At 44.9% G+C, this 57671-nt stretch carries 52 protein-coding genes (2 of these 52 only partly in view); 33 read left to right on the forward strand and 19 right to left on the reverse strand.

Annotated elements, in window-relative coordinates; genetic code table 11:
- Window positions 1-1538 carry the 3' portion of an alpha-galactosidase gene (locus tag ELZ11_RS01045; protein ID WP_167494624.1) on the forward strand. It extends 595 nt beyond the left edge of the window, so only the last 1538 of its 2133 coding nucleotides appear in the window; its start codon lies beyond the left edge, outside the window; the stop codon is at window positions 1536-1538.
- Between the two features lie 145 nt (window positions 1539-1683).
- Here the strand turns inward: ELZ11_RS01045 and ELZ11_RS01050 are convergent, their stop codons facing one another.
- The 8 genes from ELZ11_RS01050 to ebgR all read right to left on the reverse strand — a co-directional run bounded on the left by ELZ11_RS01050 (window position 1684) and on the right by ebgR (window position 15518).
- Entirely contained in the window at window positions 1684-3024 is a 1341-nt protein-coding gene (locus ELZ11_RS01050) for an MATE family efflux transporter (protein ID WP_137355516.1), read from the reverse strand.
- A 190-nt stretch (window positions 3025-3214) separates the two neighbouring features.
- Complete coding sequence (gene ygjK, locus ELZ11_RS01055) at window positions 3215-5590, reverse strand: alpha-glucosidase (RefSeq protein WP_137355517.1); 2376 nt, start codon at window positions 5588-5590, stop codon at window positions 3215-3217.
- A gap of 15 nt (window positions 5591-5605) precedes the next feature.
- Window positions 5606-6697 (reverse strand): protein YgjJ, encoded by a 1092-nt coding sequence (gene ygjJ, locus ELZ11_RS01060; RefSeq protein WP_137355518.1) that lies wholly within the window; start codon window positions 6695-6697, stop codon window positions 5606-5608.
- A gap of 380 nt (window positions 6698-7077) precedes the next feature.
- Window positions 7078-8505 carry an amino acid permease gene (locus ELZ11_RS01065; protein ID WP_137355519.1) on the reverse strand — a complete coding sequence of 476 codons (1428 nt, stop codon included), beginning with the start codon at window positions 8503-8505 and terminating at the stop codon, window positions 7078-7080.
- Window positions 8506-9075: 570 nt separating this feature from the next.
- The gene (locus ELZ11_RS01070; protein ID WP_137355520.1) at window positions 9076-10500 is read right to left on the reverse strand and encodes an amino acid permease; all 1425 of its coding nucleotides are present in this window, start codon (window positions 10498-10500) and stop codon (window positions 9076-9078) included.
- A gap of 144 nt (window positions 10501-10644) precedes the next feature.
- Complete coding sequence (locus ELZ11_RS01075; protein WP_137355521.1) at window positions 10645-11097, reverse strand: beta-galactosidase subunit beta; 453 nt, start codon at window positions 11095-11097, stop codon at window positions 10645-10647.
- Window positions 11098-11100: 3 nt separating this feature from the next.
- Entirely contained in the window at window positions 11101-14217 is a 3117-nt protein-coding gene (gene ebgA / locus ELZ11_RS01080; protein WP_137355522.1) for a beta-galactosidase subunit alpha, read from the reverse strand.
- 317 nt (window positions 14218-14534) lie between these two features.
- Entirely contained in the window at window positions 14535-15518 is a 984-nt protein-coding gene (gene ebgR, locus ELZ11_RS01085) for a transcriptional regulator EbgR (protein ID WP_137355523.1), read from the reverse strand.
- A gap of 365 nt (window positions 15519-15883) precedes the next feature.
- Between ebgR and galE the strand changes: the two genes are divergently transcribed.
- From galE to galM, 4 genes are all read left to right on the forward strand, one after another.
- Complete coding sequence (gene galE / locus ELZ11_RS01090) at window positions 15884-16903, forward strand: UDP-glucose 4-epimerase GalE (protein ID WP_137355524.1); 1020 nt, start codon at window positions 15884-15886, stop codon at window positions 16901-16903.
- Window positions 16904-16986: 83 nt separating this feature from the next.
- The gene (locus ELZ11_RS01095; RefSeq protein ID WP_137355525.1) at window positions 16987-18039 is read left to right on the forward strand and encodes a UDP-glucose--hexose-1-phosphate uridylyltransferase; all 1053 of its coding nucleotides are present in this window, start codon (window positions 16987-16989) and stop codon (window positions 18037-18039) included.
- 95 nt (window positions 18040-18134) lie between these two features.
- On the forward strand, window positions 18135-19289 hold the full coding sequence (galK, locus tag ELZ11_RS01100) for a galactokinase (RefSeq protein ID WP_137355526.1): 1155 nt from the start codon (window positions 18135-18137) through the stop codon (window positions 19287-19289).
- A gap of 50 nt (window positions 19290-19339) precedes the next feature.
- Window positions 19340-20428: a galactose-1-epimerase gene (gene galM / locus ELZ11_RS01105; protein ID WP_137355527.1), complete on the forward strand. Its 1089-nt coding sequence runs from the start codon at window positions 19340-19342 to the stop codon at window positions 20426-20428.
- Between the two features lie 114 nt (window positions 20429-20542).
- Here the strand turns inward: galM and ELZ11_RS01110 are convergent, their stop codons facing one another.
- Window positions 20543-21436, reverse strand: coding sequence for a LysR family transcriptional regulator (locus ELZ11_RS01110; RefSeq protein WP_137355528.1), 894 nt, complete (start codon window positions 21434-21436; stop codon window positions 20543-20545).
- 202 nt (window positions 21437-21638) lie between these two features.
- Here ELZ11_RS01110 and ELZ11_RS01115 point away from each other — a divergent pair, with 202 nt between their 5' ends.
- The gene (locus tag ELZ11_RS01115; protein WP_279631067.1) at window positions 21639-22529 is read left to right on the forward strand and encodes an aldo/keto reductase; all 891 of its coding nucleotides are present in this window, start codon (window positions 21639-21641) and stop codon (window positions 22527-22529) included.
- A 119-nt stretch (window positions 22530-22648) separates the two neighbouring features.
- Here ELZ11_RS01115 and ELZ11_RS01120 read toward each other — a convergent pair whose 3' ends face one another.
- A complete protein-coding gene (locus ELZ11_RS01120) occupies window positions 22649-23647 on the reverse strand; it encodes a substrate-binding domain-containing protein (RefSeq protein ID WP_137355530.1) in 999 nt (332 codons plus the stop codon).
- Between the two features lie 187 nt (window positions 23648-23834).
- On the opposite strand from ELZ11_RS01120, the gene ELZ11_RS01125 reads away from it, so the two are divergent.
- The gene (locus tag ELZ11_RS01125; protein ID WP_137355531.1) at window positions 23835-24167 is read left to right on the forward strand and encodes a tRNA-binding protein; all 333 of its coding nucleotides are present in this window, start codon (window positions 23835-23837) and stop codon (window positions 24165-24167) included.
- A 17-nt stretch (window positions 24168-24184) separates the two neighbouring features.
- Here the strand turns inward: ELZ11_RS01125 and ELZ11_RS01130 are convergent, their stop codons facing one another.
- The gene (locus ELZ11_RS01130) at window positions 24185-24745 is read right to left on the reverse strand and encodes a gamma-glutamylcyclotransferase family protein (protein ID WP_137355532.1); all 561 of its coding nucleotides are present in this window, start codon (window positions 24743-24745) and stop codon (window positions 24185-24187) included.
- Window positions 24746-25030: 285 nt separating this feature from the next.
- On the opposite strand from ELZ11_RS01130, the gene ELZ11_RS01135 reads away from it, so the two are divergent.
- Window positions 25031-26215 (forward strand): NnrS family protein, encoded by a 1185-nt coding sequence (locus ELZ11_RS01135; protein WP_137355533.1) that lies wholly within the window; start codon window positions 25031-25033, stop codon window positions 26213-26215.
- Window positions 26216-26336: 121 nt separating this feature from the next.
- Here ELZ11_RS01135 and ELZ11_RS01140 read toward each other — a convergent pair whose 3' ends face one another.
- Window positions 26337-27335, reverse strand: a complete 999-nt coding sequence (locus ELZ11_RS01140; protein WP_137355534.1) for an adenosine deaminase — start codon at window positions 27333-27335, stop codon at window positions 26337-26339.
- Window positions 27336-27673: 338 nt separating this feature from the next.
- Here ELZ11_RS01140 and ELZ11_RS01145 point away from each other — a divergent pair, with 338 nt between their 5' ends.
- Window positions 27674-27991 carry a DUF3622 domain-containing protein gene (locus ELZ11_RS01145; protein WP_137355535.1) on the forward strand — a complete coding sequence of 106 codons (318 nt, stop codon included), beginning with the start codon at window positions 27674-27676 and terminating at the stop codon, window positions 27989-27991.
- An 88-nt stretch (window positions 27992-28079) separates the two neighbouring features.
- Here the strand turns inward: ELZ11_RS01145 and ELZ11_RS01150 are convergent, their stop codons facing one another.
- Complete coding sequence (locus ELZ11_RS01150; protein ID WP_137355536.1) at window positions 28080-29126, reverse strand: succinylglutamate desuccinylase/aspartoacylase family protein; 1047 nt, start codon at window positions 29124-29126, stop codon at window positions 28080-28082.
- Between the two features lie 340 nt (window positions 29127-29466).
- Here ELZ11_RS01150 and ELZ11_RS01155 point away from each other — a divergent pair, with 340 nt between their 5' ends.
- Complete coding sequence (locus ELZ11_RS01155) at window positions 29467-30006, forward strand: DUF3332 domain-containing protein (protein ID WP_137355537.1); 540 nt, start codon at window positions 29467-29469, stop codon at window positions 30004-30006.
- Window positions 30007-30117: 111 nt separating this feature from the next.
- On the opposite strand, the gene ELZ11_RS01160 is transcribed toward ELZ11_RS01155, so the two are convergent.
- Window positions 30118-31590: an aminoacyl-histidine dipeptidase gene (locus ELZ11_RS01160; protein WP_137355538.1), complete on the reverse strand. Its 1473-nt coding sequence runs from the start codon at window positions 31588-31590 to the stop codon at window positions 30118-30120.
- A 465-nt stretch (window positions 31591-32055) separates the two neighbouring features.
- Here ELZ11_RS01160 and vcdP point away from each other — a divergent pair, with 465 nt between their 5' ends.
- The 16 genes from vcdP to ELZ11_RS01235 all read left to right on the forward strand — a co-directional run bounded on the left by vcdP (window position 32056) and on the right by ELZ11_RS01235 (window position 45567).
- Window positions 32056-32142, forward strand: a complete 87-nt coding sequence (gene vcdP, locus ELZ11_RS24140; RefSeq protein ID WP_483050735.1) for a small protein VcdP — start codon at window positions 32056-32058, stop codon at window positions 32140-32142.
- Window positions 32143-32624: 482 nt separating this feature from the next.
- Window positions 32625-33920 (forward strand): NCS2 family permease, encoded by a 1296-nt coding sequence (locus tag ELZ11_RS01165; protein ID WP_137355539.1) that lies wholly within the window; start codon window positions 32625-32627, stop codon window positions 33918-33920.
- Window positions 33921-33961: 41 nt separating this feature from the next.
- Window positions 33962-34426 (forward strand): xanthine phosphoribosyltransferase, encoded by a 465-nt coding sequence (gene gpt, locus ELZ11_RS01170; RefSeq protein WP_137355540.1) that lies wholly within the window; start codon window positions 33962-33964, stop codon window positions 34424-34426.
- An 86-nt stretch (window positions 34427-34512) separates the two neighbouring features.
- The gene (frsA, locus tag ELZ11_RS01175) at window positions 34513-35760 is read left to right on the forward strand and encodes an esterase FrsA (RefSeq protein ID WP_137355541.1); all 1248 of its coding nucleotides are present in this window, start codon (window positions 34513-34515) and stop codon (window positions 35758-35760) included.
- 117 nt (window positions 35761-35877) lie between these two features.
- Complete coding sequence (crl, locus tag ELZ11_RS01180) at window positions 35878-36267, forward strand: sigma factor-binding protein Crl (RefSeq protein WP_137355542.1); 390 nt, start codon at window positions 35878-35880, stop codon at window positions 36265-36267.
- Window positions 36268-36409: 142 nt separating this feature from the next.
- Window positions 36410-37549: a glutamate 5-kinase gene (gene proB, locus ELZ11_RS01185; protein WP_137355543.1), complete on the forward strand. Its 1140-nt coding sequence runs from the start codon at window positions 36410-36412 to the stop codon at window positions 37547-37549.
- A 37-nt stretch (window positions 37550-37586) separates the two neighbouring features.
- On the forward strand, window positions 37587-38837 hold the full coding sequence (locus ELZ11_RS01190; RefSeq protein ID WP_137355544.1) for a glutamate-5-semialdehyde dehydrogenase: 1251 nt from the start codon (window positions 37587-37589) through the stop codon (window positions 38835-38837).
- Between the two features lie 158 nt (window positions 38838-38995).
- A complete protein-coding gene (nrdR, locus tag ELZ11_RS01195) occupies window positions 38996-39445 on the forward strand; it encodes a transcriptional regulator NrdR (RefSeq protein WP_137355545.1) in 450 nt (149 codons plus the stop codon).
- A 58-nt stretch (window positions 39446-39503) separates the two neighbouring features.
- Window positions 39504-40589 carry a bifunctional diaminohydroxyphosphoribosylaminopyrimidine deaminase/5-amino-6-(5-phosphoribosylamino)uracil reductase RibD gene (gene ribD, locus ELZ11_RS01200; RefSeq protein WP_137356240.1) on the forward strand — a complete coding sequence of 362 codons (1086 nt, stop codon included), beginning with the start codon at window positions 39504-39506 and terminating at the stop codon, window positions 40587-40589.
- A gap of 11 nt (window positions 40590-40600) precedes the next feature.
- A complete protein-coding gene (locus ELZ11_RS01205; RefSeq protein ID WP_137355546.1) occupies window positions 40601-41257 on the forward strand; it encodes a riboflavin synthase in 657 nt (218 codons plus the stop codon).
- A gap of 77 nt (window positions 41258-41334) precedes the next feature.
- Window positions 41335-42444: a bifunctional 3,4-dihydroxy-2-butanone-4-phosphate synthase/GTP cyclohydrolase II gene (ribBA, locus tag ELZ11_RS01210; RefSeq protein WP_137355547.1), complete on the forward strand. Its 1110-nt coding sequence runs from the start codon at window positions 41335-41337 to the stop codon at window positions 42442-42444.
- 195 nt (window positions 42445-42639) lie between these two features.
- Complete coding sequence (gene ribH, locus ELZ11_RS01215; protein WP_004741508.1) at window positions 42640-43110, forward strand: 6,7-dimethyl-8-ribityllumazine synthase; 471 nt, start codon at window positions 42640-42642, stop codon at window positions 43108-43110.
- Window positions 43110-43577 (forward strand): transcription antitermination factor NusB, encoded by a 468-nt coding sequence (gene nusB, locus ELZ11_RS01220; RefSeq protein WP_137355548.1) that lies wholly within the window; start codon window positions 43110-43112, stop codon window positions 43575-43577. Before ribH ends, nusB begins: the two co-directional genes overlap by 1 nt.
- A 111-nt stretch (window positions 43578-43688) precedes the next feature.
- Window positions 43689-44657 carry a thiamine-phosphate kinase gene (gene thiL / locus ELZ11_RS01225; RefSeq protein WP_137355549.1) on the forward strand — a complete coding sequence of 323 codons (969 nt, stop codon included), beginning with the start codon at window positions 43689-43691 and terminating at the stop codon, window positions 44655-44657.
- A gap of 3 nt (window positions 44658-44660) precedes the next feature.
- Window positions 44661-45167, forward strand: coding sequence for a phosphatidylglycerophosphatase A (gene pgpA / locus ELZ11_RS01230; protein WP_137355550.1), 507 nt, complete (start codon window positions 44661-44663; stop codon window positions 45165-45167).
- 43 nt (window positions 45168-45210) lie between these two features.
- Window positions 45211-45567: a putative quinol monooxygenase gene (locus ELZ11_RS01235; RefSeq protein WP_137355551.1), complete on the forward strand. Its 357-nt coding sequence runs from the start codon at window positions 45211-45213 to the stop codon at window positions 45565-45567.
- A 96-nt stretch (window positions 45568-45663) separates the two neighbouring features.
- Here ELZ11_RS01235 and dxs read toward each other — a convergent pair whose 3' ends face one another.
- The 3 genes from dxs to xseB are packed head-to-tail and all read right to left on the reverse strand — an operon-like array spanning window position 45664 to window position 48714.
- Window positions 45664-47547 carry a 1-deoxy-D-xylulose-5-phosphate synthase gene (gene dxs, locus ELZ11_RS01240; RefSeq protein ID WP_137355552.1) on the reverse strand — a complete coding sequence of 628 codons (1884 nt, stop codon included), beginning with the start codon at window positions 47545-47547 and terminating at the stop codon, window positions 45664-45666.
- 19 nt (window positions 47548-47566) lie between these two features.
- Window positions 47567-48451 carry a (2E,6E)-farnesyl diphosphate synthase gene (ispA, locus tag ELZ11_RS01245; RefSeq protein ID WP_137355553.1) on the reverse strand — a complete coding sequence of 295 codons (885 nt, stop codon included), beginning with the start codon at window positions 48449-48451 and terminating at the stop codon, window positions 47567-47569.
- 20 nt (window positions 48452-48471) lie between these two features.
- Window positions 48472-48714, reverse strand: a complete 243-nt coding sequence (gene xseB, locus ELZ11_RS01250) for an exodeoxyribonuclease VII small subunit (RefSeq protein ID WP_137355554.1) — start codon at window positions 48712-48714, stop codon at window positions 48472-48474.
- 301 nt (window positions 48715-49015) lie between these two features.
- Between xseB and pomA the strand changes: the two genes are divergently transcribed.
- The 7 genes from pomA to rlmM all read left to right on the forward strand — a co-directional run bounded on the left by pomA (window position 49016) and on the right by rlmM (window position 55893).
- Window positions 49016-49780: a flagellar motor protein PomA gene (gene pomA / locus ELZ11_RS01255; RefSeq protein WP_137355555.1), complete on the forward strand. Its 765-nt coding sequence runs from the start codon at window positions 49016-49018 to the stop codon at window positions 49778-49780.
- Window positions 49781-49794: 14 nt separating this feature from the next.
- The gene (locus tag ELZ11_RS01260; RefSeq protein WP_137355556.1) at window positions 49795-50745 is read left to right on the forward strand and encodes a flagellar motor protein MotB; all 951 of its coding nucleotides are present in this window, start codon (window positions 49795-49797) and stop codon (window positions 50743-50745) included.
- A gap of 234 nt (window positions 50746-50979) precedes the next feature.
- Window positions 50980-52428: a tRNA uracil 4-sulfurtransferase ThiI gene (gene thiI, locus ELZ11_RS01265; RefSeq protein ID WP_137355557.1), complete on the forward strand. Its 1449-nt coding sequence runs from the start codon at window positions 50980-50982 to the stop codon at window positions 52426-52428.
- Between the two features lie 464 nt (window positions 52429-52892).
- A complete protein-coding gene (locus ELZ11_RS01270; RefSeq protein WP_137355558.1) occupies window positions 52893-53801 on the forward strand; it encodes a transcriptional regulator GcvA in 909 nt (302 codons plus the stop codon).
- On the forward strand, window positions 53794-54417 hold the full coding sequence (locus tag ELZ11_RS01275; protein ID WP_137355559.1) for an alpha/beta family hydrolase: 624 nt from the start codon (window positions 53794-53796) through the stop codon (window positions 54415-54417). Before ELZ11_RS01270 ends, ELZ11_RS01275 begins: the two co-directional genes overlap by 8 nt.
- Window positions 54407-54805: a DUF423 domain-containing protein gene (locus ELZ11_RS01280; RefSeq protein WP_137355560.1), complete on the forward strand. Its 399-nt coding sequence runs from the start codon at window positions 54407-54409 to the stop codon at window positions 54803-54805. Before ELZ11_RS01275 ends, ELZ11_RS01280 begins: the two co-directional genes overlap by 11 nt.
- Window positions 54802-55893 carry a 23S rRNA (cytidine(2498)-2'-O)-methyltransferase RlmM gene (rlmM, locus tag ELZ11_RS01285; RefSeq protein ID WP_137355561.1) on the forward strand — a complete coding sequence of 364 codons (1092 nt, stop codon included), beginning with the start codon at window positions 54802-54804 and terminating at the stop codon, window positions 55891-55893. Before ELZ11_RS01280 ends, rlmM begins: the two co-directional genes overlap by 4 nt.
- An 87-nt stretch (window positions 55894-55980) precedes the next feature.
- Here the strand turns inward: rlmM and ELZ11_RS01290 are convergent, their stop codons facing one another.
- A complete protein-coding gene (locus ELZ11_RS01290; protein WP_137355562.1) occupies window positions 55981-56742 on the reverse strand; it encodes a DNA/RNA non-specific endonuclease in 762 nt (253 codons plus the stop codon).
- 161 nt (window positions 56743-56903) lie between these two features.
- A protein-coding gene (gene xni, locus ELZ11_RS01295) for a flap endonuclease Xni (protein WP_137355563.1) crosses the window boundary here: on the reverse strand, window positions 56904-57671 show its 3' portion. 9 nt of this gene lie beyond the right edge of the window; 768 of the gene's 777 nt are visible here — the last part of the coding sequence; its start codon lies off the right edge, out of view; its stop codon occupies window positions 56904-56906.

Consider the following 57671-nt stretch of genomic DNA (forward strand, 5'->3'; position numbering starts at 1 on the left):
GATGTTTGATAGGGACGTCTGGTTTTACAGAGCAAGTTGGCGAAGTGTGGGGCTTTCATCTTGGCTGGAGCGGCAATCATCATTGGCGCGCTGAAGCGAAAAGTGACGGCCGCCGATTTGTGCAAGCGGGGGAGCTACTCATGGTTGGAGAAGTGGCTTTACAGCAAGGGGAGTCCTATACCACTCCAGAGCTTTTTGCCAGCTATAGCGCCAACGGTATCAACGGGTTACGCCAAGCGAATCATCGCTATGTACGTGACCACTTACTTAAATTCGATGCAACACTAGCTCGCCCTGTTCACCTCAATACTTGGGAAGGTATTTACTTTGAGCATGATCCGGAATACATCTGCCAAATGGCGACGAATGCAGCAGAAATAGGGGTTGAACGATTCATCATAGATGATGGCTGGTTTAAAGGGCGTAACCATGACAAAGCCGCACTCGGTGACTGGGAGCTCGATACAGAGAAATACCCAGATGGATTAACGCCAGTTGTTGAGCATGTGAATCAACTAGGAATGGAATTTGGTATCTGGGTCGAGCCAGAAATGTTTAATCCCGACTCTGATTTATTTCGACAACACCCTGATTGGTTGCTGGCAACTCACGGTTACGATGCGCCGACAGGTCGGTATCAGTATGTGTTGAACTTGCAGATCCCTGAATGTTTTGACTACTTGTACACTTGCTTGAATAACTTGTTGTCGCAATACAATATCGGTTACTTGAAGTGGGATATGAATCGAGAGCTGGTCCAGCCTTCTCATTTAAATCGTGCAGCTGTACATGGTCAAACCAAAGCGGTGTATCGTTTGATAGACCAGCTAATGCAGGCGCATCCACAGGTTGAAATTGAGTCGTGTTCATCGGGTGGTGGACGTATGGATTACGAAATTCTCAAGCGAACGTATCGTTTCTGGGCATCGGATTGTAATGATGCTTTAGAGCGTCAAACCATCCAAAAGAACATGGGGATCTTTTTCCCTCCAGAAGTGATGGGAGCGCATATTGGGCCACACCAGAGTCATACCACTCGTCGTCAACATTCGATTAATCTAAGGGGTGTGACTGCGTTATATGGGCACATGGGCGTAGAGCTTGATCCGGTAAAAGAAAGCGTGGATGAGCGCCAACACTTTGCCCGATACATCGAATTACATAAGCAGTTTCGACCATTGCTTCATAGTGGTACGAGTTTCTACTTAGATAGCAAAGACACCAGTCGATACGTGTACGGAGTGCGAGACTCTCACCAGATATTACTCACGGTGTGTCAGCGGTCGATGCCAGAGTACATGCTGCCGGAACCAGTATTACTCGACCAGTTACAGGCAAACAAACATTATCAAATCGAGCTGGTGGACTTTCCCGAATCCAGCGCAGGGTTGATGAAGCGTGCACCTGAATGGATAGAAAGGATCACTATAGGCCAAAAAGTCATAGTGAAGGGTGCTCTGCTAAGTCAGTTTGGTTTGAGTTTGCCAATTTTAGACCCTGAATCCGCGATGTTGATTGTGGTGAGAAAGGTTGATTAAGCTGGTTACGGTTATAGCTTACGGATTAAACCGCGATGAAAGGCTGCCATTCACTTTCATCGCTTAATTCTGATTAATTTATGGTGTGGGGTTGGTAGCAACGTAAACCTAAATTAGCTCCAGTTTTACTTTGGCTAGTGCTGACTTAAAACGAAAAGCGCGTCCACTTTTTGGCTCGCCAGCGGCGGGCCATTATGATGCCTCTAAACCATTCATCCATGGCAATGGCCATCCAAGCGCCAATTACCCCGTAGCCCCAGTGAACACCGAGCAAATAGCTCATGGCAACTCCGACACCCCACATACTGACAATGCCCATTTTTACTGGGAATTTAATATCGCCTGCGGCTTTTAAACAAGATATGAAGATCAGGTTAAATACTCGCCCACCCTCTAAAACAATCGAGCCTGCGATAAGAGTGGCCGTCAGTGCAATGATTTCTGGATCTTGAGTGAATAGATCCAGAATCTCGAAACGAAATAGATAGACCAAACATGTAATGGTGAGCGAACTGATAAAACCGATCACAAAGTAGTGCTGCACTCGACGGGCAATGTCATCTATCCAACCTTTACCTATGTAGTATCCAGTCTGAATCTGACTGCCCTGACCGATCGCAAGGGCAAATGCAAAAGAGAGCCGTCCGATATTTTGAGCGTAAGTAAACGCGGCGAGAGAAGCCGTGCCCATTTGCACCACAAAAAACATAATGCTGATCTGTGCCATGTTGTATGACAGCACTTCGCCCGCGTTCATTGAACCGATCTTTACTATTTTTCTGTAGATGACTTTAGGTACGGCGCGGTATTGCTTCAATGGCAGCTCTATGCCTTTTCGATACACCACAACAGCGAGAATAAGGGTACCTATCACTTGGCTGAACACGGTAGCGATCGCAACACCTTGCACTCCGTACACCGGTAGGCCAAAAGGTTGATATAAGGCGCAATAGTTGCCAATGACGTTGATGAAACCAGCAATCATATTGATGACCATTGGAGATTTGGAGTAGCCATGACTGCGTAATATGGTCGCGAGCACTATGCCTATGGTGATATTAAAGGTCAGCGCACCGCTAATGAATAAATACTCTTGCGCGTATTGTTCGACTTGTGCTTCAAGTTGGTAGAGTGGAATAAAGTATTGCGCGCCTATGATTGCAATGACGCTGAGTAATACGCCCATGATGATCGATAAGATAATACTGGCGACACCCACATGCGCACTTTCTTGGTGGCGAGCCGCACCGTTGTATTGAGCGATAAGAATACTCGTCCCGCTGCTGACCATGGTCGATACAATGATCAGAAAAAAGGAAAGCTGCGAGATAACCCCGACTGCTGAAACCGCTTTGTCTGAGTAGCCAGACAGCATAAATACGTCACTGGTATTGAGCGCGGTTCGTAATAGCACTTCGATGAAAATAGGCCAAGTTAGTGCAACAATGCCCATGCGTTTGTGGAGACTTGAGTTAGTGGTGGGCATGGGGCTCTCTCATGGTTGGCTGTCGACGCCATAGTGTAGTCGCAATTCAAAAGGCGAGTATCAAATTCGTGTATGAAATGCGCCTAGTGAATGCTGCATATTAAAAAAGGGCGCTAAGCTCAAAGCTTGGCGCCCAATGGTGAAATTTATGGACAAAATTTCAGGCTAGGGTGATTGCTCACTTCACGGATTATTCCGCGTCAGTAAAGAAATCGTTGTACAACATGTATAAGTGAGCCGCACTCCAAGAGAAGTTTGGCGCGCCCTGTTGGTCGCCGTTCAATGGGTTGTAGTTCTCACGAATCGGACCATCTTGAACTAAGCCATCAGCGTTATCGAAGAAGGCGCCCGCCATTTCGATAGCGTCGTCACGGTAGCCATAGCTTTCCATGCCTTTTAAGCCGAAGTAGAACTGGTCTACCCATACTCGGCCACGCCAGTAAATGTCAGGGCCAAACGCCGGGTTAGACAGCGCAGCAGTACCTAGAGGGACATAAGTATTGAACTCTTCGGTGTCTTTCATGACTGACACGACCGCATCCGCATGCGCTTGCGTTGCCGCACCATTGAATAGCGGTGACCAACCTTCAGGGCCTTTACCACGCTCTACGATTGGTTTACCCGCACAGCCATTAGCAAGCGGCTTGTTTTCAATGCGAATGTCGTAGAAGAAGTTAGTCCCTTCATCGAACATACAGGTGTTGATGTAGTTTGATAGATGCTCAGCTTTTTCACGGAATTCCTGCGCTTCAGAATCTTTGCCCAGAATGTCAGCCATTTCCGCTAGGTACTTGTTATCGCTGTACATGTAGCTTGCTTGGTCAACAGACTCTTGCAGTAGTGAGTAACCTAATAAGGTGCCATCTTCTGCGCGGTTTTGAGCGAACTCGACATCCCAATCGCTGCGCTTGCCACCGTTGGCAACGTAAGCATCAAGCTGGTCTTTATCGATGAAACCAAAGGCTGCCGCATCGTCACGACCTGACTCCCAAGACGCAGCGGTTTGCGCTGGGCTTTCAATGTAGTCGTAATCGCCCTTTGCCATGACTTCGTCTAAGGCTTTTTGGCCTACGATAGTTTCATGCTTGTCGCCACGAACCACAGTGAAGTACATGTCACCTTCTGGTGTATTGTGGGCTTTGTCGATTGCTGCGCCGTACTCTGGTACACCGTTACCATTGTTATCACGGTTGCGTAGCCACCAATCGTGGTACGCCACTAGCTTAGGATACATTTCTTCGATCCAAGCTTTGTCGTTAGTCGTTTTGTAGACTTCCATTACTGCCCAAGCCGCTAGGCTAGGCTTAGTGTTACGCTCGTTCCAGTTACCGCCGTCACCGCCACGTTCTGGGCTTAAGTTGTATGCCAGTAGATCTGGCACGTAGCCTTCATCCCAAGGGCGAACTGCATCGTCTGCTTGGATCTGGTAAGCGAACATCGCGCGGATATTGTCTTTAGCGACATTTGGGTTGAAGTGAGCCATCGCATAGGCTTGTTTCCAAGTGTCCCACGGCCATGTTTGGTTACCCGAGAACCAACGAGCAGTAACTGATGGGGTAACTGAATCGAACTTCATCGCACCTGCTGCGCCACGCCAGTTACCATTCAGGGTTTCCATTGCTTTAACCGCAACACGCTCTTGCTCTGGAGTGGCATTTGGATTGGTTAAGCCCATTTCTAGGTAGCCTTCCCAGCGTGCTTCAGAGGCGTCTAAGAAGTCGGTAGGGTTTGCCATGATCTTTTTGATTTCTGGCTGTTCCGCTTTTGCTTCTTCTGCGGTGAGCACATGCGAGTAAGTCGTGTAAATGGTCGTCGATTCTTCAATGTTTGCTGTTGAAGTAAACGTTAGGCCGTCAACGGTTGTTTCTGTTGGGATCGATTTGTGAACTTGGTATTCAGACTCACCAGAGGTTAGCAGATCCCACGTTGAACGAACTTCGCCAAACGTTACCTTTAAACCGTCGTCTGTTGCGACGATCTGACGGTTGTACTCTGGGTACGTTTCAGCAATGGTCTTGTCTGTTTGAGCAACGCCTTCTTTAGCGTGTGTCTTTTCAAGTAATTGACCATCCCAAACAAGCTCTACTGGAGAGTTTGTGGTGATTTTAGTTTCAAGTAATGAAGTGCGATCGGAAGCAAAACGTAGCGTCATTTCTATCGTCACGTTATCCGATTTCAGAGTTTGAACTAATGCACCAGGTAAGCTGTAAGCTTCCATGGTGAACGCGACTTTTTTGCCATCTTTGAACACGCTTAGGCGGTCAAAGTTGTCAGCCATAAAGTTGATGTATTCCTCAGTAAGAAGCGCGGTACCTGGGAAACCACCCATGCCTTCTGCTGAGTCTGGCAGTAGGTGACCATGCCATGCGCCCATATCAAAAAATGGGTTAAAACGCTGGTGGTCATCGAAGTCGTAGTCGCGCATGTATTCCGGTGAACCAGTGCGGTCGATTACGTTTTTAAATTGGTTTGCTTGAAGCTCGTTCGAACCAGAGTTAGACGCGCAACCAGTAACAACAAGGGCTGCACCGATGGCGATAGCTGCGAATGATTTATTCAGTTTCATGATTGATTCCTGTTATTACCAGTAGAAGTATTGCATTACGAACAGTTGAGCGTCGCCCGTTTCTGTGTCGTCGCCGACACCAAATTTGCTGTCAAAGGCCGTCGCGTAAGTACCATTACCGTATTCGTACCAAACGCCGGCATTAATGTAAGAGGTCACTTTGTCTTCAGTGCCGTCAATTTCGTTGTTCGCGTAGTTATACGCCGCAGATAGATAAACGCCTTGCGCAGCTTCGTACCACGCACTGGTTTGGAAACCAGTTTCCGATCCATTCGCCGTATCGGCACCTAGCTCGATAGACTGCTCATCATTTCGGTTGCCTTTATTGGTGTCGTGCCAAACACGTGCAGCAACATTCTTATACTCAGCGCCTAATAAAACCAGTTCACCGCCATCGTTGTTACGAGCTTCAGCACCACCCATTAATGTGAGGTTATCCATAATGTCGTACTGCAGGTAACCGTTGACCATGGCATTGTTTTTCTTCCATTGATCGGCAAAAGCATCGTATTTACCGAAGTGGACTAGTGCATCGTCTTCAGAGAAATCTGACTCAGGCGCGGCTGAAATGCTGTAACGCAATTTGCCTTCTAGGTTCTGAATTTTGATACCGAAGTTGACGTCACGAGTATTTGAAATCGCATAGCCATACTCAACTGTCGCATCGCCCCACCATTGAACATCGTCTAGTGAAGAGTCCATGCGGCCTATCATAAATTCAGTTTTGTTGTCGGTACGGTAGCCCGCGTAAAAACGGTTGAAGCCACCTTCAAATCCGCCCCAACCATGGCCTGTTGCCCATGCGTTGCCTTCATCGTCAGCTTGCACTGTCCAACCTTCCATGTACGCAAGGCCGAACCAGTTGCCATGTTCAATCGCTAAACCAGCTTCGATGTAAGTACCATCGCTGTAGCGACCTTTGTCGTCACCTTCTAAAGCAGTGTGGCCGCCTAGGCCTAACTCACCGTAGAAATTGAAAAGAGTATCTGTCTGAGCTTCTGGGGCGTGAGTGTCGCTGTGGTTCGCTTCAGTCTCGGCCGCGTTAGCAGACAGGGCAGCAAGAATACAACTCGTAACTAGAGTGATTTTAGTAAAACTAAGTTTCATTTTATTAGCTTCTATGTTGGGTTTAATAAATGAATATTCACAAGCATCATTGACTTCTAGTATGGGGTGCTCTAATAGGCGTATTGGTCAAGTAACTTGTAAACTCACTGCTGATAATAATGATAATTTAGGAGTGTGAAATAAAAATAAATTAAAAGTGTGATCTATTTTTAGTAAAACTTTATCTTTGTGGTTTAGTTGTATATCGAGTAATTTTTAGTCGAGAGAGGCTATCTGCTTGATGAATATTTACACAATGTCTAGTGGCAGTAGCGTTTGAGCTATGAAGAAAAGCAGCGACTACAACAGGCGCTGCTTTAGGCATCAATGTCATTTGGTCCCGAATTGATGGAATCATTTATCTAGTGGGCGAGCAGGAATTATGCTCGCATCGGCTGCGCTTCTAACTTCTTTTCTTCGTCTGATAATCCTTGCTCGTACTTACTGTATTTCCACCATGCGTAGCCAAGGAATATCACGATCCCACCAACGTTGTAGAAAATGATGGTCATGATGTCAGCACCCGTTGGGAAGGTCGATGCAAAGAAGCCGACTGTGAAAATACCGATCAAAATGGACACGACCGTAAGCCCTGTCATACGTGAACCCATACGAAAATCTCGTGGCAAGTGATCCAGTTTTAGACGCAAGTTTAAGTAAGCGATCATGATGAACAGCGGTGGTAGCATTGAAGCCGCCGCAGTCATGTTGATGATGGTGCTCATCAGATCTTGTACTGTGTCAGAAGCCAATGTTGGAATAAACATTAACGGGATCACGATAAGGAATTGGATCCAAGCGGCGCGCTCTGGAACGCCCTGTTTGTTAAGTGCGACGGTTTTCTCACCGAAGATCCCTTTGGGAATTTCAGAGAAGAAGATTTTGACTGGCGTCGCTGTCCACATCAGAAGAGAGCCTAACATTGCAGTGAAAGAAACGATGCCTACAAAGCGGTTCATCAAAATTTCTGGTAAGCCGAAGTAGAGTGCCAAGCCTTCAAAAACCTGCACTGAACCACCGGTGAACTTAAGCTCTTCGCGAGATACGAATACGTTAGCTAGGATAGAACCCACCGAGTACAGCGCACCAATAAAAATACCCGCAATGATGATTACTTTAACGAATGACTTGTGACCGCCTTTAATGTCATTCACGTACACCGCCACCGATTCAGCACCGCCTGCAGCCATGAAGATCCAGGTAATCACGCCCAAAAATGCCCAGTTAAAGCTAGGAGTCATCGCTTCAATAGTGATCGGGTCTGCTGGTTCGATACCACCTATTAGCGCACCGCCTGACAATAGAATGTATGACATGGTCAGTAGCAGCATTAGTGATGAAGTTAATGAGGTGATAGGACCTAATAGCTTTGCACCGTTGTTAGACACATAAGTCGCGACTGCAAACAATAATGTGCTGAGGATAGCGGTGGTCATTGGCGTGAAAATGTACTCGAAACCTAAGAACGCATACGACGCATAAGCGATGATTCTAGGCAGCAGTGACGTGAAGAAAAAGAGGTTCACAAACCAATAGGTGTAGGCCGAAATAAATGCCCAGCGGCCACCAAGAGAACTTTTGACCCACGCGTAAACCCCAGCTTCGGAGTTTTTATTTAGGGATACAAATTCGGCGACAATCAAACAGAATGGAACGAAATAAAAAATAGTGGCAAGAAAAAACATCGGAGCGGAGGAAAGCCCGATCTCGATATTGTTGTTGATGATGTTATTGAAGCTATAAACAGCCGCGAAGGTCATAGACAGCAAGGCAAACTTGCCTATCGTGCTACGTTTGGTCTCGGACATGATGTTCTCCGGTGAATCACGTTAATTATAGTTGCTACAAGGTGTTAAAGGGGGAAGCTTTAACCCGTGTTTTTATTGTTATGTTGGTTTGGCAAATACTCATCTGAACGAGATGGTTGCTACTTTTATCATTATTATTTGGACTCAACGCTTCAGGTTTATAGAAGTGGTAGAGTTTTATTTAAGTAAAAATTACCTACATTCTAAATTCCGTAAGAGAAGGAAGAAGCTTGATCGTCATCGGTGGGTGTTAGTGCTTGTAGGGCTTTATTGTCGATGATCGTTTTCGATCTAATAGCTGTTTCTTCAAGACAGAAGATTAAAGATTAAGCACTGAAAAGTTAATTTAATTAGGTTAAATGTGTGACATTGAATACTTATTTTTAGTTAATTTTTTACTTGTTTTTTCACTTGGTTTTTTCTCGATGATGTACATCAATTTTTAGGTCATTTTTGTCTCATACCGGCATTTTGGCTGAGCTCTGGAAAGGCTAGGGAAAGGGCAATAAAGAGTGTACGAAAATAAAAAAAGCGCCATTGCTGGCGCTTTATCGGTAGGAGAGTGGGGGGTTACGATTGTTTTGCTGTTTCCAAAGTGACTTCTTTAGCAGCTTGCTTCTTCTCAAAGCGAGATATCCACCACCATGCAATCGCTGAGAATACTGCGGTCATGAATACGTTGATGAAGAAGGCTCTTACTAGGTCGACGCCCGATGGGAAGGCCGATGCCGTCATGCTCACTACGAAGATACCGATGAGTACTGATACGACTGCCATACCTTGAGTTCGAGTACCCATGCGGAAGTCACGCGGTGTATCGTCATGCTTCAAGCGGAACACAAAGTACGCCACCATGATGAAGATTGGCGGTAGCATCGCGGTACCTGCCGTTAGGTTGATAGCTGTGTTCATCATGTCTTGAACGGATTCAGAACCAAAGCCATTCACCACTAGCATTACGAATACGAACGCGAACTGCCACCATGCTGCACGAACTGGAACACCATGCTCGTTAAGTTCAGTTGTTTTCTCACCGTAAACACCTTGTGGGATTTCTGAGAAGTGAATTTTCACTGGTGCTGCTGTCCACATCATCATTGAACCGAACATCGCAACGAATAGGATGATACCTACGAAACGGCCTGTCATTGATTCAGAGATGTTGAAGAATTGCGCCATACCCGTAAAGATTTCTACCATGCCGCCAGCGTATGTTAGGTCTTCACGAGCAACGAATACGTTAACCAGTAGCGAACCAATGGCGTACATTGCACCAATCGCAATACCTGCGCCGATGATCACTTTGATGAAAGACTTATGACCACCTTTCACATCGTTTAGGTAAGCGGCTGCGGTTTCAGCACCACCAGCTGCTTGGAAGATCCAACACATGATACCTAACGTTGCCCAGTTGATTGTTGGAGTCATCGCTTCTAGAGTGATAGGTTCAGCCGGAACGTGATCGCCACCTAGTGCCATTAGAGCGCCAATTACGTAGATAGCGAACAGTGCGAATACGCCGTAAGCCACAATTTCAGAGATCTTACCTAACCAAGATGCACCTTTGGTTGAAATGTGCGTAGCGGCAGCAAATAGGGCAATCGAAATGACTGACGTCACGATAGGTGAGAAGGCATATTCGTAGCCAAGCATCGCGTAAGACGCGTAAGCAATCACGTTTGGCAGTAGCGATACAAACCAGAACAGGTTAACGAACCAATAGAGGAACGAACCAAGGTAGGCTGCTTTTGAGCCTAATGGCTTTTTCAGCCAGTCGTACATGCCTGACTCAGAGTTTTTGTTTGCAGACACGAATTCAGCAATGATGAATACAAACGGAATAAAGTAGACAAGAGTTGCCAGTAAAAAGATCGGTGCTGAACTTAATCCCAATTCGATGTTGTTGTTTACGATGTTGCGGACGTTAAATACCGCCGCAAAGGTCATGGATAGCAAGGCAAACTTGCCTAACTTACCGCGTAAAGATTCAGACATAATGTCCTCCGATGAATCACGTAATTTATAGTAATTATTTCTCTAGGCTTCCTGTAGGCGGGAAGCTCAGAGCCTTCTTATGTAAGAATGATGTGAGCCTTGAACGGCAAGGCTCATTTCATACTGCTAATAGATTTTGTGGTGTTACTTATTGAGGAAATAACCGTCTTCAATCGTGACTTTTAGTACCACTTTGCGAACTCGGTTATCACCGTGGAAACGGTAAGCTTGGTTGTTATCAAAGATCGCCACTTGGCCTTCAGCCAGCTCACGAGTTTCGCCGTTACCCATTAGGTGTTCACGGTCGGTCTCATCGCTGTACGCCTGTAGCTGCTCTAACTCTGATTTCGCTGCGAACTCAACTGTTTCACGGCCTTCTAGGTAGTAGTGCACATCGAAGTAACGACGATTACCGGTGAAGTTTTCTGTGTTGCGAGCCACGCCGTCTTCAATCATGTAAGCCAGTGAGTCACCAATTGAATACATCACGCCATCTTTGATGTTGCCGATGTTTTCAATCGCTTCTACACAGCGTTGCCATTTACGACCATCGCGGTAGACGACTTTAAATTGTTCTAAGTTCTCTAAAACGATCATCGTTTATGCCTCGTTCAGTTGTGGTTGAGTTTTCGGTGCATTCGCCGTAAAAAACTCATCGCCAAAGTTGTGATTGATTAGGTGCTGCGCATCGCAATCGCCTGCTTGGAATGGGATCAGAGTTAAGCCGTAGCGGAACTCATCCATGTACACGCGGTAAGAGTCGAGCACTTCGCTGCCCCAAGAGTTAGAGCCTAAGCCCATCACTTGATGATCAAGGTTTAACGTGATGTAACCGCTTTTCTCTAGCTCAATGGTGTGTTGTGCTTGGTGCAGGTTTTGGTTGGTGTAGAACCATGCGCTGAAGTTGATTTCTTGCTGTGGTTTTACTGCAATACCATTACCCGCGCGGCTTGAAAGCGCAGCCCAACGAACATGTTGGCGGTTGCCGTTGTTCTGTGGGAACGGGTAGTTCTCGAACATGTCTGCAACCGTTGATTGGTACACATCAATCATGTTGGCTTGCTTGCTGTCTTGGTAGTTCTCTTCAGGGCCGCGACCGTAGTATTGAACTTGGTCGAAGTCGCCATTGATGCCCATATCAAAGCCAATCACAGGAATCACATGAGGGTAGTCACCGTAACGTTCGCCGCTTAGCTCAACGTTCAATTGGCCTTCAGCGTTGATTTGGTAGCGATATTCACAACGCATACCGAAATCGAATACTGGTGGAGCAATGATGCTGTTGGTCGTGATCTCTACCTTGCCGTTGTTCTCTTCTACGTTAAGCGTGCGGAAGTGCTCTTGCATGATCTGTAGGTGTGCTGGCTCCCAGTAACCATCGTGCTCTTGCTTATGGTTATCGATCATTGGCTTGAAGAAGTTGATTCGTGGTTCTGACTTAATCATCTCTTCGCCATTGACCAACCATGACGTCAGCTTGCCGTTCACTTTCGAGAAGTTCAGTGCGAAGTTATGACCTTTGATTAGGTAAGCGAGACGAGACTCTTCAACATTCAGTGCCGTTGCATTGTTGTTGGTGAAGGCTTCTAGCTGTGCTGTGCTCTCTTTCATTTGGAATTGATACACCGCAATGTCGTGATTCGCTTCGCTGTAAGGCGTGCGAGAATCTTTGCGCACCGTAAAGTTCACATATACTTCGCGTTCATCAAGCTCTGGCAAGTTAAGTGTCAGTTCACGGCTAGAGTTTTCAGCCAGCTCTTCAACTTTGATGTGTTGTACTGCAATGGTTTCACCCTCAGCGCGGATTTCCGCAGTGATGGTGTAGTCATCAATGTTTGAGAACCACAGCTTGTTATCTACGGTGAAGGTGCCAGTTTGTGCATCGAAATCGCGAAGCTTAACTGGGGCAATCACCTGCTTGTACTCTTTTAAACCTGGGCCTGGAGTTTGGTCTGGGTAGATCAAGCCATCCATACAGAAGTTGTAGTTGTTCGGGTAGTCACCGTAGTCACCGCCGTATTTGTAGAATTCAGTACCCGCTTCATCACGAGCTAAGATGCCGTGATCACACCATTCCCAAACGTAGTGACCTTGAATTGCATCATGCTTGTAGAACACGTTTTGGTATTCAGTTAAGCCGCCTGGGCCGTTACCCATTGCGTGTGCGTATTCACAGATAATGCGTGGTTTTTCGTGTGGGTACTCGCCGAAGGCATTCATCAGTTGAGCACGTGAGTACATGGTAGAGATAACATCAACCACTTCAGCATCACGGTCCTCTTCATAGTGAACCAAGCGAGTGTCATCAATCGCTTTTGCCGCATCGTACATAGAGCGGATGTTGCAGCCGTAGCCTGACTCGTTACCTAAAGACCACATGATGATAGAAGGGTGGTTCTTCTGAGCGTGGATATGACGTTCGATACGCTCAACAAACACGGCTTCCCATGCTGGATCGTTTGTGATGCGGCTTAGGTCACCAACGTTAGCAAAACCGTGCGTTTCAACGTCGGTTTCACCCATCACGAATAGACCGTAGATATCGCATAGTTCATAGAAGCGTGGGTCGTTCGGGTAGTGCGCAGTACGTACTGAGTTGATGTTGTGCTGCTTCATCAATACTAGGTCTTTCTCAACGCGATCCATGCCAACTGCGCGACCTTTTAGGTGGTCGTTGTCATGACGGTTTACGCCGTGCAGCATCACGTATTTGTTGTTGATGTAGAACAGACCATCGCGAACTTTAATGTCACGGAAACCAACACGTTGTGGAATCACTTCTAGTACTTTGCCGTCTGCATCTTTTAGCGTCAGCAGCAGTTGGTAAAGGTATGGGTTTTCAGCGTTCCATTGAATTGGATTCACGACATCGATAGAGAATTGAGTATTCGCATTGCCGCCAGTCTGTTGGTTAGGAACCGTTAAGTTATCTACTGAGCCTTGCGAGATAACTTGGCTGCCATCAAGCAATGCGTACTCAAGGGTTGCGTTGGTTGCTGCTGCTAGGTTTTCTAGAGCGACGTTGCACGAAAGCGTAGCGCTTTGGTAAGCATCGTCAAAATCAGTACGAACTGTTAGGTCTTGGACATGAAGTTGCTCTTTACCAACAAGGTAAACATCACGGAAGATACCGCCCGTCCACCACATGTCTTGGTCTTCAATATAAGTAGAATCTGCCCACTGCATCACGCGAATAGAAAGTAGGTTGTTACCTGCTTTTACGTGGCTAGAGATATCGAATTCAGCAGTCAGACGGCTGCCCTTACTGAAACCGACATAGTCACCGTTTACGTAAACTTCAAAGTAAGTCTCTACACCATCAAACTTGATGATGGTCTGTTTGTCGTTCCAGCTTTCGCCAAGGAAGAAAGAGCGTTGGTATGCGCCAGTAGGGTTGTCTGACGGTACGAAAGGTACATCAATCGGGAATGGGAAACCTTCATCTGTGTATTGAAGATCGCCGTGGCCTTCCATTTGCCACATGTTTGGAACGGTAATATTTCCCCAGTCGCTCATTTCTTGAGAGTAAAACTCTTCAGGAACTAATAGTGGGTTAGTGAAGTAGCTGAAATTCCATTGGCCACTCAGCAGTTTAAAATGACTGCTTAATTCGCGTTGAAAGGTTTTCGCGTTTTTTTCAGACTCGTATGAGAAGAAGTATGCGCGCGGCGCCATACGGTTCTCATGTAAGTGAAGGAAGTTTTCCCAGTTGTTCACGTTTGCTCTCCCTCGGTTTCTTTTGCTTTCGCTAACCGACGTTCTTATTCGTAATTAGGACCGTAGTGAATACGAGTATTTTTGGACTGAGGTAATTATTAGTAAAAGTTTTACTAAATGAAATTAGTGAAAACGTTTTACTTTAACTCGATCACGTTTTACTTGTGCATTTATAGGTTCAGTGTGATCGAGATAAAAGAATGCCGTCTTGTGAAAAATAGAGGGGATGAGCAGGGGATTGGAGAAGTATTAAAATGAAAAAAAGCCACAGAGGTGACTCTGTGGCTTATGTGTTTTTGATGTAAAGAATGGCGTGGTTACTTAGTGGTGTCTCGTAGCTTTAACTTACTTGGAACGTAGACTCGTAAAGGGATTGTGCGGCCATCCCTTGGTTTCTCTAGTAACAAATTAACGCCCTGGATTCCCATCATTTCTGAGTGAATTCGCACTGTTGAAAGAGAAGGGAAGGTGAACTTCGCCGTTGGAATATCGTTGACACTAATCAGTGCGATATCGTTTGGAATATTCAGTCCGTGCTCGTGAATCGCTCGTAAAACGCCAATTGCAATCGAGTCTGATGCAATAAACAGTGCTTTAGGGTAATCACCCGTTGCGAGCATTTCTTTAGCCAGTTTATAACCTGATGAGCTTGAAAAGTCGCCACGGTAAATGTCTTGCTCACTCACGACTTGCTTTAATTGGCCATATTCAGCAAATGCTACTTCGCGAATATCGGGTGTATCGATTTCATCTTGCCCACCAATAAACCCAATACGTTGGTAGCCTTGCTCGACAAAGAAGTTAGTGATTTCTTTGCTGATACGCGCGAGATCGATATCGACTGAATCATAAGGTTGGTTGTGGTCGGTAAAGTCCACATAGCAGATATTGTCGGTCAGCTTTTTCGCTTGCTCTAACACTTCTGGAGTTGTACGACCGACGAGTAAAATACCACTAACATGATTTTTATCTAAAGATATTTTACTTTCATAACAGCTAGTTAGTTCAATGTTAAGCTTGTCGCATTGCGTTTCAATACCGTGTCGAATAGACAGGTAATACGGGTCGTTAACCTCTGCATCTTGCTTGTAGTTATACAGCGCGAGGAAGTGGTGATGTTGCTTTTTACTAGACACCGCTTTACGTGAACTACTGGTTTTGTATTCGAGCTTTTCAGCAATTTCAAAGATACGCCTTTTCGTTTCTTCCTTAACGCTTAGGGTCGGATCATCATTGAGTACCCGTGAAACGGTTGCGAGTGATACGCCAGCTTCAGTTGCTATATCTTTTAACGTTGCCATCTTTACATCCTGTTATTTGGTGCTGAAATTCACACATCTTATAAATGCGTTATTACACCTAAAGTTTTTATGCATCTATTGTAATCAAACTGAACATCATTGCATTAACTTTTAGTAAAATTTCTCGAATTATTTGTCATGTTTTATTAATCATGCTCTAAGAGCTAAAGTCTTTTTAATTCAATTGTTTATAGCACGCTCTCATCAGCTTCTTGATTGTTACTTAGGCATGGAGTGATGTTGCATTTTGTGTAAACGTTTACACAATGCGGAGTTGATCACAGATCATTTTGAGATTTGGTTGCTACAATTTCTCGTATTGAAGGCATTGTTGCCTTGGTATCTGAGACTAAGAGAGGCGTATTGTGAAAGTACTGGTAACGGGCGGCATGGGTTATATCGGGAGCCATACTTGTGTGCAGATGATGCAAGCGGGCATGGAGCCGATCATCGTAGATAATTTATGTAACAGCAAAGAAGCGGTACTGCAGCGCATCGAGGCTCTGACTGGTAAAAAGCCAACTTTTTATCTCGGTGACATTCGCGATGAAGCTTTTCTCGATACGGTTTTCTCTCACCACGATATTCAAGCTGTGATTCATTTTGCAGGCTTGAAAGCAGTTGGCGAATCTGTCGCTAAGCCTTTGGAATACTACGATAATAATGTTAATGGCTCTCTGGTTCTGGCGCGTTCTATGCGTAAAGCTGGAGTGAAAAGCATTGTTTTTAGTTCGTCAGCGACCGTTTATGGCGACCCTGAGATTGTTCCAATTACCGAAGACTCACCAACAGGCGCCACCACTAATCCATATGGTCGAAGTAAGTACATGGTCGAGCAATGTTACTCAGACCTCTTTGCGGCTGAAGGTGATTGGAGAATCACATTGTTGCGCTATTTCAACCCTGTTGGCGCTCACCCTTCAGGCACTATGGGGGAAGACCCACAAGGTATTCCAAATAACCTGATGCCGTTTATTGCTCAGGTGGCTGTTGGACGTCGAGATAAGTTAGCTGTCTTTGGAAACGATTACCCAACACCAGATGGAACGGGAGTTCGCGATTACATTCATGTTATGGATTTAGCCGATGGTCACGTTGCTGCTTTACAAGCGGTCGGTGAAAAAGCTGGCTTACACATTTACAACTTAGGTACAGGTAAAGGCTCGAGCGTACTTGAGATGGTCGAAGCGTTTGCCAACGCTTGCGATAAGCCGGTTCCCTATGAAATTTGCCCACGTCGCCCTGGCGATATTGCAGAGTGCTGGGCAAGTACAGCTAAAGCAGAGCAAGACTTAGGCTGGAAAGCAACACGTTCAGTCGCGGACATGACGGCTGATACATGGAACTGGCAATCAAACAATCCTCAAGGCTATTTGGCTGAGTAATAGAAACTAAAGAATAGCGCTTAGCCGCATTCCAATGTATTGCCGAATGCAGAGACAGAATTTTAAAGAGTTGAGTAAATAAGATGTCGAATATTGAATTTAATCCCGTTGATCACCCTCACCGTCGTTACAACCCACTGACGGGCCAGTGGATTTTGGTTTCACCGCACCGTGCTAAACGTCCATGGAGCGGGCAAGACGAAGAGCCGTCCACGGCGCAACTGCCAAGCTACGACAAAGAATGTTTCTTGTGCCCTACGAACGCACGCATTTCTGGTGATGAGAACCCTGATTATCAAGGCACTTACGTTTTTAGCAACGATTTTGCCGCGCTAATGCCGGACGCACCTGCTGCGCCAGAATCTGATAACCCGCTATTTAAAACGCAAGGTGTGCGCGGGTTAAGCCGAGTGATTTGCTTCTCTCCAGACCACAGCAAAACCTTACCAGAGCTGCCAGTTAATAAAATTCGTGGCGTGATTGATACTTGGAACGAACAAATTGAAGAGTTAGGTCAAGATTACGTGTGGGTTCAGGCCTTTGAAAATAAAGGCGAGACCATGGGCTGTTCTCAGCCTCACCCACACGGTCAGATTTGGGCGAACAGCTTTTTACCAAACGAGATTGAGCGCAAAGAAAAACTGCTAAAAGAATATTTCGAACAGCAAGGCTCAAACCTACTGGTTGATTACGTTGAAGCGGAAATGAAAGATGGCTCCCGTACCGTGGTTGAAACCGAGCACTGGATTGCCGTAGTCCCTTACTGGGCAGCGTGGCCGTTCGAAACCATGTTGCTACCCAAGACTCACATTCGCCGTATGAGTGAGTTAACAGATGAGCAGCGCGATGATTTAGCGGTGGCGATCAAGAAACTGACTAGTCGTTACGACAACTTGTTCCAATGCTCTTTCCCTTACTCGATGGGTTGGCATTACGCACCGTTCTTTGAAGAAGGCACAGACATCGATCATTGGCAGTTGCATGCCATCTTCTACCCGCCACTTTTGCGCAGTGCATCGGTACGTAAGTTCATGGTGGGCTATGAAATGCTAGCAGAATCTCAGCGTGATTTGACCGCCGAGCAAGCAGCGCAGCGTTTACGTGATTTGAGCGATGTTCACTACAAAGAGCAGTAATAGGCAATGAACCGTTCGTAGAGATGCGAGCGGTACACGCTTACGCCATCAGATTTAAGCAATCAAAAATTTATAAGAATTAAAGAGATATTCTCATGACTGATCTAATCAAAAACGTGACTGATTCATTTAACGCAGTGCTGTCTTACCAACCGACACATATCATTCAAGCTCCGGGGAGAGTGAACCTAATTGGTGAACATACCGATTACAATGATGGTTTTGTCCTACCGTGTGCCATTAACTACCAAACCGTAGTGGCGGCAGCAAAGCGCGATGACAATATTGTGCGAGTAGTGTCGGTGGATTACGGCAATGCTGTAGATGAATTCGATCTCACCCAAGCCATCACTTTCCAGCAAGATAAAATGTGGTCGAACTACATTCGCGGTGTGGTGAAATGTTTGCGTGAGCGCGGTTTTGAATTTCAAGGCGCTGATATTTCTGTGAGCGGTAATGTGCCACAAGGAGCAGGCTTAAGTTCATCGGCGGCTTTAGAAGTAGTGATTGGCCAGACATTTAAGGTTTTGTATAACCTAGAAATATCTCAAGCTGAAGTGGCCTTAAATGGTCAGCAAGCAGAAAACGAGTTCGTTGGCTGTAACTGCGGCATTATGGATCAAATGATTTCGGCAGAAGGCCGTGAAAATCACGCCATGCTTTTGGACTGCCGCAGTCTAGAAACTCAAGCGGTATCAATGCCGGAAGATATGGCGGTTGTCATCATTAATTCCAATAAAAAACGTGGTTTGGTCGACAGTGAATACAATACCCGTCGTCAGCAATGTGAAGAAGCAGCCCGTATTTTTGGCGTTCCGGCACTGCGTGATGTCACTATCGAACAGTTTAATGAGAAAGTGAGTGAACTCGACGAACTGGTTGCTAAGCGAGCGCGTCACGTGATCACTGAGAACGACCGTACTGTTGCTGCTGCGGATGCGCTACGCAATCATGATATGAAGCGCATGGCGCAGCTGATGGCGGAATCTCATGCTTCAATGCGTGATGATTTTGAAATCACAGTTCGTGAAGTAGACGTGCTGGTTGAAATGGTGAAAGAGGTGATTGGTGAAGAAGGTGGTGTACGTATGACTGGCGGTGGCTTCGGCGGTTGTATTGTGTCACTGGTTCGCCCTGACATGGTGGAAGCGGTGAAAGCCGTAGTCGAAGAAAAGTATCACGCTGAAACTGGGCTTAATGCTTCGATTTATGTCTGCCAAGCGAAAAATGGCGCTGGCTTGATTGCTTAATCAGCGACTTTTCATTTCATCATCGGATAAACCGGCATAGAAGGCATCGAATGTCAGAACAAGCAGTAGTACCGACGTTGTTGGAATCAATGACGCGTGAGTTGGCGAAAGATGGGCATCCAGCCAAAGTCATTACATTGCGTAACAACAATGGGATGACCGCCACTTTCATGGACATAGGCGCAACATGGCTAAGTTGTAGAGTGCCAGTCCAGGAGCGACCGAGAGAGGTGTTATTAGGCGTGACAAACATCGGTGACTTTTATGCTCAGCAAGCTTATATGGGCACAACGGTTGGACGTTACGCCAACCGAATTGCTCAGGGGCAATTGGCAATCAATGATCAGGTTTATCAGCTAACGACGAACCAAGCGGGGAATACGTTACATGGTGGCGTTGAAGGGTTTGATAAACGTCGCTGGGAGATCGTTGAGCACAATTCGCAATCAGTGGTGTTTTATTTAGAGTCGGCCGATGGCGACCAAGGCTTTCCTGGCAATGTCCATGTATCGGTGCACTATGAGCTAACGGATGAGAATCAGGTTTCCATTCGTTACTTAGCAAATACCGATCAAACCACCGCGATTAATTTGACTAATCATGCGTATTTCAATTTACTTGGCGCTGATGAAGGCCATGATTGTTTAGGGCATACTGTTAGCATTAACAGCGAGCAGTACTTGCCTACGAATGAGGTTGGCATTCCTTTAGGAGCGTTAGAGCCAGTTTCAGGAACCAGTTTCGACTTGAATGAAGAGACCGTTATTGGAGACACGCTGCTTGCTCATCAACAGCAAATTGCTGCGAAAGGTTATGACCACTCGTTCTTGTTAGACCCGCAGTGTAAGCAAGGTGCTTGTGCTGCAACTGTGATTTCACCTGATGGTTTAGTTACATTAAAAGTTTTTTCTAGCAAGCCTGCAATGCAGCTCTATACTGGTAATTGGTTGGCGGGGACGCCTAATCGAATTCAAGGTCAGTATCAAGATTATGCGGGCCTAGCACTGGAAACCCAGTTCTTACCAGATTCACCTAACCATCCAGAGTGGCAGCAAGAAAGTTGTATTCTGACACCAGATCAAGAATACGCCTATTCCACTTGCTATCAGTTTGAATTTTCGGGGGATTCTTCAGACTAGCGTCACTCTTAGCTCAAATTGGTCAGGCTAAATGGACTCGTTCGTTTAGTTGTGAATCTGATAGGAAAAGCCCCAACAGAATTTTTTGTTGGGGCTTTCTTTTATGTCCGATAGTTAACAACTTTGGTTGAACCACTGAATCATAAAATCAGTAAAGGTGCTTAGCTTAGTACTTTGGCGCAATTGCGGTGGATAAATCAGGTAAATATGGCTTTGTGCAATGAAGTACGAATCCAAAACTCTCACCAGTTCACCTTTGTCTAACGCCGGTGCGACCAAGTAGCACGGCATTTTTATGATGCCCTGTGCTTGCTGCGCAGCCTGCAATAGTAAAAAGTTGTCACTGACCAATAGGTTTCCTTGAGTCTCCACTTGAATGGACTTATCACCATCGAAAAACTGCCAGGTCATCAAATTTGGGTCAGATAAACAATTATGCTGGGTCAGATCATTTGGGTGCGCTGGAGTCCCGTGTTGGCTCAGGTAATCTGGCGAAGCGCAGCAAATGTGCTGATAGGGCATTAGCTTCTTGGCAATCATATTCTCTGGAGGGGTGTTGGTCGCACGAATCGCCAGATCGAAGCTACTTTTCGCTAAATCAACTCGGTTGTAACCCACATCGATATCAAATTCGATCTCAGGGTAGATCTTTTGAAAATCTCGGCAAATATCCATGAGAAAGCGATGACAAAAAATGGTTGGTGCGGTGATTCTTAGCAGCCCATTGACTTCGCTTTTGGTGTGTTCGAGTTCTTTCTCTAATTGCACAATGGAATCATTGATGGTGCTCATCTTGGCAAGGATCTTTTCTCCTGCAGAGGTTAAGCGCACGGTTCGAGTCGAACGAATGAGTAAGCTTGTATGGAGCTCTTGTTCTAGTTGGTTGATCTGCGAAGAAAGGTAGCTGCGCGAGATCCCTAGGTTCTCGGCGGCTTTTGAAAAACTGAGCAGCTTCGCGACTTCACCGAACAGCGCGTAGCGCTCAAATCTTTTGTGCATTTTATGCATGACTATCGCCCTATAGCTCCCAAATAAGCGTGTTATCGTTCAATATAGAAAATTAACAAAATGTTATTGTACTTTATATCGAATTATCTTTTCTGATTTTCGGGCTTTAATCCTGCTATTGGCGCTGAGTATACTGAGTGAAGAACAGTAAATGATTGAGCGCATCGCGACTCGGTTAATACCAATAATAAGGGGTAATACAGTGCATAACGAACATTCGGTATTCTCACCACTCATTCAAGGCTATTGGCGTATGGCGGAGTGGGGCATGACCACTCAGCAGCAACTTTCTTTTGTTAAGCAGCACATCGAATTTGGCATCACGACGGTCGATCATGCTCCTGTATACGGCGCGTCTTCATGTGAACGTATGTTTGGTGAAGTGTTGGCGCTAGAGCCGAGCTTGCGAGAGCAAATTCAAATTGTGTCTAAGTGCGGTATTTATCCGGAGAACACAGGCAACGGCAATAAACGAGTGTCTCATTACAACAGCAGTAAAGCGGCAATCTTAGCGTCTGCGGATGAGTCTCTGTCGCGCTTGAACACCGATCACTTAGACGTTTTGCTGTTACACCGCCCAGATTTATTGATGGATGCCGATGGTGCAGCAGAAGCGTTCTCTGAATTACGCGCTGCGGGCAAAGTGAAGCACTTCGGTGTGTCTAACTTTACGACGTCTCAGTTCGATCTATTGCAATCGCGTTTAGATGCACCGCTTATCACGAACCAAGTCGAAGTTAACCCAGTTAATTTACAAGTGACAGAAGATGGTACGTTAGATCAATTGCAGCAAGCACGTGTGACGCCGATGGCATGGTCTTGTATGGCTGGTGGTCGAATCTTTACTGAAAACAGTGAGCAAATGATTCGTCTACGTGAAACGTTAACTGATGTTGGCCATGAGATTGGTGCTGCGTCGATTGATCAAGTGATTTTGGCGTGGGTGATGCGTATGCCATCTAACCCAGTGCCAATTCTTGGGAGTGGCAACATTGAGCGAGTTCAAGCTGCGGTTGCTGCGCTAGAGTTAACACTGACTCATGAGCAGTGGTATCGAATTTGGGTAGCGTCGAAGGGACACGGTGTTGCCTAACCCTAGATAAAACGAAAAATGGCATTACCTGATGGTAATGCCATTTTTTTATGTTCGCGTGAAGCTTACTTCACATTTTCCGAGGGGAGGCGAGCAAAACCTTGCTGCTCTCTCGCCCATCAGACTTTTTCTACGGAATTTCGACGCACTAGAGTCGGCGAGAACTTCATCGTGTCGCTAGTGATCGACTCTTGTTTGGCGCGGCTTAATGCTAAGCGCGTGGCCTTTTCCGCCATCATTTGGATTGGGTAACGAATCGTGGTCAGTTTCGGGTGAACATAGCGAGCGATTAACCCATCATCGAAGCCTACGATAGACACCTTTTCTGGCGCTTGGATGCCATTTTCATCCAATACCGACAACGCGCTAGCGGCCATATAATCGTTATAAGCAACAATTCCGGTGATAGGTAATGATTTCGTCAGCAGGTTAGTCATGGCGTATTCGCCACCTTCGTTACTTGGCTCTGCATACTCAATGTAGCTAGGTGATAACTCGATATCATGATCTTTAAGTGCCGCTAGGTAGCCTTCAACTCGCTGCTCTGCATCTTCAATTTCATGAGATGAGGCAATGCAGGCGATATTGGTATGGCCATGGCGAATGAGGTATTCCGTTGCTAGGTAAGCGCCTTTGTGGTTATCCAAAAATATACAGCGATCTTCTATTTCTGGAATGTGGCGGTTGATCACCACTAAACCTTTTACTTCTTTGGCGTACCCAATCAGCTCTTGATCTGATAGCCCTTTAGAGTGGATGACCAGTGCATCACAACGGCTATTGATCAGTAATTCAATAGCTTGCCTCTCTTCTTCCTGGTTGTGGTAACCATTGCCAACCAAAATATGTTTGCCATTTTCACGGGCTACATTGTCGACCGCTTTTACTAAGGTGCCAAAGAAAGGATCGGAAACATCACCGACTAGCACACCTACAGTATTAGTACTTTGGCTGACTAACGCTCTAGCGTTCGCGTTAGGTCGGTAGCCTAATTTTGACATTGCTTTGGTGACAGACTCAATCGAGTTTGCACTTGCTTTCGGTGATTTGTTTATCACTCGTGACACCGTTGCGACAGAGACTCCTGCCTCGCGGGCGACATCTTTGATTGTTGCCATGGTTAACCTCTAAACTGAACTTTGTTCATTTAACACTGCCACTGTAAGTAAGGCAATTGTTCTCTAGTTTTACTTTCAAAATTGAGAGCTTTACCACTTGTATTTAATGACTTTGTTGGTAGTGTAAACGTTTATACTTTTACTAAAATTTACTTAAGTTAATTTTAAAGGCAATAAAGGAATCAACATGGATACGATCGCTTACGCTGACTTTGCAAAACTGGAAATTCGAGTAGGAAAAATCACTGAAGTGGCTCGACATGAAAACGCAGATAAGCTCTACATTGTACAAATCGATGTAGGTGAAAAAAGCCTACAGACGGTGACAAGCTTAGTGCCGTATTACACGGAAGAAGAGTTACTAGGTAAGCAAGTGGTTGTGTTGTGTAACTTAGCTAAAGCGAAAATGCGTGGAGAAACGTCGGAGTGTACGTTGCTGTGTGCTGAAACCGATGATGAATCTGAAAGTGTGTTGCTGACACCAGAGCGTGCGATGTCAGCAGGTGTAAGAATCGTTTAATCTATTCTCAACGGTAATTAGCGGGCAGGGCGCACGGTAGAAATCAGTTCGTCAATGAGTGGCTGATGATGCGTGGCGACACCCGCTAGATTTCCGTATTTAGGCTGGTGACGGTCATCTTCAAGTGGGTGATGCCAGCCTTGAGTATGATGGACGAAATGCTGCGCAAAGCTTTCAGACACATCTAGACAACCCGCTAGCACAGTGTCGACATACGTTTGCATGATCGGGCTATTGATACACGGTACGTCTGGCTGGTCTTTAACATACACCCAAATCTCATGTTCGTGATTGAACTCTTGTTCTGTCTCGACTTGCTGCGCATCAATCTGAATTCGGTGGTAACCTTTCTCGCGACGATCAAACTCCGCGAGTGCTAAATCATCGATTTCCAGCAGCACCCCATTCACTTGCCCATCACCTTCATTAACCACTAACGGAGAGAGCACGTAACTGTCGTCTATCTTTCCCCAGTGACGAACCAAGCCATGTGCGATTGCCGGAATTGCCTGACCAGTTTGGCCTGTCAGCTTTCTTGAAGCGGCATTGATTAAACTGCCGTAGCCAAAAATATACATAACTCTCCTTGTCGTAACGGGTAATTCGTCTTGCTTATTGAGCCCATTATTACGTGTCGACGCAGGGATTTGTAGTGCTATGTTTAGGTCTTTTAGTTATTTATAAGTCTATTTGACATGTCTCAGTATGTCATAGTGACGCGTTTTATCGAGCTGTTTATTTGTAAGTTGTTGATTTTATATTGTTTTAGACTTGGCGTGATTACTGCTATATGAAAGCTATGATGACAACGGTGGAGCGCCGAAAGGCATCACTGGTTCAATAGTAAGTAGTTAGGAGTGAGTTTGTTAAATATCACTGATAAAAGCGTTGAAGAGGCAATTCCTGCGTATCTACGCCTTGGTTTCCGTCCATTCTTTTTCTTAGGCAGTGCGTACGCGGTTATCGCTATCGTCGCATGGGTTTGGATGTTCCAAAATGGTCAGCCTAGTGTGCTGCAAGTGCCAGCCTTGTGGTGGCACGTTCATGAAATGTTGTTTGGGTTTTCTATGGCGATTGTAGCCGGATTTGTATTAACTGCCGTACAAACTTGGACAGGCGTTAATGGAACCAAACACCACCGACTGGGTTTATTGGTTGGATTATGGCTTGCACCTAGGTTGCTATTTTGGACGCCTGCACCGCTCTGGCTCATTTCTTCTTTAGAAGCCCTATTTCTACTAGCCGTTGCCTATGAAGTTGGATTTCGAGTGGTGAAGTCTAAAGGGTGGAAAAACTTGTTTTTTGTGCCGCTATTTATGCTCGCAATCGTTGCCAATTTCGCTAGTTATGCAGCGATAAAAGGCATGCCACCATTCCCTGCTTCAGCTGTGTGGCAAGCAATGCTGTGGTGGTTCACCATTTTATTGTCTGTAATGGGTGGACGGGTGATCCCATTCTTTACGGCTCGTAAATTCAATTTTGAAAAAGCACAGCCGTTAATTTGGCTAGATTGGGCGGCAAACCTACCGCTTGTTGGTTTGTTTGTTCTGAGCTTTTTTCCGCTGACGTTTGCTCAGTTTGGACAAGGCTTAATGCTGGTGGCGGGGATTTTTCAGCTTGTACGATTTGTTCGTTGGAAGCCTTGGTTAACGCTATCGGAGCCTTTGGTTTGGTCGCTACATACAGCTTACGTTTGCATTCCGCTTAGCTTGTTACTACGCGGCCTACTCGATAATCCATTTGCGAACCATAACATGTTGCATTTATTTGCGATTGGCGCCCTTGGCGGGCTTATTTTAGCGATGATTTCACGTGTGACGATGGGGCATACTGGTCGCGCTATTTATAAGGGGCCAAATATGGGCTGGCCGTTTGCTGCGATATTATTGGCAGCGCTTATTCGTAGTGTTGGCGTGGCTTTTTTCCCTGCTTACTTGATTGATTTAGTGAATATTAGCGCCGGGTTATGGGTATTTGCATTTGTCATGTTTATGCGCCATTTTGCCATGATGCTGTTAACGCCAAGAGCGGATGGTCACCCAGGTTAAGCTTTGATTTTTCATTGGTTACGTTCAACGTAAAGCCATGAGTTTGTTGGTGGCAAAATTGAAGTTCAAAAAGGGAAGCGCTTGCTTCCCTTTTTCTATTTACGTCGTTCGGCGTTAAAGCTTAATGGATGTATTCGCGTACTTTCGCAATGAGATCTTCTTTTACATAGGGCGCGATAAAGCTTGCCTCAATGGCGTTGATGCTGAACTGGGCTATTTCTTGTTTGGTTAGGGAATGAGCGTCCGCAACGGCTTGGAAGTTGTCATTCATGTAGCCACCAAAGTAGGCCGGATCGTCAGAGTTTATGGTGACACATAGCCCTTTTCGCAGCAGGTCGACGATGTTGTGCTGCTGCATATTGTCGAAGACTTTCAGTTTGGTATTGGATAGTGGGCAAACCGTTAGTGGAATGCGTTTGGCAGCTAGCTCACTGACGAGTTCCTCATCTTCAGCGCAGCGAACCCCATGATCAATACGCGTTGTACCTAGCATAGTCAGCGCATCTGAGATGTTTTGCGCGGGGCCTTCTTCACCTGCGTGCGCCACGGTAAGAAACCCGTGCTCGATAGCTTCTTGGAAAACGTGTTTGAATTTCTCTGGCGGGTTACCTTGCTCTGATGAATCGAGCCCAACAGCGATAATTTTGTCCTTGAATGGTAGTGCTTGGTGCAATGTTTCAAATGCGCTGCCTTCATCGAGATGACGTAAAAAGCACATAATGAGCTGACTGCTGATCCCTAGTTCCTGATCGGCTTGTTTTAGTGCTCGGGTAATTCCATTGACTACGGTTTCAAAGGCGATACCACGCTCGGTATGAGTTTGAGGATCAAAGAAGATTTCTGTGTGTACGACGTTGTCTTGCTGGCATTTGAGCATGTAGGCCCAAGTCAAATCGTAGAAGTCTTGTTCATGGATGAGAACTTCAGCGCCCTGATAATAGATATCGAGGAAAGATTGCAAATTATGAAACTGATAGGCGTCTCGGACTTCTTGAGGGGTGTTAAATGGAATAGAGACATGGTTACGCTTGGCTAACTCAAACATGAGTTCAGGCTCTAGGGTACCTTCTATGTGTAAATGCAGCTCAACTTTCGGTAAATTTTGAATGAAGCTATCCATAGCAACTCCTTAGCTATTTTTGTTATTGGGAGCAGTGTGAGCAAAGCAGTGGTTGGTTGCTTCGCTATTTGTATACGTTTCAGCATAGTTCATTTCCTACTTTTTGATAAAAAACAGCCGAATAACGGGCCTTGGAGCGTCATGAAATTGAGGGGAGTGGCTAGCCGCAAACGATTTACTATTTTGCAGTGTGATCCGCTGCAAATATTTGCAGCAATGTCTATCGTTTTGTGCTCTAATACCGCGCTTACCAAGGGATGGTGTTAAAGATGCTCAGCTTAGATGGAGTTATCAAAGTTGACCGATCCCTTAATGATCTCCCTTAGGAAATAAACAACATGTCTAAGAACAAAAAATTTGATATCCGCCTTTCAGAAAAACGTAACGGCTGGTGTGCAGAAATTACACGTCAAGTGACGTCTCGTAGCACAACAGTATCTAAGCGTGAGACTGGTTTTGAAACTGAAGCTCAAGCAAAAGAATGGGCAGAGAAAGAACTGGCTTCTTTCGTACAAAACCAAGCTGAGCGTAACGAGCGTAAAGCGGACCAGCGTAAAGAGCGCGAAGAAATTCGTCACGCTAAAGAATTAAAAGCAGAGCAAGCTCGTGAAGCACGTGCAAAAGCTCGCGCCGCTGATGAGTTTGACGCTGAATAGTCGCATCAGTTGAATTGAAAAAAAGCCCTGATTAGTCAGGGCTTTTTTGTATCTGAAAGAGTGTTTTACTAACTCGATTTTTGATCAACTAGTTATTAAGTTCAGTTAGCCAATCAACGTCCGCTACTTCTTCTATATAACTCTCAACAGTCAGCTCTACGTCGTCATCGTCTTGTTTGAAATAGGCGATGTGGAACACGGCGTCTCCTTCATTGACCAGTGGTAAAGTTTGCTGACCAATAACGATGCCGCCTTTTGCGGTTTTCATTTCTATTTCTTGGTGACCTAGTGGCGAACTGATGTAGGCGATGGTTTGCCCTGCTTCTACTTTTTCACCAAGCCTCACCATGTTTCTGACTATGCCGTCGGCTTCTGCTCGCAACCAACTGGTAGAACGACAAATTACCGGCAAAGGCAGTTTTTTACGATTGGCACGTAACATGCCAATTTCTTTCATTACCTGATGTACACCTAAATAACCGGCGCGAATAGCCAAATGGTCGAATCGTAAGGCTTCACCACCTTCATAGGTTAATACTGGGATCCCGAGCTTTTCTGCTTCACTACGGAGCGAACCATCACGTAATGCTGAATCTACGATAACTGGTGTCGCGAAAGCGTTAGCTATTTTCAAAGTTTCAGGGTTGGACAAGTTCGCGCGAATTTGCGGTAAGTTTGTCCGATGAATCGCCCCTGTATGCAAATCCAAAATATAGTTGCATCGCTTAACGACATTCTCGAAGAAAGTGAAGGCGATACGTGAGGTTAGTGAGCCTTTCTCACTTCCCGGGAAGCAGCGGTTAAGGTCGCGTCTGTCTGGTAAATAGCGTGATTTATGGATGAAGCCAAACACGTTAACAATGGGTACCACAATCAATGTGCCCTTAAGTTTTTTCGGATCAATGGCATTGGTGATCTGACGAGCAATCTCAACTCCATTAAGTTCGTCACCGTGGATAGCTGCATTCACCATTAGCGTTGGACCTGTTTGGTGTCCATGGATGATTTCAATAGGAATCGAAAGCGGGGAGTGGGTATAAAGCTGCGCCGCTTTAAGTTCAATGTCCATTCGCTGGCCTGCTTGAACGGTATAACCAAGCAGTTCAAAAGGTGGGTTGGGTTTAATTCTTGCCATGAGTTTCTCTGATTAAGTGGCCGATAAAGACGGTAATTCAGCGGAATGTAGCAATCGGGTGTTTTTAGACCAACTCTATTAATTTTTGGTGTCGACAAAAGTTCTTTATAGGCGTCACATAAAATTGTGGGGTGAAGTTTTTGTTGAAAAATATGGCGATATTTGTGGCGCACATAAATGAGGAAGATGGAATTGGAAGAGCCAGTTCTACTGCGCTGAATGGTTAGGTCTTATTTGTAAGACAGCTGACATTGGCTGACATTAACTTGATTGACAGTATAAAAAATGTGGTTACTATCCCGCGCCTTGATATGAATCGAGTTAATTAATAGAGAGCACTATGAAAAAAACAATAACTAGAATCGTTGCTTTATCTGTCGCAGCGATGGCCTTATCTGGCTGTGTGGGCAGTAATGCAGTGACGGGCTACTTAATGAAGTTCAACCTTAAAGCCGTGGATAACCGCTACGCTCGTGGTGGTTTGAATATTCTATTAGCGCCTGTATATGGTTTGACTGTTGCAGCGGATTATCTTGTCTTTAACTCACTAGAGTTCTGGACCGGAAGCAACCCATTAACTGGCACACCGCATATCTTCGATAGCAAAGTCGATACGATGTTAGATATCAACGACCAGCTTGATCCATCACTGACAGAGGCACCCGTAGGTCCTATTTCCAGTGTTGATATGATCGAAAAGGGTCAAATGCGGAAAATCGATGAGAACACGATTCAAATGGATATTACTTACCAATCTGGTGAGCGTGCGACTTTGATCGGTGTTCGTGACGGTGAAATGGTCACTTACTTTATTGACGGTGAGATTGTGGCTCAAACATCAATTGATGAGCTAGAAAGCTACGCGGCCACTCGCGCATAAGCGCTTTTGCTTGTCGGCTTCATCGCCACACAAATAATCAGACCTAAAAAAACAGGCGCTAAGTTAGCGCCTGTTTCTTATTTATATTGGTTTTCAAACTGAAAAAGCAGATTACGCTTTTTCTGGGATAGCTTCTAACAAGGCTACCATTTGGTTCCAGAATAGCTCTACAGTATCAATTTTCACTTTCTCATCTGGAGAGTGAGGGAACTTGATCGTTGGACCGAAAGAAACCATATCCATATTCGGGTACGGTTCTTTGAACAGACCACACTCAAGACCAGCGTGGATAACCATGATGTTTGGCTTATGGCCGTAGATGCCTTCATACATGTTACGGAAAATGTGCATGATTTCAGAGTCCGCATCTGGTTTCCAACCTGGGTAAGCGCCGGAAAATTCGATGTTTGCACCAGCAAGTTCTGCAATAGAGTGCAGCATGCTTTCAACTTGAGAACGGCCAGAATCGATCAGTGAACGAATCAGGCAAAGCACCGTAATTGTGTTTTCTTCTGTAGTGATCACGCCTACGTTCAAAGAAGTTTCCACAACGCCTTCAATTTCGTCGCTCATGCGAATCACGCCGTTTGGACATGCGTTCAATGCTGCAATGAAGCGTGCTTGTTCAGCTTGAGCCATTACACCTTGCTCTACAGTTACTTCTTCATTGAAAGTAACAATGCTGTCTTCAATTTTACCTAATTCAGTAGATAGCAACTCAGTGTAGTAGTTGTATAGAGATGCCAGCTTCTCTTGGTTTTCTGCTGGAACTGCAACAGTTACAAAACCTTCACGAGGAATGGCATTACGTAGGCTACCACCTTTGAACTCTACCAGGCGTAAATCTAATTCTTGAGCGTGACCAGCTAAGAAGCGAGCAAGCAGCTTGTTCGCGTTGGCACGGCCTGTGTGGATATCACAGCCAGAGTGACCACCTTTAAGGCCTTTTAATGTTAGCTTACGAGTAACATAGCCTGCTGGGATTGCGTCGCGTGTGATATCGAATGTCATTGCACCGTCGATACCGCCAGCACAACCCATGTAAACTTCACCTTCTTGCTCTGAGTCTGTGTTTAGAAGAATGTCGCCTTCTAACCAACCTGCTTCAAGGCCGAATGCACCTGTCATACCAGCTTCTTCATCTACAGTCAGTAGAACTTCAAGAGGGCCGTGCTTGATTTCTGTCGATGCTAATACTGCAAGACATGATGCCATGCCCATGCCGTTATCTGCACCTAGAGTGGTACCTTTCGCAGTTACCCATTCGCCATCGATGTATGGTTGGATTGGATCTTTAGTGAAGTCGTGAACCGTGTCTTCGTTCTTTTGTGGAACCATATCGATGTGAGCTTGTAGCACCACACCTTTTTTATTTTCCATTCCTGCTGTTGCTGGCTTCTTGATGAAAACGTTACCTGTTGGATCACGTCGTACATCTAGGCCTTGCTCTTTAGCCCAAGAAATAATGTATTGAGCTAGGGCTTCTTCATGTTTTGAAGGGTGAGGAATAGAGCAAATTTTATCGAAAAACTGCCAAATAGGCGCAGGGGATAAGTTGCTAATTTCAGAATGGAATTCAGACACGGATGACTCCTGTTGTGTTTAATGACCATATCATTGATGCAATCATACTCAATATTCAGAGTTATAAACTGCATGAAAGGATCTAACTTTGTGGCCGACAGCATACCATTAGCTAGGGAGCTGGAGTAGGGATTATGATTGAGAAATGTTTCAATATTTGAAACTCACACAAGGCGTCAATTGATCACAAAAGCCAGTTAATCGTTTGCTTGCATACTTATTTGGAATAAAGAGAGTTTTAACTGTCAATTTTGTAATTAAATTACAGGTTTTTGATGGTTTTATCAGTTTGTATGAAATATTTGTGACTCATATCAAATAAAACTTGTAATCTTTTTTCTTGGGTTGTATATTAACACCAACTTCAGCGCGAAGAGTAAATGCTCAAAGGATGAGTCCGTTTTATCGCCTCCATGGAACCGAGAAATCAAAATTGTATTTAATTGATTTAATAAGGTGATAGTTATGAAAGGTTTACCATCTGCAATGTTCTGGCTTAACAACTCTGTTTACACTGGCAACTTTGCATACCCAACAAGCTTTGGTTACTAAGACCAATTGCATGTGACTTGAACGTTATGTTCACCCCTATATATTGGAATTTTTTTACAACCCTTTTGGTTGAGTAATTCTACCGCCACTCAAATTTGAGTGGCGTTTTTTTATCTGTCGAAAATCACTGCCTACTTTTTAATCGTCAATTGACGACTTTCCTGCTTATTACTGAATCTGTTGAAGCAACTCGGAGTTTTTCTATACTTTTACTAATGGAATGCCGTTTAGTTTCCTGAAAAATTAGTACATAGTTCAAAAATACACCGCCATTTTATAGATGCTTTCCAATTTGTTACTCATTGTTTTAATTAGGTTTTTAATCACTATTCTATACTTGTTAATCGTACCGTTTCATAACGGCGTACAATAAATATCGATTAGAGCCTTAATTCTATCTGGAATTTGTTATTTGATGACTTTATAATCCGAGGCCAATCGATTACGCAACCGTTTACTTTTTACCCTTATAGGATTCGATTATGCTCGAAAGGCTATTCAAACTCAGTGAACATGGCACAAATGTGCGCACTGAAATCATCGCAGGTATGACAACCTTCCTTACGATGGCTTACATCATTTTTGTAAACCCAGCGATGCTGTCTGATGCAGGAATGGACCATGGTGCCGTGTTTGTCGCGACGTGTTTAGCGGCTGCTATTGGCTGTTTCATCATGGGCTTTGTTGCCAATTACCCAATTGCGCAAGCGCCTGGCATGGGTCTTAATGCCTTCTTTACTTACGCCGTGGTTTTAGGCATGGGCCATACATGGCAAGTCGCGCTAGCAGCGGTATTTGTATCGGGTATCTTATTCATCCTATTGAGCGTGTTTAAAATCCGCGAGTGGATCATTAACTCAATCCCGATGTCACTGCGTACAGGTATTTCTGCGGGTATCGGCTTGTTCTTAGCTTTCATTGCTTTGAAAAATGCAGGTATTGTCGTTGATAACCCAGCGACTCTAGTATCAATGGGCGCAATTACATCGGTTCCTGCTGTACTAGCATCAATTGGTTTCTTCCTAACCATCGCTTTAGTACACCGCGGCGTGAAAGGTGGCGTGATGATCGCTATCTTGGCGGTAACGGTTCTAGGCCTTATTTTTGGTGATGTACAATACGGTGGCATCATCTCTGCTCCACCAAGTATTGCACCTACCTTTATGCAGTTAGATTTCTCTGCTGTATTCGAAATCGGCATGATCTCTGTTGTATTCGCATTCTTATTTGTCGATTTGTTCGATACCGCGGGTACTTTAGTTGGCGTTGCACAAAAAGCTGACCTTATTGGTAAAGATGGAAAAATCCCACGCCTAAACAAAGCACTACTTGCTGACTCTACAGCAACAACTGTCGGTGCTGTGTTGGGTACTTCAAACACAACTTCTTATATTGAAAGTGTTTCTGGTGTTTCTGCCGGTGGTCGCACTGGTTTAACAGCAGTTGTGGTTGGTATTTTCTTCTTACTTGCATTATTCTTCTCGCCATTGGCGGGTATGATCCCAGCATACGCGACAGCTGGTGCGCTTTTCTATGTAGCAATTCTAATGCTATCTGGTTTGGTTAGCATTGACTGGCGTGATCTGACAGAAGCTGCACCTGTTGTTGTGACGTGTCTTCTTATGCCACTGACTTTCTCTATTGCAGAAGGTATTTCACTAGGTTTCATTGCATACGCTGCAATTAAACTGGCAAGTGGTAAAGGCCGTGATGTATCCATCAGTGTATGGGTAATGGCTGCAATCTTTATTTTGAAATACGTTTTAACTGCTGCTTAATTCGTAAACCAACAAGCTTATAACTATTAGGTTTAATAACTATGACGACTAAATTCATCATCTCTTGGGACAACATGCAAACTTATTGTCGCCAACTAGCTGAAAAGCAAATGCCAGCAGAGCAGTGGAAAGGTATCTGGGCAGTAAGTCGTGGTGGCTTAGTACCTGGCGCTATCCTGGCTCGTGAGCTAGGTATTCGTCACGTAGATACAATTTGTATTTCTAGCTACGACCACGATCATCAGCGCGACATGACAGTTGTTAAAGCTCCAGAAGGTGATGGTGAAGGCTTCCTAATCGTAGAAGATCTAGTGGACAGCGGTGATACTGCACGTAAATTGCGTGAAATGTACCCGAAAGCGAAACTAATCGCTGTATGTGCTAAGCCTTCAGGCGTTGATCTTCTTGATGATTACATCGTAGACATTGCACAAGACACTTGGATCGAGCAGCCGTGGGATACTGGTATCAACTACGTTGAGCCAATCAACCGCAAGCAAAAGTAAGCGCTAGCTATGATTTATTGAAAATGACCCTTTATAGGGTCATTTTTTTTTATACTATTAGACAAACACCTAATCAAAATAGCCTCATGTCCGAAGAAACCAGTAAAAACCTTTCTGAAACGCTGTTTGTGAAACATAAACAAGCGAAAGAAACCTCGATGTTGACGCATTACATGCCGAGCTCTGAAGAGCTATTAGAGGAAAAGCGGGAGCAACAGAATAGTTCTTGGTATCGTAATTTACGCCGCTACCAATGGATATGGCAGGGTATTGACCCAATCGAGCAAGAAGCGGTCTTATCTCGAATTGCATCGTCGAAAAACTCTCGTACAACCGATGAGTGGCTCGATACTGTCATGGGCTATCGCACTGGAAACTGGGCATACGAGTGGACCAAACTGGGCATGCAGCACCAGAAAACCGCTAACGATTTAGCCGGAGAGGCGGCTGCTGACGAACTGTTTTCGGCTTCTTTATGTTTCAGCATTGCTGGATACCCACATTTAAAGAATGACAACCTTGCCATTCAAGCTCAGGTGTTAGCGAACTCCGCCTATGATGAAGCGGCTAAGCTGACTGACTTCGTCATCAAAAAGATCGACATTCCCTATAAGAATAAGAAAGTCAGAGCGACGTTACACCTGTCAGATACTTCTAAGCCGCAACCTGTGGTGATTGTGAGTGCAGGACTAGACAGTTTGCAAACCGATATGTGGCGTTTGTTTAGAGATTACCTCGCCCCTAAAGGCATCGCGATGATGACGGTTGATATGCCGTCAATTGGCCATAGCTCTCACTGGAACTTGACCGAAGACTCGTCTTGCTTACACCAAGCGGTACTTGAAGAGCTGCCGCGAATCCCATGGGTCGATCACTTTAAAGTAGGTTTGTTTGGTTTCCGCTTTGGCGGTAATGCCATGGTGCGTTTGTCATTCTTAGAACCGAAGAAAATCAAAGGCTGTGTGGCATTAGGTGCGCCTATTCACGACATTTTTGCGAATTCAGATAAGCTTAAAGCGATGCCAAAAATGTACTTGGATGTTCTATCGTCCCGATTAGGTAAAGCCCCTGTGGACATTCATAGCTTGGCCGGACAAATGATGGCTTGGTCATTGAAAATTCAAGGCTTTTTATCGAACAGTAAAACGGAAGTGCCAATTCTAGCGATGTCTCTTGAAGGAGATCCTGTTTCTCCAGCGATGGATAACCGTTTAGTGGCGCTGTTTAGTCAGTACGGTAAGGCTAAGAAAATTAATGCAAAATCGATCAGCAAAGGTTATGAGCAATCCCTCGATTTGGCGATAAAGTGGTTAGAGGACGAATTATTTAGGTGACATTTCTCCTAAATTAGTTAAGCATGATATTCATATGCTATAAGTATATGATCCTTGGTGATAAATCATAACAACTACTGAGGATAGTCATTCTTAACATTGAAACGGAGATTCAATATGTCAGAAGTGGCAAAAAATCCAACTCATTATCGTTTGTTAACTGCGCTAAAGGCCATTGGGCCATACCTTCGTGAACCTCAATCTGAAGAGGGACATTACCTTTTTGATTGCTTATCTGTTTGTGTTAACGATAAGAAATCACCAGAAGAGCGAGAATTCTGGGGATGGTGGCTCGAATTGGATAAGTCGGAAGAAGGATTTTCGGCAAAATACAATGTAGGTAAATATAACCTAGCCGGGGACTGGGATTCACACGCTTTACCTAAGAAAGCTGTTGAAGAAGTTAATCGTACTCAAGAAGCATTCCATCAAAAGCTTGTTGAGCTGCTTTCAAAACAGTTTGAACTAGAAGTGGTACTCGACGAAGAGTCTGTTGAATTCGTCTAACTTCGACCGCAAAAGCTAGTATTTCTAGCTGTATTCCTGCCAAACGAATAAAAAGGTGCTAAATAGCACCTTTTCTACTTGTGAATTGATGTTTTGATTGCTAAAACATCACCTCTTAATTGTTTTTTCTTTAAAAGACTTCATGACATCAAATCATCAAAGCGGGACCACAATGCAGGCTAAAACTGTTGTTGTAAAACTGGGTACCAGTGTCTTAACTGGTGGAACCTTGGCGTTAGATCGAGCTCATATGGTTGAGCTTGTGCGTCAATGTGCTGAATTAAAAAAACAAGGCCATTCTGTGGTCATGGTTTCGTCTGGCGCGATTGCGGCTGGACGTGAGCACTTGGGTTACCCCGCCCTCCCCAATTCAATGGCGAGCAAACAGTTGCTGGCAGCGGTTGGGCAGAGTCAATTGATTCAGGCATGGGAGTCTTTGTTTGCAATTTATGGTCTTAAAATTGGCCAAATGCTGCTAACTCGAGCCGATCTTGATGATAGAGAGCGTTTCTTGAATGCAAGAGATACTATCAATGCGCTGGTTGATAACGACATCATTCCGATCGTTAATGAGAACGATGCGGTAGCGACCAATGAAATCAAAGTGGGTGATAACGACAACTTGTCTGCGTTAGTGGGTATTTTATGTGGTGCAGACAAATTATTGCTACTGACCGACCAAAAAGGTCTGTTTACTGCTGATCCTCGTAAAGACCCAAATGCCGAGCTCATCAAAGAAGTAAAAACTATTGATGATACGCTACGCAAAATTGCGGGTGGTAGCGGTACGACATTAGGTACTGGCGGCATGGCAACTAAACTTCAAGCGGCAGACATTGCTCGTCGAGCGGGTATAGAAGTCATTATCGCCGCAGGCAGCGCGGAAAACGTGGTGTTTGATTCACTAAGCGATAACCCGCAAGGGACCCGCTTCCTACCTTTAGCGGAAGCACTAGAAAACCGTAAACGTTGGATATTGGCTGGACCTGCATCAATGGGCGACATCGTAATCGACGATGGTGCAGTGAATGCGGTGATCAATAAAGGCAGTAGTTTATTAGCGAAAGGCGTGACGAAAGTGAGTGGTCAGTTCTCGCGTGGCGAAGTAACTCGAATTACTGATAGCCAAGGACAGGTCATCGCTCGAGGTATTGCTAGCTACTCAAGTCAGGATCTGACGAAAATTGCAGGTAAACACAGTAAAGATATTGGTGAAATCTTGGGTTATGACTATGGCTCTGAAGTGATTCACCGAGATGATCTCGTGGTTATCCAAGAATAGATTCAAGAATATTTAACAGATTTAGGGAGAGTTAAACGTGGATTTAACCAATATGGGTAAAGCAGCTAAAGAAGCTGCGTTTCACCTAGCGACTGCGTCTACCGCACAGAAAAACCAAGCATTGGCGATTATCGCGGATGAACTTGAAGCAAATTCCGCCGCTATTTTAGCGGCTAATGCAAAAGATATTGAATTAGGTCGTGAAGCTGGCCTGACAGAGGCGTTACTTGATCGCCTGCTTTTAAATGAAGAACGATTAACAGGTATTGCCAATGACGTGCGCAATGTCATTAGTCTGAATGATCCTGTTGGCAGCGAAATTGATAGCAAGGTGCTAGAAAATGGTATGTCACTGTCTCGCCGTCGAGTACCGCTCGGCGTGGTTGGTGTTATTTACGAAGCGCGCCCGAACGTGACCATCGACATTGCAGCCCTATGCTTAAAAACAGGTAACGCCAGTATTTTACGTGGTGGTAAAGAAACCTTTTTCTCTAACATGGAACTAGTCAAAGTTATCCAGTCTGCGTTAGAAAAAGCCCAACTGCCAGCGGCATCGGTGCAATACATTGAAAAGCCAGACCGTGAATTAGTGTCTCAGTTGCTTAAGCTCGATGATTACGTGGATATGATTATTCCACGCGGCGGCGCTGGCCTGCACAAAATGTGTAAAGAAAACAGCACAATACCGGTGATCATTGGTGGTTTTGGTATTAGCCATATCTTTGTTGATGAGAGCGCTGACCTTGAGAAATCTGTGGATGTGGTTGAAAACTCGAAAGTACAACGCCCATCAGCATGTAACTCATTGGATACGTTGTTAGTTCATGAAGCCGTTGCTGAAGCCTTCCTAACTAAGCTGAAACAACGTCTAGCGGGTAAAGTAACCTTGGTTGCTGATGCGAGTGCGAAATCGTTACTGTCTGGCTTTGAAGACCAGCGTGACGCAGTTGAAGGTGACTTTGACACAGAATGGCTAAGCTACACATTAGGTATAAAAGTGGTTGCGGATGTTGCAGAAGCGATTGACCACATGCGCATACACAATGCGAGCCACTCAGATGCGATCATGACCAACAGCTTAGATAGCTCTGAGCGTTTCATTAATTCTGTAGGCTCAGCGGCTGTTTACGTTAATGCTTCTACGCGCTTTACTGACGGCGCTCAATTTGGCTTAGGTGCCGAAGTGGCAGTTTCAACTCAGAAGTTACACGCGCGTGGGCCAATGGGCTTAGAAGAGCTGACAAGTTATAAGTGGGTAGGAAAAGCCGACTACTTAGTGCGCAGCTAATCGATGATTAGTGCTTAATAAATCGTGACTTGCCCGAAAAATTGCGGGCAGTTAACAAAACTTAGCGCACAACACTAGTAAAGGGCCTTTTGAGGCCCTTTTTCTTTCCTAACGTTTGGCAATTCCGTTACACTATTAACAACTGTTTGGGAGGTGATATGCATTGTCCTTTTTGTTCTGAGAACGACACTAAAGTTATAGATTCAAGACTGGTTGCCGATGGGCACCAAGTGCGTCGTCGTCGTCAATGCCTAGCATGTAGTGAACGATTTACCACGTTCGAATCGGCTGAACTAGTGATGCCGAAAGTGATTAAATCTAACGGTAACCGTGAACCATTTAATGAAGATAAAATGGTTGGTGGAATTCAGCGAGCGCTAGAAAAGCGCCCTGTTAGTGCCGATTCTATCGAATTAGCGATAAGCACCATTAAGTCTCAACTGCGTGCTACCGGTGAGCGTGAAGTGCCAACCGGAATGATCGGTAATTTGGTTATGGACCAATTAAAAGAACTCGATAAAGTCGCGTACATTCGTTTTGCTTCGGTTTATCGCAGTTTTGAAGATATTCGAGAGTTTGGCGAAGAAATCGCCAAGTTAGAAGACTGATTATCTCGAAGTTTAAGTGAAAATCTCCATGTCTAAATTTACTTCTTTTGATTCCCAGATGATGTCGCGAGCTATTCAATTAGCTAAGCGTGGCATCTATACCACAGCTCCCAACCCAAATGTTGGCTGCGTCATCGTGAAAGATGGCCAAATTGTCGGGGAAGGCTATCATCATCAAGCCGGTGAGCCTCATGCAGAAGTGCATGCATTACGTATGGCTCAACGACAAGCGAAAGGGGCAACGGCTTATGTCACCCTAGAACCTTGTTCACACTATGGCCGAACGCCTCCTTGCGCAGAAGGGCTAATTAACGCTCAGGTTTCAAAAGTGATTTGCGCAATGCAGGATCCGAACCCCAAGGTTGCGGGGCGCGGTATCAACATGCTGCGTGATGCGGGCGTTGAAGTTGAAGTCGGCTTATTAGAGCAAGATGCTCGAGCGCTGAACCCATCGTTCATTAAACGTATGCAAACAGGTATGCCTTTCGTTCAGCTTAAAATGGCCGCTAGCCTAGATGGCCAAACGGCATTGAGTAATGGTAAGAGCCAGTGGATCACGTCAAAAGAAGCCCGTCAGGATGTGCAAAGGTATCGCGCCCAATCTGGTGCGGTATTGTCAACAAGTCAGACGGTGATTGAAGACGATGCGTCGCTGAATGTTCGTTGGACAGAATTACCATCCAGCCTGCAAAAAACATATCCGGTCGAAACGCTTAGACAGCCCACTCGTATCATTTTGGATAGGCAAGACCAGCTGCACGCCGATTTGAAACTATTCCACCTCGCAACTCCTATTTTAAGAGTCGCGGAGCAAGATGCGGACTTGACGGTACCACTGACTGACGAAGGTCAGCTGGACCTAAAAGCTTTATTTAGCCAATTGCCATCACATCATATCGACCATATATGGGTTGAAGCGGGCGCGACACTGGCGAGCAGCTTACTTAAGCAGCAGCTAGTCGATGAGCTGGTTATTTACTTAGCACCTAAATTAATGGGCAGTGACGGCCGAGGATTAATGGGGGCTTTAGGCTTAACGGATATGTGTGATGTTATCAATTTAGAAATTAAGGATGTTCGCCAAGTAGGCGCGGACATACGTATTGTTGCCCAGCCTTTATGGACAGCATCAGAGAATAAATAAGAGTTATAACGATGTTTACAGGAATTGTAGAAGCGGTAGGTACATTAACAGCGATTTCTCCACGAGGAGAAGACATTACTATTACCGTGAACGCTGAAAACTTAGATATGTCTGATGTGAAATTAGGCGACAGTATTGCAACTAATGGTGTGTGTTTAACCGTTGTTGAATTCAACGATCACAGTTACAGCGCTGACTTGTCTTTGGAAACGTTAAAACGTACAGGCTTTGTTGACTACCAAGCCGGTGACAAAGTTAACCTTGAAAAAGCGATGTTGCCAACAACGCGTTTTGGCGGCCATATCGTGTCTGGCCATGTGGACGGTGTGGGTGAAATTGTTGAACGTAACCAAGTGGGACGCGCGGTTGAGTTTTGGGTAGAGATGCCAGCAGAGCTTTCCAAGTATGTTGCACAAAAAGGGTCGATTACCGTTGATGGAATCAGTTTAACGGTAAACGACTTACGTAAGAATGCATTCAAACTGACGATCGTACCGCATACATCGTCAGAAACGACGATTGACCAATTCCAAGTTGGTCGTAAAGTAAACCTTGAAGTGGATGTGCTTGCTCGTTACATGGAGCGTCTTTTACAAGGTCAGCAAGAAGAGTCACAACCAGAATCAAAACTGACAATGGAATTCTTGCAGCAAAACGGATTCGCTTAATTAGCGCGCTAAATTCGTTTGGGTCTTAAATTAATGTAGGTTCTAGGAAGCAGAACCTTTTCAATAGGAATAGAGCAATGCCAATTAGTACTTCTCAAGAAATTATTGATGATATTCGCGCAGGTAAAATGGTTATCCTGATGGATGACGAAGATCGTGAAAACGAAGGCGATTTAATCATGGCGGCGGAGCATATTACTCCTGAAGCAATTAACTTCATGGCAACGTATGGTCGTGGTTTGATTTGTTTAACTATGACTAAAGAGCGTTGTGAGCGTTTAGGTTTGCCGCCTATGGTTCAAGATAACAATGCTCAGTTCACCACTAACTTTACAGTGTCAATTGAAGCGGCAGAAGGCGTAACGACCGGTATTTCAGCATCTGACCGTGCTGTAACAGTGCAAGCGGCTGTTGCGAAAGACGCGAAAGCGGCAGACTTAGTTCAACCTGGTCATATTTTCCCATTGACTGCTCAAGAGGGCGGGGTGCTGACTCGTGCTGGCCATACAGAAGCGGGCTGTGACTTAGGCCGCTTAGCAGGGTTAGAGCCTGCATCGGTTATCGTCGAGATTTTAAACGATGATGGCACAATGGCTCGTCGTCCAGATTTAGAAGTATTCGCTGAAAAGCACGATATTAAGCTAGGTACGATTGCAGATCTGATTGAGTACCGTAACAACACGGAAACGACAATCGAGCGCGTTGCTCAGTGTCAATTACCTACCGAGTTTGGTGACTTTGAGTTAGTGACATTCCGTGACACGATCGACAACCAAATTCACTACGCAATGGTTAAAGGCGATGTGAAAGATTCAGCGCCGTTAGTACGTGTACATCTGCACGACACCTTTACTGATTTATTACATTCAGACCGTAGTACAGAGCGTAGTTGGACATTAGATAAAGCGATGCAACGCATTGGCAGTGAAGGCGGAGTGCTGATTATTTTGGGCAACGAGGAGTCGACGGATTCTTTGATCCACAAAGTTAAAACCTTTGAGGCACAAGACAAAGGTGAAGCTCCGACGATGGCTAAGAAGCAGGGCACCTCACGCCGTGTAGGTGTCGGTTCACAAATTCTTGCGGATCTGGGTGTCTCAGATATGCGTTTATTGTCTTCTAGCTCAAAACGTTACCATGCGCTTGGTGGTTTCGGTTTGAATGTGGTTGAATACGTTTGTGAGTAATTAATCAAGAAAAGCGGTTTTCGCTTTTCTGTAGACATAAAAGGAAGCGCGTGGCTTCCTTTTCCATTTTTAATAATAATTTCAAAGAGACAAGTTGCCAGAGGCTATAAACTTCAATATCCATTAGATATTGCTCACAGTTTTATGCTAGAATCCGGCGATTCTCACTTGATGAACATAGTTAAAGGAAGGCTTATGAAAGTGATCGAGGGTGGCTTCCCAGCGCCAAATGCAAAAATAGCTATCGTTATAGCTCGTTTCAACAGTTTTATTAACGAAAGTCTACTTTCTGGTGCAATCGATACTTTAAAACGTCATGGGCAAGTAAGCGAAGACAACATTACTGTTGTTCGTTGTCCTGGTGCTGTTGAACTTCCACTTGTAGCTCAACGTGTAGCTAAAACAGGTAAGTTCGATGCAATTGTATCTTTAGGTACAGTAATCCGTGGCGGTACGCCTCATTTCGACTATGTTTGTAGTGAATGTAATAAAGGTTTGGCGCAAGTGTCTCTGGAATATTCTCTTCCAGTAGCGTTTGGTGTTCTAACTGTTGATACGATCGATCAAGCTATTGAACGCGCAGGAACCAAGGCTGGTAATAAAGGTGCAGAGGCTGCACTAAGCGCACTTGAGATGATCAACGTTCTTTCTGAAATCGATTCCTAATGGGGGCCAGTGTGAAACCAGCCGCACGTCGTAATGCACGTCAATTTGCTCTACAAGCAATTTATTCTTGGCAAATAACTAAAGAAAATGTTGCCACAGTTGAAGAACAGTTCTTATCTGGTGGTAAGTATGATGAAGAAGAGCATCATGCTGCAGAACCTGCACTAGCTATGCCAGAAACAGACGTTGCATACTTCCGCGACCTACTGACTGGTGTTGCTTTAGGCCACATGGAACTAGACAGCAAACTTCGTCCATTCGTATCTCGCCCAATGCAAGATTTGGATTTGATGGAACTTGCTCTACTACGTCTTGCTATGTACGAGATGACTCGTCGCGAAGATGTACCTTACAAAGTGGTTATCAATGAAGCTATCGAGCTGGCGAAGGTATTTGCAGCAGAAGATAGCCATAAGTTCGTTAACGGTGTGCTAGATAAAGCTGCACCGCACGTACGTAAGAAGTAACCCTTCGTATATCGAATTTAAAAGGTCAGCAAATATGCTGGCCTTTTTTGTGTTTAAAAACTAAGTAAATTATCACTTACTTATCTGGATAGAGAGTTAGGGACTGATTTTATGTCAGGTGAATTTAATCTGATTGAAAAATACTTTGTTAACCGCCAACCACAACGCAAAGATGTACACCTTGCCGCGGGCGATGATTGCGCATTGGTGAAAGCGCCAAGTAACGTACATATTGCTATCAGTACAGACACTTTAGTTGCTGGCACACATTTCCTTACAGACGCTTGCCCTAAGTGGGTTGCACATAAAGCGTTAGCGTCTAATATCAGTGATCTGGCAGCGATGGGAGCGACCCCCGCGTGGGTATCTTTTGCGTTAACCATGCCTGAAGTGGATGAAGCATGGTTAGCTCCTTTCTGTGACTCGTTTTTCAAATTGGCTGATTATTTTGGCATTCAGCTTATTGGCGGGGATACAACGAAAGGGCCATTAAGTTTAACTTTGACAGTGCAGGGCTTTGTCGCTGAAGACAAAGCACTACGTCGCGATGGCGCAAAAGTCGGAGATTGGATCTACGTGACCGGAAATCTTGGCGACAGCAAAGCTGGGCTTGATGTGATATTGGATGATGGCAATCGTGCACGTGCTTGCGCTGAACAACTGGAGGAGCGTCATTATGTGAGCTCTCCGCGTGTGTTAGTTGGGCAAGCGCTGTGCGGGGTGGCTTCCTCTGCGATTGATATCTCTGATGGAGTGATTGCCGATCTAAAGCATATTCTGTCTCGTTCAAAAGTTGGTGCGAGCATTGATGTGAGTCAGCTACCTATTTCATCAGAGTTAGAACAATTTGCGACGAGTTTGGAAGAAGCGCAGCAGTACGCTCTGACGAGCGGTGAAGAGTACGAGTTGTGTTTTACTGTTCCAGAAGAAAACAAAGGAACTTTAGAAAGTACGCTGAGCCATACTGGCACTCGGGTTACTTGTATTGGCCAAATTCGACCACAAGATCACTTTGAATTACATAACAATGGCAAACCTCTTAATTGGGATTTAAGCGGTTTCGATCACTTTAAGGTTTAAGCAATGACTAACCCATTATCTTTAATTTCCCTGAAAAACCCTTGGCATCTATTAGCAACAGGGTTCGGCAGTGGCTTATCACCTATTATTCCAGGAACCATGGGAACGCTAGCAGCCGTTCCACTTTATTTATTGCTAGTCCAGTTACCTTTGTCTGTATACCTTGCTGTTGTGCTGATCACTTGTATTGTTGGCATTAAAATCTGTCAGGTGACGTCGGATGATATGGGGGTACACGATCATGGTTCTATCGTGTGGGATGAGTTCGCAGGTTTTTGGATTACCATGAGTTTGGTGCCAATGTTAAATATTCCAGCTAACGACTGGAAATGGCTGATTACAGGCTTTGTATTGTTCCGATTTTTCGATATGGTAAAGCCGTGGCCTATTGGTTGGCTAGACAAGCGTGTTCACGGTGGCTTAGGTATCATGATCGACGATATCGTAGCTGGTGTGATGGCAGGCGTTGCTCTTTATGCCGTCGCTAGGTTCGCAGGTTGGTTAGTTTAATTACTTACGTTTCCCTATAAGAAAAAGTAACTAAGGAATAAAAATGTCTAAAAAGGTTTATTGCATCGCTCAGTTTCTGCCAAAAGAAGGCAAATTGGATGAGTTGTTTGAAGTGCTTAAAGCGTTAGAGCCAAACTCAATGCGTGAAGATGGCTGTATCCAATATACAGTGACGCGCCATATCCCAAGCCCTTTTGCCGAAGGTGAGAGTTTCCCAATTGCATTCAACGAAATTTGGGTGGATAACGAAGCATTTGAGGCGCACTGTCAGCGTACTGAAATTCAAGAGTTCTTCCAGCAGCAATGCGTAGCGGAAGATGGTTTAGTTGAGAAGTTCAACGTTTGTGTGTACTCAGATGAGCCAAGTAATTACGACGCTCCTCAGTTCAACAATAAGTAATCAATTAAGCGCGCTATCGATGCTTTCAGTCGGTGGCACAAAATGAAAAAAGGTTGACCATTGGTCAACCTTTTTAGTTTCTTCTTTAGCGTATTGTTACTTAGCGAGGTATTGCTCTATCGATTGTTGAATACCTTGAGCATCAAGACCTAGTTCTTGGTGAAGCTCATCTTGAGTGCCCTGAGGAACAAACTTATCAGGCAAGCCTAAGTTCAATACTGGCATTGGTCGCTTCTCTTGCATTAAGAACTCAAGCACACCAGCACCAGCACCGCCTGCAATCGCGTTTTCCTCAATAGTCACTAATACGTCATGAGTGCTAGCAAGTTGCTTGATTAGCTCTTCATCTAGAGGTTTAACGAAGCGCATATCTGCGACAGTTGCATCGATAGCGTCTGCTGCTTGTAAAGCATTCTCTAAGAAAGTACCGAAGCTCAATACAGCGACTTTAGTGCCATCTTTCGCTTTAGAGCTTTCACGAACCATACGGCCTTTACCAATTTCCAACGCTGTGAAAGTGTCTTCGATTTCAACACCCATACCACCACCACGAGGGTAACGAACGGCACTTGGCCCAGTATGGTGGTGGCCTGTGTACAGCATTTGGCGACATTCATTTTCGTCACTTGGCGCCATGATCACCATGTTTGGAATGCAACGCATGAAGCTTAAATCAAATGCACCTTGGTGCGTCTGACCGTCTGCACCGACTAGACCTGCACGGTCAATAGCAAACATGACAGGCAAATCCATGATGGCAACATCGTGGATCAGTTGGTCGTAGCCACGCTGTAAGAACGTCGAGTAAATAGCCACAATTGGTTTATTACCCGCAATCGCCATACCGGTTGCGAGTGTCACAGCATGTTGCTCAGCAATAGCAACATCAAAATATTGCTCTGGGAACTCTTTTGAAAAGCGAACCATGCCAGAGCCTTCGCGCATAGCGGGAGTAATAGCCATCAGCTTAGGATCTTGAGCGGCCATATCACACAGGAAGTCACCAAAGATCTTCGAGTACGTAGGCTTTGAACTGCTGCTCTTAGGTAAGCTTGAGTGTGCTGGATCGAATTTAGGTACGCCATGGTAGCCAATAGGATCTTTTTCAGCTGGCTCGTAGCCTTTGCCTTTCTTCGTCATAATATGCAGGAATTGTGGGCCTTTTAGCTCACGCATATTTTTCAGTGTTTTGATTAGCTCGTTGACATCGTGACCATCAATTGGGCCGATGTAATTGAAACCGAGTTCTTCAAACATGGTGCCTGGAACAACCATGCCTTTTAAATGTTCTTCAGTACGACGAACCAGCTCTTTAATTGGTGGAACACCTGAAAGAACTTTCTTGCCGCCCTCACGTATTGACGTGTATAGGCTGCCAGAAAGCACTTGGGCCAAGTGATTATTGAGTGCACCAACGTTTTCTGAAATCGACATTTCGTTATCGTTTAAAATAACTAACATGTCATTGTGAATATCACCAGCATGGTTCATTGCTTCAAATGCCATACCTGCTGTGATTGCACCGTCGCCAATTACGCTGACAACCTTACGGTTTTTACCTTCTTTCTCTGCACTGATCGCCATTCCTAGCGCAGCACTAATGGACGTAGAAGAGTGACCAACGGATAAAGTGTCGTATTCACTTTCACCGCGCCATGGGAAAGGGTGAAGCCCGTCTTTTTGGCGAATGGATGGAAGCTTGTCGCGACGACCAGTTAAAATTTTGTGAGGGTACGCTTGGTGGCCTACATCCCAAACTAACTGATCAAAAGGTGTGTTGTACACGTAATGGAGAGCAACGGTTAATTCTACAGTGCCTAAGCCTGATGCTAAGTGTCCGCTCGACTGACTGACTGAGTTTAGTAAGTAGCTGCGTAGCTCATCACATAGCTTAGGAAGCGTCTCTTTAGGAAGCAGACGCAGTTCCTCTGGCATATCTGCCAAAGCAAGTGTGGGGTACTTTGATATATCAAGAGTCATAGTATTGCGCGCTTATTGTCTAGTTCTTGCGCTCGATGACGTATCGGGCGAACTCTTCGAGTAACTGGGTATTGTATGGGATTGCGTCCAAAGCTTGAAGCGCTTCATGTAACAGAGTGTGAGCTTTTTCTTGAGCGCCCTCTAATCCTAGTAAAGAAGGGTAGGTACTCTTGTTTAATTCTTGGTCTGAACCTTGAGGCTTACCGAGTGTTTCAGTATCGCTGATGATGTCCAAGATATCGTCTTGAACTTGAAAAGCGAGGCCAATGGCGTCTGCGAACTTGTCTAGTTGAGGAAGAACCGCTATACCTTTTTCGCCAGCAGCCAATGCGCCCAAGCGAATAGCACACTTCATTAGCGCACCGGTTTTATTGCGATGAATTTCTTCTAGTTCTTCAAGTGTCACTGAACGGTTTTCAGCTGCAAGGTCCAGAGCTTGTCCGATACACATGCCTTGAGCGCCCGACGCTTGAGCAAGAGATTGGATCATCTTGACGCGACAGGTTTCTCCTTCGGCATTCAGTGGACCTTCGGCAAGAATGGTAAATGCCAGCGTTTGTAGCGCATCACCGGTCAGTACGGCAGTCGCTTCATCAAATTTAATGTGACATGTTGGGTGGCCTCGACGTAAAGCGTCGTCGTCCATAGCTGGTAGGTCATCATGAATCAAAGAATAAGCATGGATGCACTCTACCGCGGATGCGGGAGTATCCAGCGCTTCTTTATCACAGCCCAACATTTCCCCGGTAATATACACAAGAAATGGGCGTGCACGCTTACCTCCCAATAGCAATCCATAACGCATCGCATTAATAAGAGATTGGTTTTGGTGAGGGAGGCGGTCAAGCCATAGGTTTAATTGGTCGTTATTACGTTCTTGATAAGACGTTAAAGTCTCAATCATAGGGGATCTCATACAATTATTTATTCTGGTTGCGGGTTAAAGTCACTAAGTTCTGCATTTTCATCGTTTTGCAGTAAGATGCTAACACGTTGTTCTGCATCGTTTAGTTTGCTTTGTCCAGCTCGCGCTAGCGCGATACCGCGTTCAAATTTTTTCAGCGCATCATCTAGGGCTAGATCACCATTTTCAAGTTGATCAACCAAGCCATCGAGCTCTTCAATTGCAGCCTCGAAAGACATATTTTCAGGTTTCTTAGTCGCCATAATAATTCTGCGTTAGTTAAGATGAACGAACGTTACCTTAGGCTGTTGATATGGTCAAATTTAACCAATAAAAATTGTCAGAAAATCGCTGCAGACACGGTCAAATATGGAAGTGTTATTTGAATTTACAACTTAACACTGCAAAGTAAGCGATACTATGGTTAAGCTAGCGCCTGAAATCACAGTGTTAACCGTAAAAAGTGTGATACTAACTTCAAGATTTCACTAAAAGTTCTTCGGCTCTTGCCGATAAGAAGATTATTCTCAGTGAAGAAGCATAAAACAGCATGAGGAGTGCTTTGTGGATTTAGCAACCCTATTAGGTTTAATTGGCGGATTTGCCTTCGTAATCATGGCGATGATTCTTGGTGGTAGTATTTCGATGTTTATCGATGTGACCTCCATCCTTATCGTTGTTGGTGGTTCGATATTCGTAGTGTTAATGAAATTCACCATGGGCCAATTCTTCGGTGCCGTCAAAATTGCCGGCAAAGCGTTTATGTTTAAGTCAGATGAGCCAGAAGATCTGATCGCTAAAGTTGTAGAAATGGCTGACGCTGCACGTAAAGGCGGGTTCCTTGCATTAGAAGAGATGGAAATCACCAACAGCTTCATGCAAAAGGGCATCGATTTATTGGTTGATGGTCACGATGCCGATGTGGTTCGTGCAGCATTGCAGAAAGATATTGCTCTTACCGATGAGCGTCATGAGCAGGGCGGTAAAGTATTTAGTGCATTCGGTGACGTAACTCCAGCGATGGGTATGATCGGTACTTTGGTTGGTCTGGTTGCGATGCTTTCAAACATGGATGACCCTAAGTCGATTGGTCCAGCAATGGCGGTTGCACTTTTGACTACCCTTTATGGTGCGATCCTATCGAACATGGTTTTCTTCCCAATTGCAGACAAGCTGGCTCTGCGCCGAGATCAAGAAACACTAAATCGTCGTTTGGTAATGGATGGTGTGCTTGCGATTCAAGATGGTCAGAACCCGCGCGTAATTGATGGTTACTTGAAGAACTACATCAATGAAGGTAAGCGTATTCTTGATGGCGATGGCGAGTAAATAGGGCTTAAGGTATGGAAGAAGAAACCCCCTGTAAATGTCCCCCTCCCGGCCTTCCGTTATGGATGGGAACCTTTGCCGACTTGATGTCGCTACTAATGTGTTTCTTCGTACTTCTACTTTCGTTTTCGGAAATGGACGTACTGAAGTTCAAACAGATCGCTGGTTCAATGAAATTTGCCTTCGGTGTTCAAAACCGCTTGGAAGTGAAAGACATTCCGAAAGGCACCAGTATTATCGCGCAAGAGTTTCGCCCTGGTCGACCGGAGCCGACACCGATTGACGTTATCATGCAGCAAACTATCGATATTACTCAGCAAACCTTGGAGTTCCACGAAGGGGAATCAGATCGCGCGGGTGGTACGAAGCGTGACGCGGGTAAGTTAACGGGTGGTCAATCACCGGACACCTCGACGAAAAATAACCAAAACTCGGAATCTGAGCAGCAGCAGCAGCAGGCTGAAGCTCAATCCCAAGAACTAGAAACGCTGCTCGAAAGCATTAAGAAAGCACTAGAGCGAGAAATTGATCAAGGTGCAATCGAAGTTGAAAACCTTGGGCAACAGATCGTGATTCGAATTCGTGAAAAAGGCGCATTTCCAACAGGGTCTGCATTCTTGCAGCCTAAGTTTAGACCGTTGGTTCGACAGGTAGCTGAGTTAGTAAAGGATGTGCCGGGGATTGTTCGTATCTCGGGGCATACCGATAACCAAAGAATTGATTCAGAGCTGTACCGCTCTAACTGGGATCTATCTTCACAGCGGGCTGTGTCTGTTGCACAGGAGATGGAAAAAGTCAGAGGGTTCTCGCATCAAAGATTGCGTGTTCGCGGTATGGCCGATACCGAGCCGTTAGGCCCGAATGATACTGAAGCTGAACGCAGTCTAAATAGACGTGTTGAGATCAGTATTATGCAAGGTGAGCCTCTTTATAGCGAAGAAGTCCCAGTGCCTGGCGTTCAATAGTCTCTTTATTTAAAAGCCCAAGTTAGCCACTAACTTGGGCTTTTTTGTTTTTGGTCGATGTGGGGATTGATGATGAAGAGCAGCAATCTTTTCCTTGCAAGGTTTTCTCATGTATAATTCGCGCCCTTAGATTTAGATAATGATCTATTCTGCATTTAAAGCTGTGTATTCGTACCCAGCGAACTCGGCGGTTAATCCTTTAATTGTTGTGAACCTTATTGTTGTGAAAGTATTATGAAATTTATTGTAAAGCCCCATCCGGAAATTTTTGTAAAAAGTGAGTCGGTGCGTAAGCGCTTCACAAGGATTCTAGAGTGTAACATCCGTAATATCATTCAGCGTCGTACTGAAAATGTTGCGGTATTTAACCGTCGTGACCACATCGAAGTAACTTCAGAGAGCGATACCTATTTTAAAGAAGTGTTAGAGATCTTGACTCACACTCCGGGTATTCACCACTCGTTAGAAGTTCAACAATCAGAATTTAAAGACTTGCACGATATTTTCGAGCAAGTGCTAGAGCGTAGCCGTGGTGACATTGAAGGTAAGACTTTCTCTGTTCGTGCTAAGCGTCGTGGCAAACACGAATTTACTTCTATCGAACTAGAACGCTACGTAGGCGGCGGTTTGAACCAAGCAGTAGAAACGGCAAAGGTAAAACTAAAAGATCCAGAAGTAACGGTAAAAGTTGAGATTGCGAATGACAAGCTTAACCAGATCATCGCGCGTCATAAAGGTCTTGGCGGCTTCCCGCTAGGAACTCAAGAAGACGTACTTAGCTTGATTTCTGGCGGTTTCGATTCTGGTGTTTCTAGCTACTTACACATCAAACGTGGTTCTAAAGTACATTACTGTTTCTTTAACCTAGGTGGTCCAGCTCACGAGATCGGCGTGAAGCAAGTTTCTCACTACCTATGGAACAAATTTGGTTCATCGGCAAAAGTAAAATTCATCGCAATTGATTTCGAACCCGTTGTCGCTGAAATTTTAGAGAACGTTGATGACGGCCAAATGGGCGTAGTTCTGAAACGTATGTTCATGCGTGCTGGTGGTATGGTTGCTGAGCGCTTTGGTATTGAAGCGCTGGTTACTGGTGAAGCATTAGGCCAAGTGTCTAGCCAAACGCTGACTAACCTTCGTCATATCGATAACGTTACTGATACTCTAATTCTTCGCCCGTTAATCAACTGGGACAAAGAAGACATCATTGATCTGTCTCGTATCATTGGTACTGAAGATTTCGCCAAGGTAATGCCTGAATACTGTGGTGTTATTTCTAAAAAGCCTACAGTGAAAGCGAAGAAGTCTAAGCTAGAAGCTGAAGAAGCTAAGTTTGATTTCTCAGTTCTTGATCAAGTGATTGAAAACGCTCGCGTGATTGATATCCGTGACATCGAGAAAGAAAGCCAAGAGCAAGCGCCTGAAGTAGAGCAAGTTCAAGCGGTAGCCGAGCATGCATTGGTTCTTGATATTCGTAGCCCAGATGAAGAAGACGAGAATCCATTAGAAATTGAAGGTGTTGAAGTTAAGCACCTTCCATTCTACAAGCTCGCAACTCAATTTGGTGATTTAGACCAGTCAAAAGAGTACTTGCTGTACTGTGACCGTGGTGTAATGAGCCGCTTGCAAGCTTTGTACTTGCAAGAGCAGGGCTTTAACAATGTAAAAGTTTATCGCCCTTAGTCAGGTGTGAGAACATTAGAAAGCCGTTTACGCAAGTGAGCGGCTTTTTTATTGCTTGTCATCCTGCAATGAGTCAATGAGTCAATGAGTCAATGAGTCAATGAGCGTATGGATGCTACCGTGAGCAATGGGACTGAGAGGTTAGGTGTAAATTTCAGATAAAAAAACACCGCCATAAAGGCGGTGCAAAGAAATTTGACAGACAGGTCAAAATAAATACAGGAAGTATATGCCTCGTTGCAGGGGATAACCGCAACAAAACATTTGGTAGAATTCTACCTAACTCGAAAAGTACGAGTTTGCAAACACAACATCGCAACAACTAAGCCAATTGATTCTAGAGAGAATCAAGCCGTTCAGGCTAGCTGCTGCGGGATGAAATATAGAATTTCTCTGGCCGCTAGGCAATGGACAATTTATAATGTTTCAGATTAAAAAAACTAATGCATTATTAGAGAGTGCTTATGTCTCGTAGATTACCTCCACTAAATTCACTAAGAGTCTTTGAAGCGGCAGCTCGCCATTTGAGTTTCACGCGTGCTGCAGAAGAGCTGTTTGTTACCCAAGCAGCAGTGAGTCATCAAATCAAAGCACTAGAAGAATTTTTGTCATTGAAGCTGTTTCGTCGTCGAAACCGCTCTTTGTTGCTTACGGAAGAAGGACAAAGTTACTTTTTAGATATTAAGGATATCTTCACATCACTTGCTGAGGCTACTGATAAAGTACTCGAAAGGAGTGAGAAGGGGGCGTTGACCATCAGCTTACCTCCAAGTTTTGCGATTCAATGGTTAGTGCCTCGTTTAGCCGATTTTAATCAACAAGAGCCTGATATTGATGTTCGTATCAAAGCGGTTGATATGGATGAAGGCTCTCTTACAGATGATGTCGACGTTGCAATTTATTACGGGCGCGGTAATTGGCCGGGACTCAGAGCAGATAAATTGTATCAAGAATACTTGATTCCATTGTGTTCACCGTCGCTGTTACTGGGTAATAAACCATTAGAATCTCTAACTGATTTGGCATGTCATACCTTATTGCATGACACATCCCGTAAAGATTGGAAACAGTTCGCTAAACAAAATGCAATTGAAGGGGTCAATGTGAACCATGGCCCGATTTTTAGCCACTCTGCAATGGTGCTACAGGCAGCGGCCCATGGGCAGGGAGTTGCGTTAGGAAACAATGTATTAGCGCAGCCAGAAATAGAAGCAGGGCGCTTGATAGCTCCGTTCGACGAAGTTTTAGTCAGTAAAAATGCGTTCTACGTGGTTTGCCACGAGAAACAGGCGGACATGGGGCGGATCGCTACCTTCCGTGATTGGATGCTAGCAAAAGCGCAAAGCGAACAAGAGGATTTATTAGATGAATAATGTGTTGATTGATGGCGATGCGCATTCAATGACATTTGTATTCGCACATGGTGCGGGTGCTGGCATGGAACACGAATTTATGGAGTCCGTTGCAAAAGGGTTGGCCAAAGAAGGGATTCGCGTTGTGCGCTTTAACTTCCCTTATATGGTGAAACGCGCGGAAGATGGCAAACGCCGTCCACCCGATCGTGCGCCTAAACTGTTAGAGGCTTACGAAGCGATCATTGAATCTCAGGATGCAGAAAAACTAGTGATTGGTGGTAAGTCGATGGGTGGACGCATGGCGAGCCATTTATCTGAGCATAAGCAGGTAGCAGGCGTGGCGTGTTTGGGATTCCCGTTTCACCCGCCAGGTAAGCCAGAAAAATATAAAGGTGAGCATTTAGCGCAGCTAGAGAAGCCATGTCTCATCTTGCAAGGCGAGCGTGATACGTTTGGTAAACGAGAAGAGTTTGTTGATTTCGAACTCGCCCCAGCGGTACAAGTTGCCTTTATTCCAGATGGAGATCATAGCTTTAAGCCACGTAAAAAGTCTGGTTACACCGAAGAGCAAAACATCGCGCTAACGGTGGAAAAACTCTCTACATACATTAAAGAGGTACTCAATGAAAGCTAAGTACTTACTCATGTTAGCGGGAATATCTGGTGGCATCGCAGTGGTATTGGGTGCTTTTGCTGCTCATGCTTTAAAAGCGCAGCTTCCTGAGTATTTGCTTGGGGTATTTGAAACGGGCGTGCAATATCAATTTCTGCATACCTTGGCTATTTTAGCTTGTGGCATCTTATTGCAGCTTAAAGTTAGTCCAAAAGCACAAAAGTATTTTTTCATTGCGGCAATTTGCTTTATTATCGGCATCCTTTGTTTTAGCGGTAGCCTTTATGCGTTAGCGCTGACAGGAATTAAATGGTTTGGCCCAGTAACACCACTTGGTGGGCTACTATTTATTATCGGCTGGGGGATGTTCTCCTTCGCTGCTTTGAATATAAAAGAGGTAACTCAGTGAAACACGTACTACTTTATTGTCGCTCTGGTTTTGAAAAAGAATGTGCAGGTGAAATTCAAGACAAGGCAACACAGCTGGAAGTGTTTGGTTTTCCTCGTTTAAAGAACAATACAGGCTTTGTGCTGTTCGAATGTTACCAAGCAGGCGAAGCCGACAAGCTGATCAAAAATATTGATTTTCAATCGCTGATCTTTGCTCGTCAAATGATAGCGGTAGCGGTTGAGATTAAAGACTTACCAAAAGATGACCGTATTTCTCCGATTTTGGAGGAATTGTCTGACAAAGATGGTTTCCCACGTTGTGGCGATATTCGTATTGAAACGCCAGATACAAACGAAGCCAAAGAGCTATTGAAGTTCTGCCGTAAGTTTACTGTGCCAATGCGCCAAGCCTTACGTGGAAAAGGCTTAATGACAGCCAAAGACAATGCTAAAAAGCCTGTGCTGCATGTGTGTTTTATCGCACCTGGCCACTGTTTTATTGGTTACTCTTATCCAAGCAATAACTCTCAGTTCTTCATGGGTATCCCACGTCTTAAGTTCCCAGCAGACGCGCCAAGCCGTTCTACTTTGAAACTTGAAGAAGCATTCCATGTATTCATTCCACGTGATGAGTGGGATGAGCGCTTGGCTTCTGGTATGTGGGGGGTTGATTTAGGTGCATGTCCTGGTGGCTGGACGTATCAGTTGGTTAAGCGTTCTATGTTTGTTCACTGTGTGGATAACGGCATGATGGCAGATAGCCTTATGGAAACAGGTCAAATCAAGCACCACATGGTGGATGGCTTTAAATTTGAACCAGACCGTAAGAACGTTACTTGGATCATCTGTGACATGGTTGAGAAACCAGCGCGTGTCGCACACCTAATGGGTGAGTGGATCATCAAAGGTTGGGCGAAAGAAGCCTTATTTAACCTGAAGCTACCGATGAAAGGTCGCTATGATGAAGTTCTACAAGATATCGAAAACTTGAAAGTGTTCCTTAACGACAATGGCGTGAAGTATAAGATGCAAGCTAAGCACTTGTATCATGACCGTGAAGAGATTACGGTTCATATTCAGTGCCTATCTAATATTTCTCCGCACTAATCAAAACGATGACGTTAAACGCTCCTATTTAGGAGCGTTTTTTGTTTATCGACCAGCGATTTAATCACTACTGACGATAATTTGTGCCTACTCTGGTGTTGGCCACATTTCCCATAGCATCGCTTCCATGGGGTTTTCAGTGTCGTCACTGGTATTGGCGAAGAAGTCTAAGTTGGTGCGTTCCTCTACGTCATCAATGGTCGTGACAAAGTCGACAAGTTCACTGCCGGATACGTCGCGGTGAGGTACGATAAACGCGATGGCATCGTTGTAATATGGGTCCAAGACAACTTTGTAAAACGCACTCGGGATGACAACGCCATCTCCAATAGACGCTTCGTTACCTTCATAAATAGGACCCGTCACGACATACAGTTCTTGGTACTCGTTAGCGAGATCTCTTACGTGTTCTTCTAACAGTCGCCATCCGACACGGTTAAAGCCAGGGAGCTGTGGAGACATGTTACTTAGTAGGAAACTCTCTTGCATTGATTCTTGACTGAAATCCATCGCTGCGGATGGCGCAAGATGCCCACGGTCGTACCCTGAATTGGAATAGTCACTTAACGTGGATTGTGCATATTCAGGTAGTTCAGAATCCACCTTGAAGTTATTGCTGCGCTTGAATTGCGCATTAACGCTTTCTGCAGTGACATGATATGCCACCCAATCAGCGCTCTTGGTTTGATAGTTGTAGCCGACTGCATATCCTGTACGGCACAGCACTTGATCGCTGTTGTTGGAAGGCATGCCTTTAACAAGGTGTTCTCCACACGTTTCCGATGCGGAACTAAAAGGGGCGACATGCAGCAAGAGGGTAGTGAGTGAAAGTAGTAGTATTTTTTTCATTGTGTTTCTCCTTATTGGAGCAATGAAAATAAATACTTATATCAACAAGACTGTGATGGCGATTAAAAGTTAATCAACACTTGGTAAGGTATTGATTAACTTTATTAAAATCCTGTGAATGTAAAGGAGAACACAACAGGATTGATTAACATGTAATGAGGTTAATCAGGGCTGTTATTGAAGCGGATATCTTGAAGATTGAAACCTAACTCGATGTCGGTTTTTAAGGCTGAAACTTGTTTACACAGCCGTGCTGATTCAATGTGTTCATCAAACTTTTTGCGATACTTAGCGGGTAAGTCTTCTGCTTGGTGTGCGGTTTCAATATCTTGATAAGTCGTTAAGATTTCTTTGGCCGCTTTTGGTCCTACACCGGGAATCCCCGGAACTTGGCTTGAGCTTACGCCAGCTAAGCCCCAGTAGTCCGCCAGTTGCTCAGGCTTGACACCAAATTCTTTCTCAATGAACGGTTTATCTAACCAGCGGTGCTGAAAGTAATCGCGTATTTGCAGAGTAGGGGATAAGAGCTGGCAATAGCCTTTATCAGTGGAGATGATGGTGACCTTTTCACCATGGCTAGCCACTTTAGTGGCAAGCGTGGCAACTAAATCGTCGGCTTCATCGCCATCGGAAAGTAATGAGTCGATTCCTAGTTCCCACCAAGCTTGTTGTATAGCATCAAGGCCATTCATCAAAGGTTCCGGCATCGGTTTTCTATTCTGTTTGTAGTTTGGCAGCACTTCAGCTCGCCAGCCACGATCTTGAAGGTGGTGATCAAACACCGCAATGATATGCGTCGGTTGAGATTCAGAGAGAATACGATGCAGAGTTCGCGTTGTTGTGGTGATGGTTCTTGCGATATCGTTAGGGTCAGGTTGAGCTGAATGCACGCGACGAATTAAGTTGAGTGCATCGATGATCACAAGATG

The organism is Vibrio profundi (genome assembly GCF_005281835.1).
Lineage (GTDB): Bacteria > Pseudomonadota > Gammaproteobacteria > Enterobacterales > Vibrionaceae > Vibrio > Vibrio profundi.

What these genes read in the sequence shown, in the direction of transcription:
- ELZ11_RS01050 (WP_137355516.1), bottom strand. Translation starts at nt 3,024, where the DNA reads ATGCCCACCACTAACTCAAGTCTCCACAAACGCATGGGCATTGTTGCA.
- ygjK (WP_137355517.1), bottom strand. Translation starts at nt 5,590, where the DNA reads ATGAAACTGAATAAATCATTCGCAGCTATCGCCATCGGTGCAGCCCTT.
- ygjJ (WP_137355518.1), bottom strand. Translation starts at nt 6,697, where the DNA reads ATGAAACTTAGTTTTACTAAAATCACTCTAGTTACGAGTTGTATTCTT.
- ELZ11_RS01065 (WP_137355519.1), bottom strand. Translation starts at nt 8,505, where the DNA reads ATGTCCGAGACCAAACGTAGCACGATAGGCAAGTTTGCCTTGCTGTCT.
- ELZ11_RS01070 (WP_137355520.1), bottom strand. Translation starts at nt 10,500, where the DNA reads ATGTCTGAATCTTTACGCGGTAAGTTAGGCAAGTTTGCCTTGCTATCC.
- ELZ11_RS01075 (WP_137355521.1), bottom strand. Translation starts at nt 11,097, where the DNA reads ATGATCGTTTTAGAGAACTTAGAACAATTTAAAGTCGTCTACCGCGAT.
- ebgR (WP_137355523.1), bottom strand. Translation starts at nt 15,518, where the DNA reads ATGGCAACGTTAAAAGATATAGCAACTGAAGCTGGCGTATCACTCGCA.
- ELZ11_RS01095 (WP_137355525.1), top strand. Translation starts at nt 16,987, where the DNA reads ATGTCGAATATTGAATTTAATCCCGTTGATCACCCTCACCGTCGTTAC.
- galK (WP_137355526.1), top strand. Translation starts at nt 18,135, where the DNA reads ATGACTGATCTAATCAAAAACGTGACTGATTCATTTAACGCAGTGCTG.
- galM (WP_137355527.1), top strand. Translation starts at nt 19,340, where the DNA reads ATGTCAGAACAAGCAGTAGTACCGACGTTGTTGGAATCAATGACGCGT.
- ELZ11_RS01110 (WP_137355528.1), bottom strand. Translation starts at nt 21,436, where the DNA reads ATGCATAAAATGCACAAAAGATTTGAGCGCTACGCGCTGTTCGGTGAA.
- ELZ11_RS01120 (WP_137355530.1), bottom strand. Translation starts at nt 23,647, where the DNA reads ATGGCAACAATCAAAGATGTCGCCCGCGAGGCAGGAGTCTCTGTCGCA.
- ELZ11_RS01125 (WP_137355531.1), top strand. Translation starts at nt 23,835, where the DNA reads ATGGATACGATCGCTTACGCTGACTTTGCAAAACTGGAAATTCGAGTA.
- ELZ11_RS01130 (WP_137355532.1), bottom strand. Translation starts at nt 24,745, where the DNA reads ATGTATATTTTTGGCTACGGCAGTTTAATCAATGCCGCTTCAAGAAAG.
- ELZ11_RS01140 (WP_137355534.1), bottom strand. Translation starts at nt 27,335, where the DNA reads ATGGATAGCTTCATTCAAAATTTACCGAAAGTTGAGCTGCATTTACAC.
- ELZ11_RS01145 (WP_137355535.1), top strand. Translation starts at nt 27,674, where the DNA reads ATGTCTAAGAACAAAAAATTTGATATCCGCCTTTCAGAAAAACGTAAC.
- ELZ11_RS01150 (WP_137355536.1), bottom strand. Translation starts at nt 29,126, where the DNA reads ATGGCAAGAATTAAACCCAACCCACCTTTTGAACTGCTTGGTTATACC.
- ELZ11_RS01155 (WP_137355537.1), top strand. Translation starts at nt 29,467, where the DNA reads ATGAAAAAAACAATAACTAGAATCGTTGCTTTATCTGTCGCAGCGATG.
- vcdP (WP_483050735.1), top strand. Translation starts at nt 32,056, where the DNA reads ATGAAAGGTTTACCATCTGCAATGTTCTGGCTTAACAACTCTGTTTAC.
- ELZ11_RS01165 (WP_137355539.1), top strand. Translation starts at nt 32,625, where the DNA reads ATGCTCGAAAGGCTATTCAAACTCAGTGAACATGGCACAAATGTGCGC.
- gpt (WP_137355540.1), top strand. Translation starts at nt 33,962, where the DNA reads ATGACGACTAAATTCATCATCTCTTGGGACAACATGCAAACTTATTGT.
- frsA (WP_137355541.1), top strand. Translation starts at nt 34,513, where the DNA reads ATGTCCGAAGAAACCAGTAAAAACCTTTCTGAAACGCTGTTTGTGAAA.
- crl (WP_137355542.1), top strand. Translation starts at nt 35,878, where the DNA reads ATGTCAGAAGTGGCAAAAAATCCAACTCATTATCGTTTGTTAACTGCG.
- proB (WP_137355543.1), top strand. Translation starts at nt 36,410, where the DNA reads ATGACATCAAATCATCAAAGCGGGACCACAATGCAGGCTAAAACTGTT.
- nrdR (WP_137355545.1), top strand. Translation starts at nt 38,996, where the DNA reads ATGCATTGTCCTTTTTGTTCTGAGAACGACACTAAAGTTATAGATTCA.
- ribD (WP_137356240.1), top strand. Translation starts at nt 39,504, where the DNA reads ATGATGTCGCGAGCTATTCAATTAGCTAAGCGTGGCATCTATACCACA.
- ELZ11_RS01205 (WP_137355546.1), top strand. Translation starts at nt 40,601, where the DNA reads ATGTTTACAGGAATTGTAGAAGCGGTAGGTACATTAACAGCGATTTCT.
- ribBA (WP_137355547.1), top strand. Translation starts at nt 41,335, where the DNA reads ATGCCAATTAGTACTTCTCAAGAAATTATTGATGATATTCGCGCAGGT.
- ribH (WP_004741508.1), top strand. Translation starts at nt 42,640, where the DNA reads ATGAAAGTGATCGAGGGTGGCTTCCCAGCGCCAAATGCAAAAATAGCT.
- nusB (WP_137355548.1), top strand. Translation starts at nt 43,110, where the DNA reads ATGGGGGCCAGTGTGAAACCAGCCGCACGTCGTAATGCACGTCAATTT.
- thiL (WP_137355549.1), top strand. Translation starts at nt 43,689, where the DNA reads ATGTCAGGTGAATTTAATCTGATTGAAAAATACTTTGTTAACCGCCAA.
- pgpA (WP_137355550.1), top strand. Translation starts at nt 44,661, where the DNA reads ATGACTAACCCATTATCTTTAATTTCCCTGAAAAACCCTTGGCATCTA.
- ELZ11_RS01235 (WP_137355551.1), top strand. Translation starts at nt 45,211, where the DNA reads ATGTCTAAAAAGGTTTATTGCATCGCTCAGTTTCTGCCAAAAGAAGGC.
- dxs (WP_137355552.1), bottom strand. Translation starts at nt 47,547, where the DNA reads ATGACTCTTGATATATCAAAGTACCCCACACTTGCTTTGGCAGATATG.
- ispA (WP_137355553.1), bottom strand. Translation starts at nt 48,451, where the DNA reads ATGATTGAGACTTTAACGTCTTATCAAGAACGTAATAACGACCAATTA.
- xseB (WP_137355554.1), bottom strand. Translation starts at nt 48,714, where the DNA reads ATGGCGACTAAGAAACCTGAAAATATGTCTTTCGAGGCTGCAATTGAA.
- ELZ11_RS01260 (WP_137355556.1), top strand. Translation starts at nt 49,795, where the DNA reads ATGGAAGAAGAAACCCCCTGTAAATGTCCCCCTCCCGGCCTTCCGTTA.
- thiI (WP_137355557.1), top strand. Translation starts at nt 50,980, where the DNA reads ATGAAATTTATTGTAAAGCCCCATCCGGAAATTTTTGTAAAAAGTGAG.
- ELZ11_RS01270 (WP_137355558.1), top strand. Translation starts at nt 52,893, where the DNA reads ATGTCTCGTAGATTACCTCCACTAAATTCACTAAGAGTCTTTGAAGCG.
- ELZ11_RS01275 (WP_137355559.1), top strand. Translation starts at nt 53,794, where the DNA reads ATGAATAATGTGTTGATTGATGGCGATGCGCATTCAATGACATTTGTA.
- ELZ11_RS01280 (WP_137355560.1), top strand. Translation starts at nt 54,407, where the DNA reads ATGAAAGCTAAGTACTTACTCATGTTAGCGGGAATATCTGGTGGCATC.
- ELZ11_RS01290 (WP_137355562.1), bottom strand. Translation starts at nt 56,742, where the DNA reads ATGAAAAAAATACTACTACTTTCACTCACTACCCTCTTGCTGCATGTC.